Origin of the sequence: Neochlamydia sp. AcF95, assembly GCF_018342455.1 — a bacterium.
Taxonomy (GTDB): Bacteria; Chlamydiota; Chlamydiia; order Chlamydiales; family Parachlamydiaceae; genus Neochlamydia.
In genome coordinates, this window is record NZ_JAEMUC010000026.1 from 1 (window position 1) to 57671 (window position 57671).

39 protein-coding genes and 3 pseudogenes are annotated in these 57671 nt (G+C 38.1%); 18 read left to right on the forward strand and 24 right to left on the reverse strand.

Translation table 11 applies throughout. From position 1 onward, the window contains the following. Positions 1-452: 452 nt before the first annotated feature. Positions 453-1286: a D-Ala-D-Ala carboxypeptidase family metallohydrolase gene (locus NEOC95_RS02040; protein WP_166157057.1), complete on the reverse strand. Its 834-nt coding sequence runs from the start codon at positions 1284-1286 to the stop codon at positions 453-455. A 35-nt stretch (positions 1287-1321) separates the two neighbouring features. Here NEOC95_RS02040 and NEOC95_RS02045 point away from each other — a divergent pair, with 35 nt between their 5' ends. The 3 genes from NEOC95_RS02045 (at position 1322) to NEOC95_RS02055 (ending at position 5127) form a co-directional block, all read left to right on the forward strand. Beyond that, positions 1322-2005, forward strand: coding sequence for an HAD family hydrolase (locus NEOC95_RS02045; protein WP_166157060.1), 684 nt, complete (start codon positions 1322-1324; stop codon positions 2003-2005). A 743-nt stretch (positions 2006-2748) separates the two neighbouring features. Continuing rightward, entirely contained in the window at positions 2749-4908 is a 2160-nt protein-coding gene (locus tag NEOC95_RS02050) for a hypothetical protein (RefSeq protein ID WP_213151187.1), read from the forward strand. Positions 4909-4920: 12 nt separating this feature from the next. Further along, the gene (locus NEOC95_RS02055; protein WP_166157066.1) at positions 4921-5127 is read left to right on the forward strand and encodes a hypothetical protein; all 207 of its coding nucleotides are present in this window, start codon (positions 4921-4923) and stop codon (positions 5125-5127) included. A gap of 5 nt (positions 5128-5132) precedes the next feature. Here NEOC95_RS02055 and NEOC95_RS02060 read toward each other — a convergent pair whose 3' ends face one another. The 3 genes and pseudogenes from NEOC95_RS02060 to NEOC95_RS09765 form a co-directional block, all read right to left on the reverse strand. Then, positions 5133-5402, reverse strand: a complete 270-nt coding sequence (locus tag NEOC95_RS02060) for a hypothetical protein (RefSeq protein WP_166157069.1) — start codon at positions 5400-5402, stop codon at positions 5133-5135. Between the two features lie 403 nt (positions 5403-5805). Beyond that, positions 5806-5997, reverse strand: coding sequence for a transposase (locus NEOC95_RS09760; RefSeq protein WP_166157072.1), 192 nt, complete (start codon positions 5995-5997; stop codon positions 5806-5808). Positions 5998-6013: 16 nt separating this feature from the next. Beyond that, positions 6014-6151: pseudogene (locus NEOC95_RS09765) on the reverse strand (transposase); the annotation flags it as partial. 489 nt (positions 6152-6640) lie between these two features. Between NEOC95_RS09765 and NEOC95_RS02075 the strand changes: the two are divergent. Beyond that, positions 6641-8014, forward strand: a complete 1374-nt coding sequence (locus NEOC95_RS02075; protein WP_213151189.1) for a leucine-rich repeat domain-containing protein — start codon at positions 6641-6643, stop codon at positions 8012-8014. A 359-nt stretch (positions 8015-8373) separates the two neighbouring features. On the opposite strand, the pseudogene NEOC95_RS02080 reads toward NEOC95_RS02075, so the two are convergent. After that, a pseudogene (locus NEOC95_RS02080) lies at positions 8374-9081 on the reverse strand (DUF1670 domain-containing protein). Between the two features lie 321 nt (positions 9082-9402). Then, positions 9403-13131, reverse strand: coding sequence for a leucine-rich repeat domain-containing protein (locus NEOC95_RS02090; RefSeq protein WP_213151192.1), 3729 nt, complete (start codon positions 13129-13131; stop codon positions 9403-9405). 194 nt (positions 13132-13325) lie between these two features. Between NEOC95_RS02090 and NEOC95_RS09770 the strand changes: the two are divergent. Then, positions 13326-13592 (forward strand): annotated as a pseudogene (locus NEOC95_RS09770) (transposase); the annotation flags it as partial. Between the two features lie 45 nt (positions 13593-13637). Here the strand turns inward: NEOC95_RS09770 and truA are convergent. From truA to NEOC95_RS02110, 4 genes are all read right to left on the reverse strand, one after another. Next, positions 13638-14387, reverse strand: coding sequence for a tRNA pseudouridine(38-40) synthase TruA (gene truA, locus NEOC95_RS02095; RefSeq protein WP_166157084.1), 750 nt, complete (start codon positions 14385-14387; stop codon positions 13638-13640). A gap of 3 nt (positions 14388-14390) precedes the next feature. Beyond that, positions 14391-15074 carry a 2-C-methyl-D-erythritol 4-phosphate cytidylyltransferase gene (ispD, locus tag NEOC95_RS02100; RefSeq protein ID WP_213151194.1) on the reverse strand — a complete coding sequence of 228 codons (684 nt, stop codon included), beginning with the start codon at positions 15072-15074 and terminating at the stop codon, positions 14391-14393. Positions 15075-15078: 4 nt separating this feature from the next. After that, the gene (lpxG, locus tag NEOC95_RS02105; protein ID WP_213151196.1) at positions 15079-16059 is read right to left on the reverse strand and encodes a UDP-2,3-diacylglucosamine diphosphatase LpxG; all 981 of its coding nucleotides are present in this window, start codon (positions 16057-16059) and stop codon (positions 15079-15081) included. Positions 16060-16160: 101 nt separating this feature from the next. Further along, entirely contained in the window at positions 16161-16436 is a 276-nt protein-coding gene (locus tag NEOC95_RS02110; RefSeq protein ID WP_166157093.1) for an SWIB/MDM2 domain-containing protein, read from the reverse strand. Positions 16437-16670: 234 nt separating this feature from the next. On the opposite strand from NEOC95_RS02110, the gene NEOC95_RS02115 reads away from it, so the two are divergent. After that, the gene (locus NEOC95_RS02115) at positions 16671-18881 is read left to right on the forward strand and encodes a UTP--glucose-1-phosphate uridylyltransferase (protein ID WP_166157096.1); all 2211 of its coding nucleotides are present in this window, start codon (positions 16671-16673) and stop codon (positions 18879-18881) included. Between the two features lie 30 nt (positions 18882-18911). On the opposite strand, the gene NEOC95_RS02120 is transcribed toward NEOC95_RS02115, so the two are convergent. Both NEOC95_RS02120 and NEOC95_RS02125 read right to left on the reverse strand, forming a co-directional pair. Further along, positions 18912-19298 carry a hypothetical protein gene (locus NEOC95_RS02120; protein WP_166157099.1) on the reverse strand — a complete coding sequence of 129 codons (387 nt, stop codon included), beginning with the start codon at positions 19296-19298 and terminating at the stop codon, positions 18912-18914. 370 nt (positions 19299-19668) lie between these two features. Beyond that, positions 19669-20976 carry a DUF2851 family protein gene (locus NEOC95_RS02125; protein ID WP_213151198.1) on the reverse strand — a complete coding sequence of 436 codons (1308 nt, stop codon included), beginning with the start codon at positions 20974-20976 and terminating at the stop codon, positions 19669-19671. Positions 20977-21436: 460 nt separating this feature from the next. On the opposite strand from NEOC95_RS02125, the gene prfB reads away from it, so the two are divergent. From prfB to proS, 6 genes are all read left to right on the forward strand, one after another. Next, positions 21437-22532, forward strand: a protein-coding gene (prfB, locus tag NEOC95_RS02130) for a peptide chain release factor 2 (protein WP_207391847.1) whose coding sequence is annotated in 2 segments (ribosomal slippage) — positions 21437-21505 and positions 21507-22532 — 1095 coding nt in all. Because the reading frame shifts where the segments join, the coding sequence is not laid out codon by codon here. Continuing rightward, a complete protein-coding gene (locus NEOC95_RS02135) occupies positions 22529-23041 on the forward strand; it encodes a GNAT family N-acetyltransferase (protein WP_166158226.1) in 513 nt (170 codons plus the stop codon). The genes prfB and NEOC95_RS02135 overlap by 4 nt, the downstream gene beginning before the upstream one ends. A 44-nt stretch (positions 23042-23085) precedes the next feature. Next, positions 23086-23763, forward strand: a complete 678-nt coding sequence (locus tag NEOC95_RS02140) for a hypothetical protein (RefSeq protein WP_166158223.1) — start codon at positions 23086-23088, stop codon at positions 23761-23763. Between the two features lie 45 nt (positions 23764-23808). Continuing rightward, positions 23809-24534, forward strand: coding sequence for a YebC/PmpR family DNA-binding transcriptional regulator (locus NEOC95_RS02145; protein WP_166158220.1), 726 nt, complete (start codon positions 23809-23811; stop codon positions 24532-24534). Between the two features lie 723 nt (positions 24535-25257). Beyond that, entirely contained in the window at positions 25258-26265 is a 1008-nt protein-coding gene (locus NEOC95_RS02150; RefSeq protein ID WP_166158217.1) for a hypothetical protein, read from the forward strand. 324 nt (positions 26266-26589) lie between these two features. Beyond that, complete coding sequence (proS, locus tag NEOC95_RS02155; RefSeq protein ID WP_213151200.1) at positions 26590-28113, forward strand: proline--tRNA ligase; 1524 nt, start codon at positions 26590-26592, stop codon at positions 28111-28113. A 214-nt stretch (positions 28114-28327) separates the two neighbouring features. Here proS and NEOC95_RS02160 read toward each other — a convergent pair whose 3' ends face one another. Continuing rightward, positions 28328-28645 carry a hypothetical protein gene (locus tag NEOC95_RS02160; RefSeq protein WP_166158211.1) on the reverse strand — a complete coding sequence of 106 codons (318 nt, stop codon included), beginning with the start codon at positions 28643-28645 and terminating at the stop codon, positions 28328-28330. Between the two features lie 98 nt (positions 28646-28743). Between NEOC95_RS02160 and NEOC95_RS02165 the strand changes: the two genes are divergently transcribed. After that, on the forward strand, positions 28744-29205 hold the full coding sequence (locus tag NEOC95_RS02165) for a hypothetical protein (protein ID WP_213151202.1): 462 nt from the start codon (positions 28744-28746) through the stop codon (positions 29203-29205). Here NEOC95_RS02165 and NEOC95_RS02170 read toward each other — a convergent pair. Beyond that, positions 29179-30102, reverse strand: coding sequence for a TerC family protein (locus tag NEOC95_RS02170; RefSeq protein ID WP_213151204.1), 924 nt, complete (start codon positions 30100-30102; stop codon positions 29179-29181). The two genes, NEOC95_RS02165 and NEOC95_RS02170, sit on opposite strands and share 27 nt — an antisense overlap. 463 nt (positions 30103-30565) lie before the next feature. Between NEOC95_RS02170 and smc the strand changes: the two genes are divergently transcribed. Next, complete coding sequence (gene smc, locus NEOC95_RS02175; protein ID WP_213151206.1) at positions 30566-34117, forward strand: chromosome segregation protein SMC; 3552 nt, start codon at positions 30566-30568, stop codon at positions 34115-34117. A 595-nt stretch (positions 34118-34712) separates the two neighbouring features. On the opposite strand, the gene NEOC95_RS02180 is transcribed toward smc, so the two are convergent. The 4 genes from NEOC95_RS02180 to NEOC95_RS02195 form a co-directional block, all read right to left on the reverse strand. After that, the gene (locus NEOC95_RS02180) at positions 34713-35486 is read right to left on the reverse strand and encodes a DUF4116 domain-containing protein (RefSeq protein WP_166158199.1); all 774 of its coding nucleotides are present in this window, start codon (positions 35484-35486) and stop codon (positions 34713-34715) included. A gap of 165 nt (positions 35487-35651) precedes the next feature. Then, positions 35652-36155, reverse strand: coding sequence for a transposase (locus NEOC95_RS02185; RefSeq protein WP_213151208.1), 504 nt, complete (start codon positions 36153-36155; stop codon positions 35652-35654). A 429-nt stretch (positions 36156-36584) separates the two neighbouring features. After that, positions 36585-39266, reverse strand: a complete 2682-nt coding sequence (mgtA, locus tag NEOC95_RS02190; protein WP_213151210.1) for a magnesium-translocating P-type ATPase — start codon at positions 39264-39266, stop codon at positions 36585-36587. A 240-nt stretch (positions 39267-39506) separates the two neighbouring features. After that, positions 39507-42086, reverse strand: coding sequence for a hypothetical protein (locus NEOC95_RS02195; RefSeq protein ID WP_213151212.1), 2580 nt, complete (start codon positions 42084-42086; stop codon positions 39507-39509). Between the two features lie 1301 nt (positions 42087-43387). On the opposite strand from NEOC95_RS02195, the gene NEOC95_RS02200 reads away from it, so the two are divergent. After that, the gene (locus tag NEOC95_RS02200; RefSeq protein WP_213151214.1) at positions 43388-46153 is read left to right on the forward strand and encodes a hsp70 family protein; all 2766 of its coding nucleotides are present in this window, start codon (positions 43388-43390) and stop codon (positions 46151-46153) included. Positions 46154-46294: 141 nt separating this feature from the next. Here the strand turns inward: NEOC95_RS02200 and NEOC95_RS02205 are convergent, their stop codons facing one another. Then, positions 46295-48154 carry a SulP family inorganic anion transporter gene (locus NEOC95_RS02205; RefSeq protein WP_213151215.1) on the reverse strand — a complete coding sequence of 620 codons (1860 nt, stop codon included), beginning with the start codon at positions 48152-48154 and terminating at the stop codon, positions 46295-46297. 80 nt (positions 48155-48234) lie between these two features. On the opposite strand from NEOC95_RS02205, the gene der reads away from it, so the two are divergent. After that, positions 48235-49698 (forward strand): ribosome biogenesis GTPase Der, encoded by a 1464-nt coding sequence (der, locus tag NEOC95_RS02210; protein WP_242678244.1) that lies wholly within the window; start codon positions 48235-48237, stop codon positions 49696-49698. Between the two features lie 232 nt (positions 49699-49930). After that, complete coding sequence (locus tag NEOC95_RS02215; protein WP_213151217.1) at positions 49931-50770, forward strand: 50S ribosomal protein L11 methyltransferase; 840 nt, start codon at positions 49931-49933, stop codon at positions 50768-50770. A gap of 657 nt (positions 50771-51427) precedes the next feature. Here the strand turns inward: NEOC95_RS02215 and NEOC95_RS02220 are convergent. The 4 genes from NEOC95_RS02220 to NEOC95_RS02235 form a co-directional block, all read right to left on the reverse strand. Then, entirely contained in the window at positions 51428-51715 is a 288-nt protein-coding gene (locus NEOC95_RS02220; RefSeq protein WP_249270138.1) for an FmdB family zinc ribbon protein, read from the reverse strand. 41 nt (positions 51716-51756) lie between these two features. Continuing rightward, positions 51757-53448, reverse strand: a complete 1692-nt coding sequence (groL, locus tag NEOC95_RS02225) for a chaperonin GroEL (protein WP_166158171.1) — start codon at positions 53446-53448, stop codon at positions 51757-51759. A gap of 36 nt (positions 53449-53484) precedes the next feature. Further along, a complete protein-coding gene (locus NEOC95_RS02230; protein WP_166158169.1) occupies positions 53485-53778 on the reverse strand; it encodes a co-chaperone GroES in 294 nt (97 codons plus the stop codon). A gap of 112 nt (positions 53779-53890) precedes the next feature. Further along, positions 53891-55144 carry an exo-beta-N-acetylmuramidase NamZ family protein gene (locus NEOC95_RS02235; RefSeq protein ID WP_213151219.1) on the reverse strand — a complete coding sequence of 418 codons (1254 nt, stop codon included), beginning with the start codon at positions 55142-55144 and terminating at the stop codon, positions 53891-53893. 618 nt (positions 55145-55762) lie between these two features. Between NEOC95_RS02235 and NEOC95_RS02240 the strand changes: the two genes are divergently transcribed. Then, complete coding sequence (locus tag NEOC95_RS02240; RefSeq protein ID WP_213151229.1) at positions 55763-57199, forward strand: F-box protein; 1437 nt, start codon at positions 55763-55765, stop codon at positions 57197-57199. Here NEOC95_RS02240 and NEOC95_RS02245 read toward each other — a convergent pair. Next, on the reverse strand, positions 57196-57372 hold the full coding sequence (locus NEOC95_RS02245; RefSeq protein ID WP_213151231.1) for a hypothetical protein: 177 nt from the start codon (positions 57370-57372) through the stop codon (positions 57196-57198). The genes NEOC95_RS02240 and NEOC95_RS02245 overlap by 4 nt on opposite strands. Positions 57373-57671: the final 299 nt, after the last annotated feature.

Consider the following 57671-nt stretch of genomic DNA (forward strand, 5'->3'; position numbering starts at 1 on the left):
TGTTGGTTATCTAGCTTGATTGGTTTCATAGTCAACTTTGCAAGAAATTAAGAGCTTTATAATGATTTAGGCGTAAACAAAGCATAGCGATTTGGGAGAAAAAACGCTCTCAAAATATGCTTAAGCATGAAATATCCTTTAAATCATGTCAAACTAAATAGATGCAGCCCTTGCCATGGATGAAAGAGGAAAAGAACTATGCTTCTACGTTTTTTGAGCAACCCTTTATACAATCGTAGGCTTTATAGATGCATCTTTTTAAATAGAGAAGTAACTTCCAAAGCATTGGATAGGCAGGCTTCATAAGCCCGCCACTTTTTATCCTTTGGCTTTCTTCTCATTTTTTTTTTTAATCTTTTTAACCCTTTTCCCCTAATCACTTGCAGTTTCGCCATGGATGTATTCTATTTCTCTCTGTAAAACTGGGATAAAAAATTTTAATATGCTTTACTTTATTGACGTAGGAAATTTCGATGAGCTTTTTCCCACGAGTAAAATACTTTTGTTTGGCTCTCTACATCGTAACGTACTTGGATGCTAATATAAGGGTAAGGATGGCGATTATCAAAGTTACGCCCCTCCTTTTTTTTGAAAAGCTTTACAAACACTTCTTTATTCATCCAGGGCAATGTAGAGACATTAGTATCTTGCTTTTCATAACGGCTAAACTCTTGAAAATCTTTTAGCCCTTTATATTTAGGTGTTTCTAAATAATAGCCGTGAATAAGCTTAATAATTTCTTCCGGTTTGTTTTCCCATCCTTGGATATAAAAAGAGACCTCTGCGCCGATCATATGCTTAGATGATTGGTTTTCTATAGAATCATCTACATAGATATTATGCTGAGGGCAGCGATGCCCTGAGGTAATCACAATTTTTCTACCCGATTTATGCTGAAGGTAATTAAGTAAATTAATTAGAATGGGGTAGACAAATTCTTTATCGTGATGTAAAGGCAAACTATGGCGTTCTGCTCCTCCACAGTCAAAAAAACGTAAGGTCTCTTGCTTGCGATGAACGACATGCGGAGGGTTTAGGCTACTGCCTTTACAACGAAAATACTCTTTAGTGATAGAATCAAAAGAATGATTTTCCCAGGAATATAGAATGGGAGCTGATTGAGTAGCGGGCTCTGGTTTAAAAAGATATTCGTTGTGGCGGCGATAGATATATTCTCCTATAGCATTTTGCAGCCGTGCACGTTCACTTTCTGCTTCCTCAGAAAAAAAACAGCTGCTAAGAAGAAAGGCCAGAAGGAAAGTTGAAATAATAGAAAAGTAGCGCATATGAATAAATTAACTAAAATTGGAATCATTAGCTTATGCAATGGATAGATGATTATCAACTCTTTCTTTTTGATTTCGATGGTTTATTAGTTAATACCGAAGAAATTCATTTCAGAGCTTATCAGTACATGTGTAAGAAATATGGATTTAATCTTGATTGGAGCTTTACACGCTATTGCCAGGCGGCTCATTATCATGCTGAGGGATTAAAAGAGGAAATTTATCGTGAGCTGCCTGCCCTCTATGAAGTAGAACCTAACTGGGATGTTCTGTATGCTTGTAAAAAGGAAAAAGTCATCAAACTTTTACGTCATAACATCCAGCTTATGCCGGGAGTGCAGGAACTTCTAGAGGCCTTAGATAAGGCTAATATCAAACGTTGCGTGGTGACTCATTCTCCTCAGGAGCTTGTAGATACTGTTCGTTGTCAGCTTCCTATTCTCAATACCATCCCCTATTGGTTTACCCGCGAACTTTACACTCATCCTAAACCTCATCCAGAAAGCTACCTTACTGCCATCAAACAACTTGCCGATCCCCAAGATAATATTATTGGTTTTGAAGATACCCCAAGGGGTATTAAGGCTCTTTTGCAAACCTCTGCGCAGCCGGTGCTCGTTTCAAAAGCTGCTTATGATAACCTCCCTTCAAATGTGATTCGTGTTGTCGACTTTAATGTCTTAAATAATTCGCAAAAGCTAGAAAGTCTAAGGCTCTAGCCTAATACTTTTGCATGCTCGCATTTTTTACTGATATTCACCTTTTCTCTTAAAAATATTTAATAAATTCTTTGCTTCTATCGAACGGCTAGGTAGTAACCATTTTCTTTTGAGTAAAAATATTAGCCTTTCCCAATTAATCCTTCTAAGGCCCATCCATCCATTCTTTTAATGCCTCTAGCAAGGTATCTAAAGGCTCATCTTCTTGCCATTTACCTAACCATCGATAAAGCCGCAAAGCTTGATCTTCAATTCAGTCCTCTAGGAGAATTCCAGCAAGGTGACCCTATAATCAAAATTCAAAATAAGCTGTTATAGGTTTTTTCCCAGGTAATATGAGGCTTTCCCTTTAAATTTCTTGAGGAATTTTATGGTACAAGTGGTGGCAAGATTCTCCCTTGAATATCTATAAATCCTTCAAAGCTTCCTCGCCTATAACTTCTCCTCCTTAAAAAAATATATCTCCCTCATTTAAATTTTCAATAATTAACTAAATTTTATTATCTATTATTTATATTAATGTTTATTTTTTAATGTTTTTTTATTATATTTAGTTTTTTTATTAAATTATTTTTTAAATTTAAATTGTTGATAAATAACAAGCTATATTTTGTTTTATAAATTTTATTTTTGTTTAAAACTATTGTTTTTGATTATATTATTTTAATTTTATATAATTAAAATATAGTTAAAGTAGAAAATCATTTGTTAATGATCGTTAATTTAAAAGAAAGGAGTATGTAATGTCACCTTTAAAAAAAACATTATCTGGTGGCGTGGGACAGCATAATGCTCTGTTCCATACTTGTAAGGCTATAACTAAAAGTACTTCAGAAGTTCATCGCATCATGTTGCGCACAACTATTCTTCATTCTAGGTCTTACTCTATCCATCGTCTCTCCCTCCCCATAGCTACTCGTCGCCCTATCATTCAAGAGAGGGGTAAGGAGAGACTTAGTAGCGATTCTAAGGTGCAATGGGCTGCTCATTTTCATCAGCTTACAAAAAGCTCCCGCCAACCGACGCAGAGTGTAAAAGAGAGGTTACCTGTTGTCATTGCCATAAAAAAAGCTTTAAAAGTTCATGGGGCTTGTATTGTACAGGGTGCGCCCGGAACCGGTAAATCTGAGCAAATTCGCTTAGCGGTTAAAGACCCTACAACCTTTGATCTAAAAAAGGGATTTCTTACCTCTTATTTCGAATTGCACAAAAGCACTGACCAAGAGCAAGAACATCTATGGTGCGAGGGTTATTATAAGCTAAAAGGCCATGAATTAAAATGGTTGCAGGATAATTATGAAAGTATCAAAAAAGGCCTATTAGAATCTTCCTCTGATACTATTCTTTTAGATGAGTTTGACCTCGTTAACACTGCTTCCTTAGAAGGAGAGGCCTTAGAAATAGCCGAGCTAATAGCAAATTTAGCACAAGAATTACGGAAGGAAGGAAAAAAAGTGGTTTTAGTCTTGCACGAGCAAGGAATAAATTCTCCCTCTTTTCTTGAAAGCCTTAATGAACAAGGCATAATTAAGGGTTCAGGTGCCATTGTTCAGACAGATTTTATACCTGAAGAAGATCAAAAAGCTATTTTAGAGCTAATGAAGCTTTCAACAGAAGAAAAATTAAAGGCTTTAAGATATGTACAAGGGACGCCAGGAGCTTATGTTAAATTTTTACAAAGGTTAGAACAAGGCAAGCCAGTAGAACAGAAGTATAAAGATTTTCTCATAGAGGCTCACTCAAGTATAATAAATAATTTAGCGGTCCTTGAGAAAATTTATCCCGAAATTTACACAACATTGCTAGCTATTTCCTCATCTTCTCTTCAGCAAAGGATCCGAGAATTAAATGAAATACCTGCTGATAAAAAACAAGAGCTATTGAAAACTAGAATGGTAGGAAATGCAGATGGTAAGCTGGTCTTACCCTCTCTAGTCTGCGATGTGCTACAAGATCAAGTCATCAGAAAGGATATGCAGATCCTTCAGTTTAATAGGAAGACCTTAAAACTTTTAGAAGAAGAACAGCTAACTGATAAGGTGGCTCAAAACTTGCGTATGGCGGCCCATCATGCGGATAAATATGCAGGAAGTCACTCTTTACTTTCATTGGAAGGCGTACACGGGGTGATCCCTGATAAAGCTTCACTGATAAGGGAAGCTTGGAGGGTCCAAAAAGAAATAATTGCCCGTAAGATAAATCTGGAAAAAGACTATCAGACTGAAAGAAGTTCTTCTGCCCATCTTTCCTGGATAAATGATGCTTCTACTATTGCAGAATTGCACGATAGTGCTTTAGAAGTGAAAAGCGAGTTTTTAGAAATGGTAGCAGCTACTTGCCAGGAAAGTGGCGTTCACTCTTTTCATGGAGATGCAAACCAATTTCTTATTAAAACCCAGGTAAGTATGACTAGGAAAGCTAGCATATGGGCAGGTAATGGGGCAGATATTTCAGGAGCGTTAAAGAAGTTGAATGACACCATACGTACTACCTTTATTGCCAGCAACATGGATGAAATGCGTCAAGCTATTCATATATTTGCCGAAGAATCTCGAAAAAGAGGATATGAAATAGTCTTTTCTAATAAGTTTAAAGAAGATTATTCCAGTGGCTATGTGGGTATTCATGCAAAGGTTTACTTAAGAACACCGCTGACTGAAAAAAGAATCATGGGAGAGGTTCAGTTCCATTTTCATCAAGTTCATGATGGCACAAATGAATCCATTAAAGAAATGTCCCATCATTTCTTAGATCAGGTCATGCGTAAGTTAGAAGACAATACTTCCCGTGAGAAAATTTTAGAAAGTACTGGCTTATCTAATCCAAGGAGCGTAATTAAATTGTGTGAGCAGGTACAATTAAATTTATTTGGAGCAGGCATAGATCAAATAAAAATAGGATAAAGGAGATTAGCTATGGATTGGCGTTATTATGTTACCCCGGCATTTATTGCACGTACTATCGATGGAACAGTAGAAATTCGTCGACTTGATACGGACCAATGGGAAGACAAGTCATTCAATCAAGATATTTTCCATCTAATTGAACAAGATGGCTATAGTGTTTCAGAGACAGAAGCACTAACTGTCCATGAAAAATATAAGACTCTTCTCAATCATTAAGAAACCTACTTCTTTTTTAAGAGATTAAGAAAGAGATGCGAAGGGATGGTGGTGGGTTGAGAATAAATTGTCAAGCTACGACAAGCTAAGACAGGAGGTGTAGGGGAAATACTGAAAGAATCTTCTTGAATAGAACGAATTAAATGGCTGTTAGTAACGGGAATCCATCCGTCGGGAGTTTGCTCCTCGTAACCTCCTTGCGGGTGGGATCGAAAAAGCCTTCCTGTAGGGTGTCGGTAAAGAGGCATGGCGGTAGAAGTAGAATAAATAGTCATATATCTTTCTTTTGTAAGATTTAGCTTAATTTAACTTCGTTGCTCTGCCATTCTTTAGTTAAGCTAAAGAACAGCAAAGAGGCTAAGTTAATAGGTTAATAAAAATTTAAAACATTTGCAGCATGTGGAAAAAGCTAGTTGACCTTCTATAAATCTTAAAAGTAAAAGCTACTTTATGTCAAATTTTACGAGTAGTAGCTCAGCCAGCAACTTAAAATTTACCGAGATAAATAGCTTGATAAACGCGCATTATCAGATAAGAAAACACTCTACGACAGCTTCAAATTATACCTAGACTATAAGCTAACTTTTCTCCCTGCAAGTCAATTGAATGCAGGGCTTGTAGGGCTCGTAAGCATAGGTCACTATTCCGCTGATTAGATTGATAAAAAAATTCCAAGGGCTAAGATGTCGATGATGTTCGATTTGACAAGAGTTTTTTCAATTTATTGCTAATGCTTTCAAATGCTCCCCGCTTTCTTAATAAAATCTTATCTACCACTGACATTAGCTTGCTTTTCATATTCTTTCTAAGCCTAGTAATAATTTCTAAGCCCTTGTTGTAAAGCTTGATAAACAATAGGGGAAGATGCATTCCTTGTCGGCAAACATTATGCCAAAAATGTTTTTAGCCAAATCGAGACAGGGATCTCCACATCTCCTGGTGTTAACATATAAGCAAGAATTTCTCCTTTATTATTAATAATTAAATGTAGTTTGAACCTATAAAAGCACCCTGTAGAGGTTTTCCTCTTTTTGCTATCTTTTTAAAAACTTGGCCGGGATTGGATGCGACAAGTATGGCATACTGTCAATAGAGTAGAAGTGATAAATGACAAGAATTTTCTCTCTTTTTCGGCAGATTGCTACGATGGAAGAACAACCTTTTTTGACAGGAAGAAGCTAGGCGTATTGCATTCCATCATGCGGTAGAAGAATTAACACATTGCGCCAAAAAGAGCCGTTTTTCTCAAATAAGGCAAAGAATCAATCTCATTCTTTTAGCCAAACCAGAATTGCCGCATCACTTAATCGCCAAAACCTGCGGCTGCTTCTAAATGCTTGGAAGGTCTCCCCCTTTCCTTGAATTTATCTGAAAAAAAAGCGTCGGTAGATCATCTGCGAATTGTTTTTCCTTGATAAGGATACGAATTGGTTTGACTTGCCTTTTTAATTTTTTTATATTGTCTTTAAAAAAATAAAAGTACTGAAAGGTCGTCACTACCCAAGGAAATAAAATGCATCCTATCTCTTCGGCCTCTATTGAAAGCTTGCCCAATGAATTGTTGCTCCCTATCCTAGAGGCTTGCGCAGTTCCTTCCTTATTTAGCGTCTGTAAAAGATGGCATCATCTGCTGGCTTCTGAAGTCATGCCTTCCCTTTATAAAAAAATAGCCCAGCTTCATTTCCCCAGGGAAAATGCCACTACCCAGCGAACTCTTATGTTAACTAAAGTTTATCAACTCAATCCTGCACTTACCTCTACTGAAAAAGTTTATCAAGTTTTTAAACAAGTTCTTACCTTAGCTAAATCTATTTCTTCCTTAGAATTTAAAGAGAAGACAGAAGAAAAAAGAGGCTTAACGCTGGCTAATTACGCTTCTTATCTCTTAAATATTAATCGCCTTTTTCTTTGGAAAAAACTTCCTGGTGGGGAAGCATCCTTGAGCCGAGAAGAAATTAAGCACTTGTCTCTAGTAGAATTTAAATGGAAAACAGAAGAAAAAAGAGGCTTAACGCTGGCTAATTACGCTTCTTATCTCTTAAATATTAATCACCTTTTTCTTTGGAAAAAACTTCCTGGTGGGGAAGCATCCTTGAGCCGAGAAGAAATTAAGCACTTGTCTCTAGTAGAATTTAAATGGAAAACAGAAGAAAAAAGAGGCTTAACGCTGGCTAATTACGCTTCTTATCTCTTAAATATTAATCACCTTTTACTTTGGAAAAAACTTCCTGGTGGGGAAGAATACTTGAGCCGAGAAGAAATTAAGCACTTGCCTCTAGAGAAAAAAGGAGAGCTTCTTAGCAATTGGATTGAAGAAAATTGTAAAAACATCACGATTTTAGATTTATCTAAAGCAGGCTTAACTTATTTACCCCCAGAAATATGCCAGTTATCTAAGCTGCAAACCCTTGACTTAAACCAAAACCAGCTCACCAGCTTGCCTATTGAAATCTGGCAGCTGTCTCAGCTGCAATGGCTTATTTTAAATCAAAACCAGCTCACCAGCCTTCCTGTAGAAATAGGTCAATTGTCTAAGCTACAATGGCTTGAATTAGATCAAAACCAGCTCACCGTTCTGCCTGCAGAAATCGGGCAGCTATCCCAGCTGCAAAGGCTTGAATTAAATCAAAACCAGCTCACCGCTCTACCTACAGAAATCGGGCAGCTGTCTCAGCTGCGAGTGCTTTACTTAAATCAAAACCAGCTCACCAGCCTTCCTGCAGAAATCGGACGATTGTCTCGGCTGCAAGTGCTTAACTTAAATCAAAACCAGCTCACCGCTCGGCCTACAGAAATCGGGCAACTGTCTCAGCTGAAAAGGCTTGAATTAGCAGAAAATCCTCTGAAAGATATCGCCGAAAAAATAAGACAGCGTTTTCAATTGTAGAATAACAAGTACTTTTTAATTTGGGGTGAGCTAAAATGAAATAAAAACTTTTAGCCATCTTACTTTAAATAAGTCATCCGCTTTCCTTCCCGCAACTAAGTAATCTTAAAGTAACCTACACATTTATAATGACAAGAAGTTTCTCTCTTTTTCTGCAGATTGCTATGCTGTGAGAGCAACCTTTCTTGACAAGAAGAAGCTAGGCGTATTGTATTCCATCATTCGGTAGAAAAATTAAAACATTGCGCCAAAAAGAGCTGTTTTTCTCAAATAAGGCAAAGAATCAATCTCTTTCTTTTAGCCAAACCAAAATAAGGACACTTGTCATTAACTGGCATTTAACCTAATCTTTTTTCTGATTAATATTTTTTATCAACACCTTCATTTATTGTTATCTGGGTTCTTATTTCAATTCCGATTTCACTTTTCAATAATGCGGCTATAACATAATTTTTCTCCTTATATTGTTCAATAATCTTTTCATATTCATTGACTAAGCGCGATGTCCTACCCACCGAAATAGCTGCTTCTTCTGTAGACATACCTTTTTGTTTGCATAGCAATATTTGCTTGAAATTGGATATATACCTTTGTATCGCTGGTAAAGAGTGTTTTGTTTCTCTACTCACTTGCTGAGCAGTTTTTTGCTCGATAAAGAGCTTTTCAATAACCATTGTTTTGTGAGTTAAAGTAGGGCCTATATCATGGATAGACCCTCTTCTTGGAAGAACCTCACGGTTTTCTAATTCCCACTCCTTAATATATTTGCCTACACTTTGTGGCGATATCTTTAACAAAATAGCTAATTCCGCATGGGTTAAGCAACCTTCTTGATCAAAAGCTTGCTTCCACATCCGCGCCGCAGCTTCTTTTTTTATAACCCTTAATTTTTTCCCCTTGGCTCTTTCCATAGCATCTTACGAGATTACCAAATCTAAAATTACCGTTGTTAAACGCGTGTCTTGAATAGATTTTCCATAGGATGAAAATTCGTTGCGATGAACTGCCGGCCATGTAACTTGTCCCGGCTGCATATGAGAGGTCTGCGAATAAAATTGACGCACCATATTCGCTGACCTAATCGAAAATAGTTAAAGATTGGCTCACAAAAAACAAGGAGCATATTCGCTTGTATTATTTGCAAAGTTATTGCCTAGAACTGAACTCCGATGAATTTTTAAATCGAGATGCAAAATTCCACATTGAGAAACAATGCTTTCATACTAAAGCACAGATGGTAAAACTGCTAAATAGCCACCTTAAAATGGGGCAAAAATAGCCTTATGTCATCCAGAACTTTGTCAAGGGCTGCCATCCTAGATATGTTGCTTGAAAAAGTGTAAACTATTAGTGCTCCCCTTAATAATTATACCTCTCACTCTATCAACTTAAATCTTCCTATCAAGTTTTTGAAAGTCTCTTAGCGATACAAAGAAGTCATTTTCTTCATGATATCCGGGATTACCATAAATTTCAACCCTCGTAAGCTTAGAAAGTTGAGGAAGAGAAGTTAGCTTATTATTGCTTAGGTAAAGCTCTTGCAGCTGAGAAAGCTGCCCTATCTTAGCAGGAATAACGGTTAGCTGATTATTACTTAAGTTAAGCGCTATTAGCTGAGAAAGCTGCCATAACTCTGCAGGAATGGTCGCTATTTGGTTTTCTTCTAATCCAAGTAATTCCAGCTGAGAAAGCTGCCCAATGGCTGCAGGAAGACTGGTGAGCTGGTTGTTGCCTAAGCCAAGTGTGCGCAGCAGAGAAAGCTGCCCAACTTCTGCGGGCAGGCTGGTGAGCTGGTTGTTGCTTAGGTAAAGCGCTTGCAGCTGAGAAAGCTGCCCAACTTCTGCGGGCAGGCTGGTGAGCTGGTTGTTGCTTAGGTAAAGCGCTTGCAGCTGAGAAAGCTGCCCAACTTCTGCGGGCAGGCTGGTGAGCTGGTTGTTGCTTAGGTAAAGCGCTTGCAGCTGAGAAAGCTGCCCTATCTCTGCAGAGATAGCGGCTAGCTGGTTATTGTCTAAGTCAAGCGTACGCAGCTGAGAAAGCTGCCATAACTCTGCAGGAATGGTCGCTATTTGGTTTTCTTCTAATCCAAGTAATTCCAGCTGAGAAAGCTGTCCAATGGCTTTAGGAAGACTAGTAAGCCGGTTGTTTTGTAGGTGAAGCTCTTGCAGCAGAGAAAGCTGCCCAAGGGCTGCAGGAAGAGATGTTAGCTGGTTGCTGCTTAGCCAAATCTTCTTCAGCTGAGAAAGCTGCCATAACTCTTTAGGAATGGTCGCTATTTGGTTTTCTTCTAATCCAAGTAATTCCAGCTGAGAAAGCTGTCCAATGGCTGCAGGAAGATTGGTCAGCTGGTTGTTTTGTAGGTAAAGCTCTTGCAGCAGAGAAAGCTGCCCAATCTGAGCAGGAAGAGCTGTTAGCTGGTTGCTGCTTAGCCAAAGCTTCTTCAGCTGAGAAAGCTGAGCGATAGCTGCGGGAAACGCGGTTAGCTGGTTGTTGTGTAGGTAAAGCTCTCGTAGCTGAGAAAGCTGCCTGATGGTTGTAGGAATAATGGTTAAATAGTTGTCGTTTAAGCCAAGCGTGCGCAGCTGAGAAAGCTGCCCCATGGCTGGAGGAATAACGGCTAGCTGGTTGCTACTTAGGTAAAGCTCTTGTAGCTGAGAAAGCTGCGCTATCTCTGCAGGAAGGAAGATAAGCTGGTTGCTGTTTAAATGGAGAGCTCGCAGCTGAGAAAGCTGCCCTACCTCAACAGGAAGAGCGGTTAGCTGGTTGTGCTCCAAGTTAAGCGCTTGCAGCTGAGAAAGTTGCGCTATCTCTACTGGAAGAGTGGTTAGCTGGTTGTGCTCCAAGTTAAGCACATCCAGCTGAGCTAACTGGCCTATCTCGGCAGGAAGGAAGATAAGCTGGTTGCTGTTTATATTAAGGTATCGCAGCTGAGAAAGCTGCCCTATATCTGCAGGAAGAGTGGTTAGCTGGTTGTTCTCCAAGTTAAGCACTTGCAGCTGAGAAAGGGGCCACAGCTCGGCAGGCAGTCTGGTAAGCTGGTTGTTTTGTAGGTAAAGCTTTTGTAGCTGAGAAAGCTGTCCAATGGCTGCAGGAAGGCTGGTGAGCTGGTTGTTGTTTAAGTCAAGAATGCGCAGCCGAGAAAGCTGCCATAGCTCGGCAGGCAAAATTGTTAGCTGGTTGTTGCCTAGGCCAAGCGTGTGCAGCTGAGAAAGCTGTCCGATGGCGGCAGGGACAGCGGTTAGCTGGTTGTTTTGTAGGTAAAGCTCTTGCAGCTGAGAAAGCTGCCCAATTGCTGCGGGAAGAGCTGCTAGCTGGTTGTTGTTTAAGTTAAGAATGTGCAGCCGAGAAAGCTGCCATAACTCGGCAGGCAAAATTGTTAGCCGGTTGTTGCCTAAGCCAAGCGTGTGCAGCTTAGCAAGCAGTCCAATGGCTGCAGGAAGACTGGTGAGCTGGTTGTTGCCTAAGCAAAGCGTGTGCAGCTGAGAAAGCTGTCCAATGGCTGCAGGGACAACGGTTAGCTGGTTTTGGCTCAAATCAAGCCCTTCTAGATTAGTAAGTTGCCCTATATCTTCAGGAAGCGCAGTTAGCTGGTTGCCGCTTAAGTAAAGACTTTGCAGTTGAGAAAGTTGTCCGATGCCTGCAGGAATAGCGGTTAGCTGGTTGCGCTCCAAGTTAAGCACTTGCAGCTGAGAAAGCTGCCACAGCTCAGCAGGCAGAATTGTTAGCTGGTTGCCGCTTAGCTCAAGCTTTTGCAGCCTAGTAAGCTGCATAATTTCTGGTGGTAAAGAGGTCAAGCCTAACTTATCTAAGTTCAGAGAGGTAATATCTTTACCGTACTCTTTTATCCACTGCGTTAGCACCTCTCCTTTTTTCTTTAAAGGTAAACCTTTAATGTGTGGTTGGTTTAAAAACCCTGCTCCCCCTGGTAGCTTCTGCCAGATTAAGAGACGGTCAATATTCAGCAGATAGGAGGAATAATTAGAAAGGGTAAAAGCCTTGCTTTCCGTAGCATTTCCTTCAAATTCTATAGGAGAAAGAGAAGCGGCTAAGGTAAAAAGCTTTTGAAAGATGTGGGATACTTTTTCTTCGATAGGAAGATTAGGTTTAATTTCATAAATCTCATCTAAAATGCCAGCTTGTGCTATAAAATTCCTGTTCCCTTCAGGAAAATGAATCTGAACAATTGCATTGTAAAGCAATTTCATGGAAAAAGGTGTGATAGATGAAGTAGAAGGAGGTTGAATCTCTTTAGTTGCACTAAACAAAGAAGTGTTAGTAGTAGCAAGTTGAGAAGTAGGGTTAAACAAAGAAGGGGTAGAAATAGAAGTTTGAGAAGCCACTGTGGGAAGGGGAGAAGAGGGCACTTGATAGATTTGGCGCAATTTTTCGACAGCAAATTGCCTAATCTTTTTATTCTCTCCTAATAATTTTTCCGTCCATTTATAGCCTAGCTTATCTTTCTGGGTCAGTTCTTCACTGTCCTGGCCCATCAACTCTTCCAATTGATTCTCTAGCATTTTCTTTAAGGTTGAATGCTCTTGAATGGAAGGTTCTTCTAAAAGATTGAATAAGAGCTCAGTATAGCGTTCTTTATAAGAGTCTGAAGAAGGAAGGCTTTTTTCTTTACCTTTTTCTTCATTATCAAAACAAACAGGGAGCGGCTGTGAGGATGAAGAAGCTTCGGAAGAGCGTTTAAGGCAAAATTCAAGATAGGCTTGGGCTTTTTCATAGGCAGGAGTTAATTGCAAAGCTTGCAGTAAAGCTTCTATAGCAGTGGCATGCTCTCCTTTTTCAGCAAGTTCTTTACCACGTAAGAAATGTCCTACAGCTTCTTCGCTAGGTTCATGCTTAATTTCTTCTAAGGGATGAGATTCAGCCGTTTCAGCTAGGTGCCTCACCGTATAGTTGGGTGCATGTCTTTCAATAAGCCTTCTATCTAGGGGACAAAGTTTATTACGTGCTAAGCATTGGATCACGGTATCTTCGTTAAAGGTATGGCCACAAGGAAACAAAGTAACAGCGCGAGTCATCAGCTCTCCTGAGACCACATCTTCTATATTCTCTGACACTGTAGTGCGGAAAGTTATCTGGGTGGTAGAAGTAGGATTTGACGGCACCATATAAGCTCCTTAAGTTTTTGTGGTAAGAAATTACCATACCTTTTTGCCAAAAACTTACTCTTTTTCCTCTTTATTAAGCAATTTTTATTTTGAAAGTTAAAAAAGAGAAAGACTCGCCTGTATTGCATGAGTCGATATCTTTTCCATTAGCCTGATGGGAAAGTGGGTTGGCAATAAAGATTAGCTTTCATCCTAAGTTGGGACAAAAGCTCATCGATCATGGTTTAGAGCTATTAACAAGCATACGATCAAATCTGAAATAGAAGTTGATGTCCTTTCAGGACAAAATCCTGCTAATAAAAAGATTTATAATCGAAATTGTAAACGATCAATTAAAAGGCATCCACCTTTCTAGCATAAAAGGTATAAGAAGTGGAGGAAACTCTCTAGCCAATATGCTGGCAGGAATAGCAGCCTATAGCCATCAATCAAAAAAGCCTTCTTTGAGGTTTGATGTTTAAGAAACAGGCTTCTTGATTGCTGCCTGAATAACTCAAAATTGAAATTCAATAGATAACCTTCATAAGAAATAGAGCGTGAGGGGGAGCGGATTTACCAGCACAGCGGCGGTCTTTAGAAGCAAAAATCTCAGGGATAGAGGAGATTGAACGTTTATTACAAGCAATTTCTAGAAGAGTACCGGTAATATTGCGCACCATTTTATAAAGGAAGCCTTCGGCTTCAAATTCTAAGCACAAACCTTCTTCGGTAGGCACAACATCAAGCCTTTGGAGAGTTCTTATGGGGTCATGGGCCGCAACTCCTGAATGGGCTTCATTGGCAAAAGCAGTAAAATCATGAGTGCCTATAAAAAGTTGAGCTGCTTCTTTTAAAGAATCGCTATCTATTTTCTCGCTCACATGAAGGGAATACAAGCGATTGAAAGGATTTAAAGTAGGCTTAAGATGAAGATAATAATGGTAAATTTTTCCTTTTGCACTATAGCGGGCATGAAAATTAAGAGGAACTTTTTCGATGCTAGGGATACGAATATCTCTAGGCAATATACCATTTAGGGAATGCAAGAAACGTCTAGGATCAATTGGAAGGGAAGTTTTAAAGTTAGCAACTTGTCCTAAAGCATGGACTCCAGCGTCTGTTCTTCCCGACCCTATTAAGGAGGTAGGATGTCTTAGCACTATCTTAAGGGTTTCCTCAATCTTTTGCTGAATAGCTATACCATTAGGTTGAATCTGCCAACCACTGTACTGAGTGCCATCATAGGCAATAATCATTTTATAATTATATTCTTCCATGGTCTAGATAGGCTCATTGAGCAGATGTTTAGCTAGAATAAGATCTTCGGGGGTGGTAATCTTAAGATTTGTATAGCATCCCTCCACTAATTTGACAGGGTATCCAAGATGCTCGACTAAAGAGACATCGTCAGTGACCTCTAAATGATGTGTAAGGGCGTGGGCAAAGCCTTGTTCTAAAATATCTTTGCGAACAACTTGAGGAGTCTGAACTTCCCAATATCTGGAGCGATCAGGTGTTTGCTTAACAATATGATTTCCGTCGTGCTCTTTAATTGTAAATTTAATAGGCATGCCAGCTGCAGCGGCTCCGTGCTGGAAGGCTGCTTTTAAGACACGTTGCACTAGGGGAGGGGTAATAATAGGGCGAGCAGAGTCATGAATGCAGACAAAGCCTGCTTGCGAAGTAAGAGCCTTTAAGCCATTGAAAACAGAGTCTTGCCGATGCTTACCAGGGCAGGCAAACTTTAAGGGTATTGAAAGCTCGGGGTAAGAAAAAAACTTTTGATAGGCAAGCTCACAAACTACTACCATTTCTATCACTTCGGGTAAGGTTTTAAAAACATCCAAACTATAAGTAGCGATGATCTTATTATGGAGAGTAAGAAATTGTTTAGGAGTAGCATTTTGCATGCGCAAACCTTGGCCCCCGCATAAAAGAATAACGCTTACTTTTTGAGAAGTCATGATTTTAAGCCTCTAAGGTCAGCAGAAGGAGTTCAGGCATAGAAAACCATCGAAAGGGCATGACGCTACCTATGCCCCGGTTGACGTAAATCCATTTATCTTGCATGTATATTAAGCCTTTTTTTAAGTAAGGATTTTCCATCAAAGTAAATTTTTTCCATAGCCAGGGAAGATTAACTTGGCCTCCATGGGTATGTCCACATAGGATAACATCCCAAGAAAAATTTAGCAAATGAGGTACAATGTCCGGATTATGAGCAATGACAAGTCCAGGGAAACGGGGGTCAACAGTTTGAAAAGCTAATGCAGGGGCATGCCGACCTGTGGAATACTCTTCTAAACCCACTATATTAATAAAAGTATCCTTTATGGGAACCAAGAGAGATTCGTTTTTTAGTAAGCGAAAATGAGTTTTCCCTAAAGTTTTTTCCAACTCCGCATGAGGTCTTACTGCCCTAGCACGATCAGTTGCTCTTCTTGACAAAATTTTAGTGGTCCATAAACGTTTCAAAACTTTATCTATAGACCCGGTAGAAGCGGGGAGAACATCATATTCTCCTTGTTCATTTACAGAGACAAAAGCATTATAATCGTGATTGCCTAAAACGGCAAAACATCCGTAAGGTGCTTTTAACGAGGTAAAAAATTGTTCAAGTCTCACCAAATCGCGAGAAAGAGAAAAACAAAGAAAATCTCCTGTAAATACAATGATATCAGGTTGGAAGCTTTCAATTTTTCTTTTAATTTTTTCTAGAAATCTTTGGGAAACTTGAGGATGAAGATGTAAATCTGAAAATTGGGCTATCTTCAATCCTTGGAGATTTTTAGGTAAATAGGAAATTTTAAACCTTTTAAAGGTCCTGCTTACCAATTTATTTTCAATAAAACGCGGCCAGATGCCTATAATCGACAGGCAGCACCAAAGGTCCCAAAAAAAATTAGGTAAATTAATAATAAATTTGTTGAATCTATGACTTTTTTTCATGGAGCTGTTAGAATTTTAAGGGAGATCTTTACAAATGAAAAGGAAAAAATGCTAACCATTAATTTATAAGGCATTAAAGATTAGCATTTTTATAGAAGAGTTTAAGAATTAGCTGCTTCTGGCTCTTTAATATGCTTGGAAAGCTTGCTTGTCATTTTAAACATATCAATACTCTGACTTCCAAGAACCTTAGCTAATTTAGCATCGGGATTGATGTTTCTTTTATTTTGAGCGTCTTGAAGGTTATGTTTTTTAATATATTCCCACACTTTTTTTGTGATCTCCGTACGCGGCATAGAGCCTTGTCCGACGATTTCTGCCAATTCAGGGCTCACCTGTACGGGTTTCATAAAGGCCGAATTTTTTTTTGTCATCATTTACTCCTTATGCGTTGTTAAAGGATATTGCTTTTTTCCAAATAACTGTTAAATCAAGTTAGCTAGATTGTCTCGATAACATTCCTAGCTAGGGGATTCTTTGTAGCGCTGTTTTCATTTATAAGTCAAAAGAAATCATAAGAAAAAAGCATTAAGATCGATTATTGGATTAGGGATAAAATCAAATTCTTTGCTATAAATGCTTCCATCTTAACCAAGTAAAAGAAAAATATCATGTCGACATCTACTTCTGCTATACATTCTATCAAACATAGCCTTAAAAGGTTAAAATCTCTTACGGCTCAATTGAAAAACGCTAAGAAGATTGACGAGCGGCTTGATATATTGAATCGAAATCCCGAAGTACAAGCTTTTCTACAGCAAAACTCCTACTTAAAAGATTTTCTTTTTTGCTGTAATGCTCAAGCACAAGTCATTATTAAGTCTTTATTAGCTTTAGGCCAAGGTTCTATAATTTTTCAAGGGATGCATCAACATTCGAATCCTCACCTAGCTCTTAATCAATTAATTGAAAGCTTAGCACCCGCTGAAGACTTTTATGCGATGATAGGTGGCTTGGTTGGCTATCATTGCGTTATGTTACAACTTATTGAAGAAAAAGAATTAGGGAAGGAGGAAGATAACTTTTTATCACCCTTAGAACGTTATAGTAAGCCGCCAGGCTATGATATATCCCGTGAAACCCCTTTCGTAAGGAAAGCAATCCGAGAAGCTGTGGAAAAGATGCCTTTGATGGCAGAAATATATCCAGTAGGGGGAGCGGGAGATCGCTTACAATTGCAGGATGAAAAAACCGGTGAAGATTTGCCTTCAGCAGAATTGCTTTTTGAGGGAAGAACGTTATTAGAAGGATTAATTCGCGATTTGCAAGCGCGCGAATATTTGTATTATAAATTAACCGGAAAATATTTAATCGTTCCTGTGGCTATGATGACTTCTGATGAGAAAAATAATCATAGGCATATTCTCGATATTTGTAAGCGGTCGAGTTGGTTTGGGCGGCCGCAAGATACGTTCGACTTCTTTAAGCAGCCTTTAGTGCCTGTCCTGACTAAGCAAGGAGAGTGGGCAGTGGCAGAATCCATGCGAGTTATCTTTAAGCCCGGCGGGCATGGAGTTATTTGGAAACTGGCCGTAGAAGCAGGTGTGATCGATCGTTTGTTAAAGAAAGGTTACACTAAAGCCTTGGTGCGGCAGATCAATAACCCTGCCGCTTCGACTGATTATGGGCTGCTTGCTTTTAGTGGGTGTGGAATTCTAAATAACCAAAGTTTAGGATTTGCCTCTTGTCCTCGTCTGTTAAATACAGCCGAAGGTATGAATGTGTTGATAGAGAAAAAGAGCAATCAAGGATATGAGTATTGCATTTCTAATATTGAATATCCAGATTTTGTAAAAAGAAATATTCCAGAAATAGCTGAACAGCAAGGAGGCTTTTACTCTGCACTTCCTGCAAATACTAATATATTATTTATTGATTTAATGGCGATTAAAAATTTAGTGAATAGCTACCCAATTCCTGGCATGTTAATTAACATGAAGCATAAGGTCGCTTGCCTTTCTTTAGAAGGAAGAAGGCAACAGGTGGATGCAGGGCGGCTAGAATCGCTTATGCAGAATATTGCTGATGTAATAACTACTCATTTTCCTCAAAGGCAAGAGCATTTGGAAGCTAAAGACCTTGGCACATTTGTTACCTATAACCAGAGAAGGAAAACAATTTCAGTGACAAAAAAAGCATTTGCAGAAGGGCAATCTTTTTTGGAAACTCCCGAGGGTTGCTACTGGGATCAACTAAAAAACCATTATGAATTGTTTACTCATCATTGCAAAATGCAGCTTCCTGAAGTGCCTCATGAGGATCAATACATTCAAGAGGGGCCGGCTTGTATCACTTCCTTTCATCCAGCTTTAGGTCCTCTATATTCGGTAATTGCGCAGAAAATTCAGGGAGGAAGTTTAAGTTTAAATTCCGAGATGGTTTTAGAAATTTCTGAACTTATTCTGCAAAAAGTGAATATAAAAGGCAGCCTATTGATTTATGCAGAAAATGTAGTAGGCCATAAAAATGCTCAAGGGATCATTACGTATAGTGAAAAGGTAGGACGTTGTGTGCTGAAGAATGTATGTGTGGTTAATCGAGGGATTAATAAAAAGCTTTCTTCTTCTTATTGGAAAAAGCAAATGGTTAGAGATGAATCTTTAAAGATTACCTTGAAAGGATGTTCAGAATTTATTGCTGAAAATGTTACTTTAGAAGGCAATCTAGAGATTGAGGTTGCTGATGGAGAGCGTGTAATTGCTCAGAATAGGGAAGGAGAACTAGCGTTTATTAGAGAGCAAATAAGGGTTCCTCGTCCTCTATTTACCTATTTCTTTGATAAAGAAGATAGAATTATTTTAGAAAAACACTTAGACACATGAATGCGTCTAAGTGTTAAACATGCACCTTGACTAGAAGGTATGACGAGAAAAGGTAACAGGATTGCGGCCAAAAGCAAACATCACTGCACCTGCAACAAATAATAACGCACCTGCTGCTACTGTGGCAACAGCACGAGCAACTTGCTGCTTTTTAGATTTAAGAGTCAAGCTTGCTCCTAATCCAGAGAGGCCAGCTGTTCCTAGGATAGCTCCAATACCGTAACCAGAACGAAGATAAGCAGGAAAATTTTTAAAAAAATCAACAGTTGCAAACCATATCCTGGCTACAAGTGTTTTAATTGCCCTAGCGCCATGGTTAAATTGACGCCCTAACCATGTTACGCCTGACTTTACAGTATCTCCTAGTGATCTTACACTTAAAGAAGCGGTGCTTTGTACATTAGTAGTTTCGACCATAAAAATCCTCCAGGATTTCTTTTGAATGTTAATAAAAAATATTTCAAACCAACCGAGCTTGCATTTTTTCAGAAAGAAAATATCCTTACTATACGATTTGCCTCATTTTCTTGCAACAAAGAGGCAAGCTAACAAAAGATAGAAAATTTTTAATTTCTTTGCTTTCGATCCAGTTTGAGCTTGTCAAAAGTTCTTTAACTTTATAAGTATCGCATTTTATCATTCTCTATATTAAAAGGAAATTTATTTTAATCAGACTTTATTATATTGCTTAAAGATGGTGTTGTAGTAATATTTTAATTCGTCCCTTTAAATTTATTTTACAAAATTATCTAGGAATAATGGGGTTAAAAGAACGAGCGAGAAAGATTTACGCGCCCTTATCTTTCATAGGGTTAAGAAAAGAATAAAAGTTATGAAGAGCTTTAATTTCAGATAGGTTATTTTTTTGAATTATTTCGTTAGATAATAAGGGTAAGACAGTATTAAGAATCACGCTATCTTTCCACCTTTTTCTTAATAAAGGTAGCGGTAAGGCTTGCTTTTGACTCTCAAAAGTATAATGATGCCTCCAATATTCGTCCGAGTAAGAGGGCAATCGATCTTTAATCCTATTGAGTAAAAGATCCCAATCTTTTTTTAAATAGGCTTCAGGCCAGCCTTGGTGCCAGCATGCATATATTTCGGTAAACAAGTAGGGCATTAAAGGATCTTGAATTAATTTGACTAGATAAGCTATCCGCCTGATGGGATGATTCCAAGGTTTTATTTGGCAGAGTAAAAGACGAATCGAGTGAGGGATAAGGGGGGAAAATTGCGCATAAAGCTGGAGAAGCTCTCGATAAAAGAGAGAATCTTTCCATTTTAACTTATATTTCTCAGCAAAAAACCCGCTCATTCCTAAAGCTATACTTAGAAGCTCATTCTCAGTTTTATCCTTGTATTTTAAAAGTCTTACAAATAATTCAAAGAAAGCTTCCGCATTTTGTTTTTCTCCTAAGGCCATGGCAATCCCTGTGGGTAGAAGAAGGCGGGCATCTTCCATATGTCCTTTAAGATATTGAGCTTTTTGGGCAAGCCTCCAACTTACAGATGAGGGCAAAAGATTAAATATTTTTTCCTCTGCAAAAGAGCTAGAAGGCGAAAAGCAAGAGGGATTATTTCCCAAAAATTTTCTATGAGGGTATTGTTCAATATCGATAAGTTGAAGGATTCTGGTTTGCGAAATTGTCAGATAAGGAGCTAGGTAGGTTTGATAAACCTTCTCTCCTTTTGCATTCTTTATTTGTGGAGGCACAGCAGAAAGGGAAGGCCATAAACAGACATGCAAAATAACATCTTTGTAACGCTTATCCGAAGCATGTCGTAGGCTTGCCCAAGACTCCTCCTCTAAGTGAATCTTAATGTCCCCTTTTAGCTCCTGATCGCCAATTTTAAGATGAGCTTTTAGGAAAACAGGGCCTGCTTCATTGTTCCATATCCCTGGGGAAATGACTGTAATGGGTAGCTGATCGCTGGTTTTTAAGTTTTTAAAGTACTTTTGCTCCCACCACATGGCATGGAGATGATTTTCAGTCCAATAAAGATAAGGATACTTGGTTTCAGCAACATTATAGCTGTTTATAGCTAGTAAGTTGGAATACCAATCATTTTCTTCTTCGTAAAGGAAAACATGCATGACTGCTACTCACCTTTCAATATCTATTGATTTAAAATATTGCTTTTTTTTCTACAAGGAAAAAAGCTTATAAAGAGCTTAAGATATAACATTATTTAAATGAAAGGAGAGGTTATTCTTTGAATTTTTTTAATAATTAAAGCAAAAATAAATTTTCTCGATAGAGAAGGATCAGCCACTATCCACTCATAGACGATAAAGTTAAATTTTCTCTTAATGTTTTAAGGGGTGAATTAAAAAAATTAATAACATATAGACAGGGTGGTAAGCCTTTTTCTTTTATTTAATTTTTTCTGCCTTATCTATTATCTTAAGAAGTTGAAATAGATTAAGCTAAATCAAACGAAAAATGAGTTAGGAAGAGCGTAGGTATCCTATTAAAAAGCAATTATATCTATTTTGACTTTTTATGGCTCTATGCGATATATTATTTGACAGCTCTTAACTTATAAGGAAACCTATGAATTCTGAAACTCAGCAACGTTTAAAAACTATTGAAGATAAACTTTTGCATATGTTGAGGTATCTTTGACTTAGCTTCCAAAGAAGCACGCATTAAAGAATTGGAAGCTTTTATGGAAAAGCCCTCTTTTTGGGAGAGTCATGATAAAGCTCAACTAGTAATCGAGGAAGCAAACACTTTAAAGGCTTGGATTGTTCCTTATCAAAATTGCAAGCGGCTTTTCTGCGATCTAAAAGAACTTTTGCCAGAAGCTTATGCAAGTGGTGAGGAAGAATTAGTTAATGAATTAGTCAAAGAACTGGATGGAGTAGAGAAAAAATTAAATGATTTAGAAATTCGCAAAATGCTTGCGGGTGAGCTAGATAATAAAAATTGTTACTTAAGTATTAACTCGGGGGCAGGAGGAACAGAAGCTTGTGATTGGGCTTTAATGTTATCCCGCATGTATCAACGTTGGGCAGTTAAACGTGGATGGAAAGTAGAGCTAATTGATAAGGTAGAAGGCGATGTGGCTGGTATAAAAAGCATTACCTTTAAATTTGATGGAGAATTTGCTTATGGGTATGCTAAAGCTGAGAAGGGTGTCCATCGTTTAGTGCGTATCTCTCCTTTTGACGCAAATGCCAAAAGGCATACAAGTTTTGCTTCCGTAGACGTAACCCCAGAAATTACTGATGATATTGTGATCGATATTAAGCCAGAGGAGATCCGAGTGGATACTTATCGTGCCTCTGGAGCTGGCGGACAACATGTTAACAAAACAGATTCAGCTGTACGAATGACACATTTACCGACCGGGATTGTGGTCTCTAGCCAAACTCAACGAAGTCAAGTGCAAAACAGAGAATCCTGTTACAAGATGCTGCGCTCAAAATTATACGAGAAAGAAGTAACAGAAAGAGAGAACGCCCTCAAAGCACTTTCAGGCGAAAAAAAAGAAATTGCTTGGGGTAGTCAAATCCGTAATTATGTTTTCCAACCCTATACTTTAGTTAAAGATACTCGAACTAAACATGAATCAGGGGATATCCAAGCGGTGATGAATGGTGAACTTGATGATTTTGTAAATGCTTATTTGAAGGAGTTGGAATGACAGAGAAAAAAAACTCTCCAGAAGGAGTAGAGTTGCGGTATTCAGATTTAAGTGATGGAAAGTATTTGAAGCAATGGCTTTTAGATCCCAGCGTGGCCCGTTGGTTTCCTATGTTTGATGAAGTTGAAATAGATGATGCAGTGGCACGGTGGATAGGGTTTAGCCGGTATAAATGCAGCTTAACAGCTACCAAAGAGGGCGTGCCTTGTGGAATTACCACCTTATATTTACAGCCCTATCGAAAGCTTGCTCATCAGTGTGAATTTGGCATTATTGTGGCACCTGAAATGCGAGGACAGGGGGTAGGAACTTTGCTAATCAGTAATCTTAGCCATATGGCTAAAGAAACCTTTAAGATTGAAGTATTACATCTCCAAGTCTATGCAGAAAATCCTGCCATTCATCTTTATACTCGGATGGGTTTTCGCGAATTTGGAAGGCAAACTCATTGGATTAAAGAAAAAGACGGCTTCTATGTCGGACGAGTTTTCATGGAACGTTTTTTATAAGGGTTCAAGAACACTTACCTTTTATTAAAAAAAATTATTATGTTATGACACTAGCTATTTTTCAACAAGAAGTCGAAAATTTATCAGGTATTAAATTAAAGCTGAAAATTAATGACAACCGTTCCACTATGTTAAGTGTACGCTGGGAATCTGATTGCACGAGAGTTTCTTTACATCGCATGTTTTTAGAAGCTCCTCAAGAGGTTATGAAATCTTTGGCTTGTTATATTCGCCAAGAGCATAGGATGATTTCTCCTGAGATCAAAATCTTTATGGAAAATAACCTTAAAAAGCTTGATTATTCGCATACCTTAGATAGATCCAAACTTTCCTGCCAAGGAAAGGTTTATAATCTCCAACATCTTTACGATGAACTTAATGATCAATATTTTGAGGGGAAAGTAAGATTATTTATTACCTGGTTTGGTAAACATACTCAACTTAATAAAAGGTGCGTGACTTTTGGCCTTTATCATCATCCTCTTAAGCTAATAAAAATCAATCGGTTGTTGGATAATACGAATATTCCGAAGTATGTAATTAGCTACATTATTTTTCACGAAATTTTGCATCACATTTGTCCTTCCTACATGGATGAAAAAGGTCTACACCGCATTCATAGCAAAGAATTCAAAGCAAAAGAAGAAAGTTACGAGCATTTTGGCATAGCCCACCAATGGATTAAAAAACAACGTATGCATCTTTTTGCGCATCTTGACTAAGATTGCAGATTTAGAAAAAGCTCTATAAATTAAAGGAATTCTATCATGGCTGGCCATAGTAAATGGGCAAATATTAAACATAGAAAAGGAAAAGCAGACGCTAAAAAAGGCAAAATATTTTCTCGTATTGCTAAAGAGATTATTAGTGCTGTAAAGGTGGGAGGAGGCCCGGAGGCAAAAAGCAATCCTCGCTTAAGGTTAGCTTTAGAAAAAGCACGCGCGGCAAATGTTCCTAATGAAATTGTAGAACGGAATATTAAAAAAGCTTCTAATGCCGATCAAGCAGATTATACAGAGATGATGTATGAACTGTATGGCCATGGAGGAGTAGGAATTATTGTTGAAGTGATGACTGATAATAAAAATCGTGTAGCCTCTGAAATGCGCATTGCTACTAATAAAAGAGGGGGAACGATCGCTACGCCTGGTGCCGTATCTTTCAATTTTGATCGCAAAGGCATTCTTCAGATTAGTAAAGGGCAGGCCTCAGAAGAAGAGCTGTTTTTAAAAGCCACAGAAGCAGGAGCAGAAGATTTTGATAGGGAAGATGAAATGTATCTCATCACCACCGATCCTACTGCCTTATATAGTGTTAAAGAAGCTTTAAATCAAGCGAATATTGCATGCGAGGAAGTTAGCTTAGAAATGATCCCTAAGTCTTTCATAGAATGTAATGAAGAGTGTGCCAAAGCTAACTTGGCATTAATAGAATGGTTAGAAGCGCTTGATGACGTAGATGCTGTTTATCACAACATGAACTTCTCAGAATAATTAATGTATAGAAAGAATTTCCAGCTTAACTTTTTTATCTTTCCCCGCAAAACTTAAAAAGTCTTAAAGCTTTTTTTCTTTGTTTCGATCTTAAAAATTGCCTCGCATGTGGAGGAGTTTATGAAAGCCCTAAATTCCCCTCATCCCCCCAATTTTTTCTTAAGCTTAGTCCACCACAGTAGATAAATTTTATTTTTCTATTTAAGGCGATTTTCAAGAAATGCTTAAGCTTTTGGATGTTTTTTTTCTCTAACACTTAAACTTCTTTAGCTAGATTCAAACGCAAAGGCAGAGTGCTTGGCATCGATTATTAATTTTCTTAATAATACGCTTTTGAGCTACTCCTTATGTACTCCTATACTTCATAAAATCCCTTTCGTTAAGCAGAGAGACATCTTTTAGAGGGGTGGGTATGTAGACTAAGTTTTTTAAAAGCGTATAACAGGTCCATAAAGGCTAAACAGTAAATTTGAAAGCGGGCCTCTTTAGCTCTTTTCTTTTATTTCACCCTATTTAATCTAGCTTTTAAGAGAACTGTTTATAAATCTTTAAATAAAACTTTCTGAGAATATTTAATAGTTTGTTAACCGCTAGCCATTTAGCCTATCTATTTAGTAAATACCAAAGAATTAATCATTAAAGCGTAATTTGCTTTTTGCTTGTGTAAAATATATTTTTGAATATATAGATGAATTTATTGGGCTTGTAATATAGGAGGCATCTATGACGAGTGTATTAAACTCTAAAATAGTAAATATGTTAGAAAACCCGCGGTTTGCAGAAAACCAAAAAGGCAATTTAAATGGGCGCAAAATGCTCCCTTTGCCTTACTATCTACTTAAGAGTGGAGCTGTTATCGGGGGAGTGGCTACAGTAGCTTGTGGCGTAGCTGCCATTGGTTTTTCAACCTTGCCTATGCTGGTAGCTGCATTGGCTTGTGGATTAGTATGTTTGAGCAGCGCGGTAGGCTCTTTTTATATTGAGCGTCTTAGCCACCCTAACAACTCTCATTCTCTTAATTCTCAGCTTCCGGAAAGGATTCATAACCCTAATAAAATTGATGAATACCTTAAAAATGCTAATGAAAATCTTCTTAAGGCGGAGAGCAGTGTAGAAAAGCATACGAGTGAAATAAATGTTCTACATGCGCAACTGCGGCTAAAAGAAGCAGAAATAGAAGATAGAAACAAAATGATTAAGAGTTATCTAAAGATTTTAGAAGAGGGCCGAAAAAATGTTGAAAAAGATTTACAAACTATTGTTCTCTTTTTAAAAGATAGAGGTGAAAATGAGGCGCAAGTACAACAAGTGCTTTCTCTCCTTAACCATATGCGTTCTCTCGCTAGGCGGCAAGAAAAAGAAGAGGAATCCGCAGATTGTGATCGCCTCTTAAAAGACTATCTTAATTTGAATGAGCGCTTGCTCTCTACTCTATCTATTCTTCCTCACTGTTTTGATAAGTATAGAGTCCAGATGAAAACGGAAAGCAATTTAGAAGGTGGGTCTGTTAAAGGCGTAATTAATGTAAAGGATAGCCGAGAACTAGAGATTCAAAATTTGAAAAGCGAGGTTAAAAGGCTGAAAGAAGAGCTAGAAAAACAGTACGCCCATTACCAACTTATTGATCAGATAATCGATCAGAAACAAGAGTTGGAAAAGACCAACCTATCTAAAAGCCAGGAATCGTCAAATCTGTCGCGCAGTTTTATAGTCGTCGAGCCTCATTTGTAGATCATCGAGTGGCCATGAAATTCAGAAGAGTTTTGGAGAATAATGCCAAAGCTCTTTTAATTTTTGCTCTCTAAAATTTAAAAAATCTAGTAAGGTTTATCTCTTACCTTCTATAGAAGGCTGGGAAATGCAATGCTTGAAACAGAGAGGTCTACCTGGCTAAACCTAGGTTTGTCTGATTGAGTAGAGGAAAGGTTATTAGGAGACTTCTAGCAGTGTGGAGGCTAAGTAAATTCCATTCTTTATGCTAAGTAGACTTTTCCTTGTAGGATAACATAAAACCGGCTAGATTAATTGCTTTCATTAATAAAATGGAAGTATCAAATGTCTCAAGCTAAAGTCCAAAGCGCTATTACTCCTACGCGCGAACAAGATTATGCCGAATGGTTTCAGCAGGTAGTTAAAGCAGCTGATATGGCCGAGAACTCTCCTGTCAGGGGGTGCATGGTGATCAAGCCTTGGGGCTATGCAATTTGGGAGAATATCCAACGCCAACTTGACGAACGCATTAAAAAAAGCGGGCATGAAAATGCTTATTTTCCTCTCTTTATCCCCTTAAGCTATTTGGAAAAAGAAGCTGAGCATGTAGAAGGATTTGCTAAAGAATGTGCCGTTATTACCCATCATCGTTTAGAAGAAAAAAATGGCCGTTTAGTTCCTACGGGAGAATTAGAAGAACCGCTTATTGTTCGTCCTACTTCCGAGACAATTATCGGAGAGTCTTTTTCACGTTGGGTAGAATCTTATAGGGATCTACCTTTGCTAATTAACCAATGGGCGAACGTGGTACGTTGGGAAATGCGCCCTCGCATATTTTTGCGCACTACCGAATTTTTATGGCAAGAAGGACATACTGTACATTCTACTGCCCAAGAGGCCTTAGATGAAACCCTGCGAATGCTAGAAATGTATAGAGAATTTGTAGAAGATGTTCTAGCTCTTCCGGTTATCATAGGGGAAAAATCTCCCGGTGAGCGGTTTCCTGGAGCGGTAAGCACCTACACGCTTGAAATGATGATGCAGGATCGTAAAGCATTACAAGGGGGAACTTCGCATTATTTAGGACAAAATTTTGCTAAAGCTTCTAATATACGCTTTAGCAACAAAGCAGGGCAGGTAGAGTATGGGTTTACAACTTCATGGGGAATTACTACTCGTCTGATTGGTGGTATGATTATGTGCCATGGCGATGATGATGGCTTAAGAATGCCTCCGCGGGTAGCAGCAAAGCAAATTGTAATCATTCCGGTCGTCCCGAAGCCCGAGATGGAAGATGAAGTTTGGGCCTATGCGGAAAAGATCGCGCACAGCTTGCAAGAAGTTCAATATGCGGGCAGACCTCTCAGCGTGTGGATTGATAAACGCGACAAACGGGGCGGAGAAAAAAGTTGGGAGTGGATTAAAAAAGGAGTGCCTTTGCGCATTGAGGTAGGACCACGCGATATAGAAAAACAATCGGCAATTGTTTATAGAAGAGATAAACCTCATAAAGAAAAACTTTCCATGCAAATAGATCAGATTCCTACTGAAAGTTTAAGGTTATTAGACGAGATTCAATCGACCCTTTATCAGCAAGCTAAAGAATTCCGAGATGGAAATATTCGCCGCGATATCCATACTTTTCAGGAGATGAAAAGCTTTTTTACTCCCTCCAACATGGATAAACCCGAAATTCATGGTGGATTTGTTCTTGCCAAATGGTGTGGAGAAGAGGGAACAGAAAAAATGCTTGATGAATTGAAAGTTTCTATCCGCTGCCTGCCCATGCATCAAAGCGGGACGCAAGGTAAATGCATTTTGACGGGTAAACCTGCTACCTTAGATGCTATATTTGCCAAATCTTATTAATCCTAGCTTTATTACCTAGGATTCTAAGGTTTAATTTCTTACTTTTAAAGTTTTTCTTAAAGGGCTTTAAGCTATTAAATTTTTTATAAAAAGAAATTTACCGAATGTAATAAAAGCTTCTATAGCCCTTTGAGTAGGCTGAAAAATGGGGAGATGGGGGGAATAGAAGGAGTCCTAAAGCTTTTAACTTACAGCAATAGAAAATGAGAGCTTGCTATCGGACATATAGCCAATGGCGAGCTACATTTAAAGAGGAAAAGATTTGCTTAGATTGTAGCGGATTGCGGATATTGTTAAGCTCTGTTTCTAATTTGTCGTCCATCTGTTTTTTTTGTTGTTGAAGCTCCTGCCAATTGCTATCCGTGAAATTTTCTTTTTGAGAAATAAAGGTGGTCAATTGCTCTGGAGAAATTTCTAGTTCTTCTAAAAAGGCATGCGTATCTTCATCTAGCTTTTCTAAACGAATAGCCAGCTCTCGCATTTTCCTTTCATTTATATTTAGTTTTTCTTCTAAAATGTCGGGAGAAAACATAAATAACCTCTTTAAATGAGCGATAACTAACAGCCTATCATCAAATTAAATAAAATTCAATTATTAATTAGTATTTACTGCTTTTTTAAGGATGGACCATGCTAAATCTAATTTACTTTTTTCCTGTTGGTGGAGCTGTAATAGGGATAGTGAGCGTGCTTATGACTTGCTTTTTGCTAAGAAGAAGGCTAAAGAGGAGCCAGCATGACTGGGTTACTCAATTAGATAAAACTTTCAATCAAATGGATTTATTGCCTAATGCGCAGGAGCTTTTGGAAGACAATTTACAGGAGATTATAGAAGATTTAAAAAATCAGATTCCTATGGGTGCTATGCTTTTTACTAAGGCAGTATCAGGAAAAATTCAAGCTTTAGTCAAAGAGAATATTTTAAAAAGAATGCCTGCTTTAAAAGAAAAAGCCTTAGTATGCCTGTCTTCTAAAATAAAAGTGGAAAAATTGCTTTTACCTTTAATCCGCTCAGAGCTTTATACTCTATTATTTTATGGAGCGCTAATGGGATTTTTAGTAGGGCTACTCACCCTTATGTTGATTTTTTAAAAAAGACAATCCAATAGAAGCACTAAGAATAATGAAAATTACACTTAAGGTCACCCCAATAGGAAAATGTAAAAAACCTGAAAGCAGCATTTTTAATCCAATAAATATCAAAATAATAGCTAAGCCATAATGAAGATAATGAAAAAGGCGTAGCATGTTGGCTAGCGCAAAATAAAGGGAGCGCAGTCCTAAAACAGCAAAAATGTTAGAAGAGTAAATAATCATTGCATCCTGAGTAATACCCATAATGGCCGGGATGGAATCTATAGCGAAGACAACATCCGTTGTCTCGATAGCTAAAAGTACAAGAAAAAGAGGGGTAGCGAAAAGTTTTTTTTCTTTTCTTACAAAGAAATTATCGCCTTCATAGCCTTCTGTCAAAGGAAAATAGCGCTTAAAAATTTTAATAATTAGATTGTTTTCAGGAGAGTTGCCAGCAGTAGAAGTTTTCCCTAGCTTAACACCTGTAAAAATAAGGAATGCGCCAAATAAATAGATTACCCATGAAAAAGTCTGGATTAGAGCTATCCCGCAAAGGATAAAGAAGGCCCTCATAACGATAGCTCCCCAAATGCCCCATAAAAGAGCTTTATGAGTGTAGCGCTCGGGAACTTTAAAGTAAGAAAAGATGATAAGAAAAACAAATAGATTGTCTATACTCAAAGAATATTCAATAAGATAGCCTGTTAAAAAGCTTAAGGCATCTTCAAGCCCTCTTGTCCAGTAGATCCCTAAATTGAATGCTAAGGCAAGGCCAATCCAAAAACTTGTAGCGACGAGGGCTGTCTTTATGGAGGGTGTTTTTTCTTTAGCGTGAAAGAATTTAAAATCCAGCCAAATAAATATTATAATGGCAAGATTGAAAAGAAGCCAAAAACTGATCGTGTTTTCAAACATAGCGTTTATACTCTGAGCTTTCATAATCATCTATATTCTCGAATGAGCGGAACTTTTACTCAACCGACTCTCATTTTCCTGCGCTGTTATTTTTTCCCAGTTATTTGATTTTTAGCTTTAAGAATAAAAACAGCGGAAATTTGCTTTATCTTTTGATTTTTTAAGAAAATTTAGCTTTAGCAGAAAACCCCATCTTTTTTCAAGCTATCCCAAGAATTTTCTTTTTAAACTCTTTTAAAGAAGAAATAAAGTTTTTTATGCTCTTTGCTTGTTTTTTTATAGAGACCCTCTTCTGTTCGATAGAGCTTAACCCATTTTCTCTAGGAGAAAGCTTTCCTTTATTCTATTTAAAAGAACAAACCGCTTTCTAAGATAGCTTGCTGCTAGGCCTATTCTATATTGAAACAGAATCTCTCATTCTATATCCTAGAAGGCAATTATTAGTTAAAGTAAAGGTTGGAGTATGCAATTAAAAAAGATAAAACTTTTCGGATTTAAGTCATTTGCAGAAAGCACTACTCTTGAATTTAACGAAGGGATTACAGCTATTGTAGGCCCCAATGGTTGTGGAAAATCTAACATTGCCGACGCTTTTCGATGGGTATTGGGTGAGCAATCTGCTAAGTCGATGCGTGGCCATAAGATGAATGATGTTATTTTTGCTGGTACCTCTACACGTAAAGCTCTTAATTTTGCCGAAGTGGCTATAGTATTGGATAACACTGATAAAACTTTACCCATTGAATATACCGAAGTAGCTGTTATGCGACGCCTTCATCGCAGCGGGGAATCTGAGTACTTTATCAATGGCCATCAAGTACGCCTTAAAGACATACATAGTCTTTTGCTTGATTCAGGTATGGGTAAAGATGCTTATTCTATCTTTGAGCAAGGGAAAATTGATCAGGTTATTAACTATACTCCTTTAGAAAGGCGCTACATTTTTGAAGAAGCTTCAGGAATTCTTCGTTTTTTGCAACGTAAACGCGAAGCTTTGCGCAAGTTAGAGCAATCAGATCAGAACCTGATGCGAGTTAAGGATATTCATTTAGAAGTTGAAAAGCAAATCATTGTTTTAGAGCAGCAAGCTGAAAAAGCGCGCCTTTTTAAAGAGCATAAGCAACAATTAGAAATCTTGGAAAAAGGCATTTTTGTTATTAAATATGAAAACTTACAACATAGATGCCAAGAGATATTTAAAAAAGAAGAAAAGCAGAGGTTATTGCATGCAGAAATGCTAATGACGATAGAAGAGATGAAAAAAGAATTACAAGCAGCCAAAGCTATTCAAGAAGAGAGCGAATTGGATCTACGTAAGCAGCAAGAAAAGCTTTATCAAACTCAGAGTGAAAAAGAGATCAAGAGACGTGAAAAGCTTTCCTATCAAGAGCGTTTAAAAGAAACGGTTACAAAAGAGAAGCGCTGGCAGCACGAACTGGAAAATATGTTAGAAAAACGGCAGATGCGGCTAGCTGAAAAAGTTAACATACAGAAGCAGCAGCAAGAGAGGGAAGAGTGCTTGCAACAGATGTTAACAGCTTCGCAAGAGCAACGCGATAAAGTTAAAAGTATGGAAAACGAGTTATCTGCCGTGCGCGAGCAATATCAGCAGGCTCAGCATAAGCTGATAAAATTTGTACAAGCCGAAAGTGAGATAGAAAGTAATCTTAAGCAAAACAATGTACGATTAGAGAATCATCAAGAACGCCGAGAATATTTACTAAACCGTCAAGAACGCTTAAACGAGTTAATTAAAGAGTTGCAATTTCAAGTTATCGAGAAGAAGAAAATTGTGGAAGAAGTGGTTGAAATTGTAGATAGCCAAAGAGAAATTTTGAATGAGCAAGAGCAGCAGATCCAGTTATTGAGCTCTGAAATCAATGGCCTCCAATCTAATTACATAAACTTTCAAAGTGAGCTAGCTGAAGATAAAGCACGCCAGAATGTTCTTTTAAGATTGCGCGAGGATAAAGAAGGCTTTACGGCTAGCAGTAAACGCCTTTTGCAAGAATCATCCAATGTTAAAAGCCCTTTATACAATAAGATTTATGGCTTATATGAATATCTAACTCCCCAAGAGGGAGCTGAAAAGGCTTTAGCCCAGATCATGAAGCCTTATGCGCAGACTTTAGTGGTCCATACACCTCAGCATCTTAAAGAGGTAATGGAATATGCAGCCGCAAATAAGCTAAAAGACTTTTCTTTAATCTGCCTTGATCGCCTGACCGCATCGCCCCTCGAGCTATCCCCTCCCTCTTCTAAAGCTAAAGAGTTAGCCCATCTTGTTGCGTCTCCGGTAGGCTTAAAGCAACTTTTGAAGGACTGTTTTATAGTTGAAACATTCGAGCAGGCTGAAGAGCTTTCTGAAAATTTCCCTGGAGCTAGCATTTGGATAATAGACGGTTCTTATATCGATAGGCATCGTGTCTTTTTCTCGCTTTCTCAAGGGGAAAATAATGTTTTTCTACGTGAAGCTGAACTTAAAGTTTTACATAAAAGCGTAGAGGAAAAAGAGCTGCAAATAGATGATCTTCAGGCGAGATTGAAAAAATTAAAAGAAAGGCAAACCCAACTTCAATTAGAAAGAAATGAGCTGGATAAAGGTATTCGCCGAGAGGAAATGAAGCTGGTAGAAGTAAACTTTGCTTTACAACGAACGCAAGCAGATCTAGAAAAAGCGTTAAATGAAGTTAAGCAGCTTGAAGCTGAAAATAAAGCTCTTGAGCTAGTTAGCGAGCAAATCTTAAGCCTTCTTAGCGAACTTCAGTTAAAATATCATGATGCCAAAGCAATCTTAGAAATTGAGCAAAAATTAGCGACCTCCCTTCAGGATGAAGTGGAGAAAAGATTACATCTTCTAAAAAGCGCCCGTCATGAGATGCAAGAAAAAGAAGCTATTCTCCAGGAGATAGCCGAAGAAAATCGCAAGCTTGTACATGCCTTAAATGTATTAGAGGTCAAGGATGTGGAGAGTCAGCAACATGAAGAGCATTTGTTAGAAGAGATTGAAAATGGACAGCAAGTAAAAATTCAGCTCAAGCAAAGTGTACAAGAATTTGATTCCATGTTAGAGAAAACGGAAGGAAATTTGAAAGAATTGGTAAACTTGCTTGCAGAAAAAGAGCAAATAGCTGCAGAAAAAAAATTAACTCTTGCTGGAATGGATGAGCAATTATCTCGGCATTACCATGAGCTAAAACAGCTAGAAAATGAGCTCCATCAAACGGCCATCCAGTTAGCTCATATAGAATCTTCCCGCCAATCACTAGAGAATGAGCTGCAGCAGCGTTATCAAATAACCATTCATGAAGTTAAAGCTTTAAATCTTCCTTTAGAAAAAAGTATGGAGCAAGGAGAGAAGAAAATTCGTGCTTTACGCCAAACGATTGAGTCTGCAGGTGATATCAACATGACATCTATTCATGAATTTGATCAACATAAAGCTCGTTATGAATTTTTGAATCAACAGATTGATGATTTGAACGGATCTAAACAAGAGCTTATACAAATCATTGCTCACTTGGAAGGAGAAAGTAGAAAGATTTTTAAGGAAACTTTTGAGTTGATTTGCCATAACTTTAAGAAAAACTTTAAAATTTTATTTAATGGAGGGGAAGCTGATCTTCAATTTACAGAAACAGAAGATATTCTCGAAGCGGGTATAGAAATTATTGCGCAGCCCCCCGGTAAGCAGATGCGTTCGATTAACTTGTTGTCTGGAGGTGAGAAATGCCTAACAGCCCTAGCTTTATTATTTGCTATCTTTGAAGTTAAGCCTGCGCCTTTTTGCATTTTAGATGAAATTGATGCTCCCTTAGATGATACAAATGTGGAAAGATTTGTCAATGTAGTAAAACATTTCTTAGAAAAATGCCAATTTATCATCATTACCCATAATAAAATTACAATGTCGATTGCCGATGTGCTCTTTGGTGTCTCGATGCAAGAACGCGGAATATCTAAACTTCTCTCCCTCGAATTTTCCAACCACTCTGTCTCTGCCTCAACTTTATAGAAAAGATGGTGAGAAAAAGAATAATAATTCAAATTTCTTAAAAGAGAGAGGTTTTTTAAATAAAAATGTTAATTTTATTAAAAAATTTAATAAAAGAAAATTTGTTTTTCTCTTTTTATAATAATACGCTTTTGAACTACTCCTTATCTATCCCCCTACTATATAAAATCCCTTTCGCTAAGCAGAAAGACATCTCGCGGATGGTTGAATATGTAGATTAAGTTTTTTAAAGCGTATAAGTATTTATCCCTTTAGTAATTCCCTTGGCTTGTCTCAAGCGAACAAAAAGCTTACACGAAGCTATCTCTTAGTAAGAAAGAAAAAATTCCCCTCTAGTTGCTCTTAAGTAGATATCTATAAATAGTAAGCGGTCACGGGATATAAAAGGGAGAGGCAAAATCTTTTTATTTTATAAAGGCTTTGTATGCTAATAGCCAATAAACTTTTAGCTTAGGGATGTCTTTGCTTTCGATCTGGTTCAAATGGCTAAACTCCCGGCATTGTTTACAATAAATTTTTTCCTCTCCTGGTTATTAAAGAGGATTTTTTAGGAAGAGATTTCGCACTTAAGCGATGACTTTAGCTTTTTGTAAGTTTATTCGCTTGTAGCTAGGGCAATAATTATTGGATCATTTTGAAGCTCTTGGCTAGCATACTGAACGGCTGAAGCATCTTGTTGAACAGCGGTAAGTACCACCTCTCTATCGTTTTGAAGTTCTTGGCTAGCATACTTAAGCGCCAGACCATTTTGCTGTACAGCGGTAAGCACCACCTCTCTATCGTTTTGAAGTTCTTGGCTAGCATACTTAAATGCCAGCCCATTTTGTTGTACAGCGGCAAGAACAAGTTCTTTATTATTGCAAAGCTTGGGGGCAGCATACTTAAGGATCAAACCATCTTTCCGAACCTTTGCATAAAACACTCGATAATATACTTCCTCAAACATGTTGTTAGAGTTCATCGGTGCCTCGTTAGTATACTCAAGATCCGAACCGTTTTGCTCCTCAGTGGTAGGATCTATTTTTATATCGTTATCAAGCGGTAGATTGGCAGGGGCAGATGTGCCATCATCATGCTTGATTGGTTCTATCCCAGCGTTTTTATTGTAATTTTTTCTATGAGCAAAATCATAAATCCCAACTATTATATTTCCTAATACAGGGAGCAACAAGATTATACAGCGACTAAAGCTTTTTAGGCTAAGATGGCTATAGTAAGAGCTTTTAGGCATACTCTCTTTTTGCTTGATAGGTAAAATAACAGCTTTTTGAAAGATATAGACTAAATTAGTTACAGTGCTAACAAAAGGCAAGTAGTCGCTCTTATTAACGATGAATCGGCAGGTATTAGATAAAAAATTTGTTCGCATGGTAATCCTTTATTTATCAAATCTTATAAATTACAATTTAAAAATAATCCTATTTAAAATCAATAAAGTAGTTTAAGATATAAGCAGTTTAACTTACATGAAAATTATATAAAATTGTTTTTCTGAGCCTATCCCGATAATCGACCTATCCAGAACATTATAGGACTAAAATTTAACAATCCTTTCCAAGATTTTTCTAAACTTCCGTTGTTGCCAAGATATTGCTCTTTCAACTTGCCATCTCCATTTCTTAAGCTGGCAGACAACTACCTCAGCTTTCTTGATAGCCCCCATTCTGCGCCTAGGTATAAATGGGTATATCTTTCTTATTAGCAACTTATCTCTAAGTTCCTCAGAGTCGTAGCCTTTATCAGCTTTTAAAATAGGTATGATTGGATGGAATTCATAGAGTCTTTGCAGCTTACCTTGATGCGGATCAATCAGCTTTTCCACCTGTTTCCTTTCATCTCCTTTAGCACTGGTTACTTCAATGCTTAATGGACTGCCATTGCCGTCTACCAGAAGATGGGTAGTCATGCCTTTACCCTTGTAACCATAGCCTATTAGCTCATCGCCTCCCTTTCTCCCTAAAAAAAAACCATCAATGGCTAGTTTTTCCCAATTAATCATTCCCGTCACATCTGCGCATTCCTTTAAGGCCGATAGCAAGCTATCTAAAGTTCCATCTTCTTGCCATTTACCTAGTCACCGATGAGTAGCAGATCTTGATCCCCAATTCGGTCTTTTAGGAAGATCATACCAACGCGAACCGGTAATCAAAATTCAAAATAAACTATTACAAATCTTTCTCCAGGGAGTATGCGGCTTTCCCCTTAAATTTTTTGGAGGATTCGGCGGCAAAAGCGATTGTAAGATTTTCTATTGAGTATCTGTAAGTCCTTCAAATCTTCCTGGCATACGTCTTCTCCTTTCTAAAAAAGAAAAGCTTGCATCATAAATTTATATTTTTCAATATTATCGGGATAGTTTCAGAGACTTAAATTTTTCAAATCTCATCAATAAATAAACGCTATTGTCTTAAAGCGTGATTAGCAAACTATTAAGCTAACAGCTTTCCCCTGGCAAACTAGAAAGTCTTTATAGCCAACGTCCAAACTTTTTTATAAACCAAACTTTTACTAGCTGGGTTAAAAGGCAATATCCTAATAAAATGATTAATAGCCAAGGAAAATAGCTCCAGGGCAAAGGTGCCAACCCAATATTTGCTCCAATAAATGAATAAGGAAGGTAAATTCCTATAGCTATAATTACCCCTGTTGTTAATGCAAGCGGCCATGCGGCAATACTCTGAATAAAAGGAATCTTAGGAGTTCGAATCATGTGCACGATTAATGTCTGGGAAAGTAATCCTTCTATAAACCAGCCCGTTTGGAATATAGATTGTTTCTCAGGCGCATTGGCAGCAAAAATGAACCACATAACGGCAAAAGTTATATAGTCAAAAATTGAGCTTATAGGCCCTACCATCATCATGAATTTAGCTATACCTCTAGTTTCCCAACGTTGAGGATGGGCTAGAAACTCTTGATCCACATGGTCCCACGGTATGGTTGCTTGTGAAATCTCATACAGAAGATTTTGAATTAGTAATTGAATAGGTAACATGGGTAGGAAAGGAAATAAAGCACTAGCTCCTAGAATGCTAAATACATTTCCAAAATTTGCGCTTAGAGCCATTTTTAGGTATTTGAGAATATTACCGAAAGTCTTACGTCCTTCAACCACCCCAGCGTTTAAAAAAAGTAAACTTTTTTCTAGCATGATGATATCAGCTGATTCTTTAGCAATATCGACAGCTGTATCAACAGAAATCCCTACATCAGCTTCACAAAGGGCAGGAGCATCATTAATTCCATCTCCTAAATATCCTACTGTATGGCCATTAGATTTTAATGAGGTAATTACTCTAGATTTTTGAAGAGGCGTTAATTTAGTAAAGATCGTGGTGTGGTCCACTACATTTGAAAGTTCTTTATCGCTCATTTTTTCAAGTTCATGGCCGGTAAGAGCATTTTCAACTTTAAGATTAACCCATTGACAAATTCGATGGGTGACCCACTCATTATCTCCAGTTAAAATTTTAACCTGAACATTTTGGCGACGTAATTGAGTGATGGCTTCTGCCGCTGTGGATTTAGGAGGATCAAGAAAAGTTAATAAGCCGAGGAGCACCATCTCCTTTTCATCCTTTTCCGTATATTCCTTGCTTTCGGTACACTCTACACATTTGTAAGCCACAGCTAAAATACGCATACCCTCTTGATAAAGTTCCTTCGCTAAGCTATTTATTTTATCTTTGAGAGAAAGAGACAAAGAAAGAGTAGAGCCTCTTATTTTGACCCCTCTACATAGGCTTAAGATTTCTTCAAAAGCTCCTTTGCAGATTAAAAGATGTTTCTGGGCATTATTCTCCAGGATAACAGACATTCTTTTACGCACGAAATCAAAAGGAATTTCATCTATTTTTCTATAAATGTTTTGTATATCTAAAGTTTTTTCTATTTCACTATGTTCTAAAATAGCTTTGTCCAGAAGATTCTTTAGGCCGGTTTGATAAAAACTGTTTAAATAACCAAAGAGCAACACTTCTTGATTATCATTTCCCTCGATATCTAAATGCCTTTCTAGAATGACTTTATCTTGAGTAAGTGTGCCAGTTTTATCTGTACAAAGGATATTCATAGCTCCAAAATTTTGGATGGCATTTAACTGCTTGACGATTACCTGCTGATGAGACATGCTTACAGCGCCTTTAGCAAGATTAACAGTGACAATCATAGGAAGCATTTCAGGTGTTAGACCTACGGCTACTGATAACGCAAAAAGTAAGGACTCCAGCCAATCTCCTTTAATAAATCCATTCAACAAAAAAACTATGGGGACTGCTATGCACATTAGCTGGATGAGCAGCCAACTGACCTTACTAATTTCTCTATCAAAAGCGGTTAGGGGACGATAGTGGGTGATGCTTTTTGCCATTCCACCAAGATAGGTATGATCTCCCGTTGTTAGGACAACTGCTAGGGCAGTTCCATTGAAAACATGAGTGCCCATGAAGCAAACATGGGGCATTTCCCATAAATTTACTGGATTCCTAGCAGGATGAGAAATAGCTTCTTTTTCGGCGGGTAAAGATTCTCCTGATAGAGCTGATTGACTCACATATAATTCTTTGGCAGAGAGTAACCTCACATCTGCGGGTACCATATCTCCCGCTGATAGATGGATAATATCTCCGGGTACTAAAAGCTTAATATCTATCTCTTGCTGTTGCGGTTCATCATTAGAGCCTTGGCGCCGCAGCACTGTCGCTTGGGTACTTACCATGGCCTTAAGCCTCTCTGCTGTCTTTTTCGATTGCCACTCTTGGAAAAATCTTATCATCACGCTGATAGCTACCATCACAGAAATAATAATGGCGGCGTCTATATTATTTAAAAATAAAGAAATACCTGCCAGCAATACTAACAAAGCGATAAAAGGATTAATAAAATTTTTTAGCAGTAAAAAGTAGCTATTAGCTTGCTTATCGCCTTTAATTTCATTTAGGCCATATTTCTCAAGCCTAGCTTCCGCGTCAGGTGTGGTTAATCCCTTAAGAGTTGTATTTAATTTTAGCAAGGCTTCTGTAGAAGATATGTTTAAAAAGGGGGTTAAAAGAGAAAAAGTTTGCCTACTCTCTTCAGGGAGGATAGGGGAACGTAAAAAGAATTTGGAAGCTAGAGGAAAAGAAACTTTACTGCTAAAAAATTTTCTCATCTAGGGCCCCTATTATTAAAGAAAGCTGAAGTTTTTAAGTAAAATAGAGGAACTTGCAGGTACTTAAGCGGGCCAGACTGCTTATCTAAAAAATTCAAAAAGCGTGTCTAATTTTTAGTTAAACTCTCTTGCTAGCCTTATTGCAAAAAATGTTTTTTAATCTTAGGAAACAATATTAAGACTTAGAAACCATCTTCCATTCTAACCATTGGTAGCTTATTAGGTAAACTTTAAGCCTTTTTAGCTTCTAGGTGAATGGCGGCGAATAAGAGCTAGGATAACTTCGGTTTTAGGTTCAATTTCTTTTAAATTTATTTGAGCAATTTTTTGAGGAGTTAAAGAGAAAGCTGATCGCATATCCAATAGATCTCTTTTTAAACAGTCTATAATTTGTGCTGGCATAAAGAACTCTAAAGTTTTTATAGGCCTAGATGTGTAATCGGCCCCTAAAATTCCTTTTAACATCTCTGGAGTTATGCTCTCTTTTTTAAAATCAATCGCTTGGATTTGCTCACGGCTAAGATAATTAAGTAAGGAAAGTGGGATAATCGGCAATAAATATAAAAGGCTACTTTTCGCAAGGTTTTGCAGACTCTTATCTTTTACAATAAGGGTATGCATAAAAACATTGATAGCAGCCTTACTAGCAGGAGAAAGCGTAAGAAGCTCAATCTTGGTGAAATCTATCTGCTTAATTTTTTCTGCAGAAAGTAGACGTGCAGCTTTAGGGCTGAGCAAATCTCTTCGTAGGCAGTCGATGATTTGCTGGGGTTCAAAAAACTCTAGGGTGTTTTTTCTTTTATTTGGTAGAAGTTCTCCTAAGATTCCATCCACCATAGCTTGTGTGATGTTTTTTTCTTTAAAATCAATCCGCTGGACCTGTTGCTGAGTCAAATAATTAAGATAAATGGGGTTTAAAAAAGGCAATAAGTATAAAAAGCTGGATTCTTGGAGGCTTTTTAAACTAGAGTCTTGCCTAGTGAGACTACCTACAATTGTATTAAGGCATTCAAAAATAAGGGGATCCTGCTTAGGTTGATATAAATCCAATTGCGTAAAATCTAAGAGTTCTACTTGCTTTCCTAAGATAGAGCTTAAAGCTGCAGAATTGAATAGATTTCTTTGTAAACAGTTGATAATTTGCTGAGTTGTAAAAAAATGAAGGTGGCTTGGTAAATTTATTTGCTGCCATCCCTTCCATCCTATTATCCCGCTGACCATCTCCTGTGTAATTTTCTCATTTTTAAAGTCTATCGCTTGAATTTGCTCGGGTGTTAAATAATAAAGATAAACAGGGTTGAGGAAAGGCAATAAGTATAAAAGGCTAGCCTGCTGAAGGCTTTGTAAGTTCTTATCTTTCTTGATAATTGTATCGATGATCGTATTGAGGATCATTTGATTATGCTCTTGCTCATCGAGATTCACTTGCGTAAAGTCTATATTTCTCACTTGCGCAGAAGAGATTAGCCTACTAATTTTTCCATCAAATAAGCCCTTATTTAAGCCAACCAATATAGCGTTAGCAGATAAAGTTTTAATTCTTCTTTCATTTTTGTAAATAAGTCTAAACTGCTTAGCACTTAAAAGATCGATATGAAGGCCTAACTTTTGCTCTTCAGTTAAGCATTCAATTAAATTGCTTGATAAATGCTTTACCAAAAGCTCAAGAGAACTTATATTTACTTGGCGTAAATCTCTCAAAGTCAATTTTTTTAAAGTCTCAACGGAATTAATAGCTAGGCCAAGCTTTTGCTTTTTTAACATCGTGGCTTGCTGACCTAAAAACTTTGCCTGCCTGGTAGATAATTTGTTGATAGCGTCCATACTCATGCTAGACACTTCTTCTTCATCTAGCAGAAAAATTTTAAGAGCTGACTCCTCCCATGCAGCTTCGAGGTCTTTAATTTTCAGCTCCTTGAGCAAAGGATTTTTTGCTAATCGTTGAAAACGAGGTAGCAACTGAAAAGATTGATTAAGCTGATTAAACCTATCCTCAATACGCTTCTGAAAACTAAGCAAGCTCTCTTTTTGTAAGCCTGTAATTTGTCGCCTTTCATGTTCTTCTCTTTCGAGCCATGTATGCAACGGTTGCTTCATGACACTCTTTATCCGATTATGATAGTGATCATGCCTTTCTGTAAAAAGATTACCTGGCTGATTTAGCTGTGCCTCTTTTGGCTCTAAGGTAAGAATAGAGGGGATCACTTTTGTATTTAAGCTTTCAATTTCCTCAGCAGAAGGAAAAAAGAGTTGAAAAAGTAGAGATTGGCTTTGAGGTAAAAGAGCAGACTTAGGTGTTGAGGTACTTCTCTTAAGTAGAGTTTGTGGAGTAGATAGAGAGGGAAGCTTTTCCTTTTCTAAAGAGTAAGAGGTTTGAGAAGAAAAAGGGAGAAAAGGATTTATCTCCTCTTTTTTAGCTGAAGAAAGCTTTTGCCTAGGTAGAGTCTGGGAAGAAAATTTGTTACTGCCTATATTTTTGGTTTTCTCATCGGTTGAATTTAACCTGGTCAAAACTTTAATCTGCTTAGTTTCGATGCCGCTTATACATTCGTTCCAAAGCGTTCTTATACTTTTTGATATCAAGGCTAATCCGCCAGAAAAAATGGTAGCAGCCAAGGCTATTAAGCCCTTTTTTACTCGCCAAGCATAACTAGAATGGTAAATATTTTCAGTGTAGATGGTGTAAGATCTGCCCGCTGAATCTTTTCTTACAATGGACGGTGAGCCTTGATCCTTTAAGTCGAGTGTCACACCATCTAAATCCTCCATTTTCTCAGATTTTCTAGAGGGGGATGTTTTAAAAGCATTGGCAGGTGTCATAGTTTTTCTCACTAATTAAAGAAAATTGACTTTATTATATAAAGATAGGGCTTAAATAACCAGATAAAATGCAAACCATACCAACAAATTATTATAATTAAGGCCTTTTTAAGGGAAAGCCTTTAGTTAGTAGCTTAAATTAGGAGTCTATTTATTCCCTCTTCTAAAAGCTTATCACTCAACTTGTATACTTTCCTACTTGTAAATGGCTTAAAATTGGCCCTTTTCCTGCTCTATAGAAATAAGCGAAAATTATATGAAAAACAATGTAGGCGTGTTAAATAAACCGACTTTTATCCATTAAGAGGTATTTTTGCGGGCAAGTTAGAGGAAATAACTGCAATGGAATTCTTAATTTTTTTCTTGCATAAATTGCCATTCTGCTTTTTACCATGTCCTGAAAGGCGGGTCAATGGAATGAATCGTTATATGTTTTCTTTGGTATTTCTCTTACTAAAATAGCTTGTCTAACTATCTTCGTACTAAAAAAGTTCCAAGTTAGAGAAAATTCTCAATTACAATTTGCAAATGTACTAAAGAAAATGTAAAATTTCTTAAGAAATATAGGATGCTATAAGCTTGGTGAGCCTTGCAGTGGGGAGCTGGCTTGGGCTAAAGCAGGATATAAAGTAGCTCGGATATTATTGGACGGGCAAACAATTCGAGTGAAGCTCCTTTTAAATTAAACAGCTAAAAGTTTTGAAGAGCGATTAAACCCATTCAATAATCGGGATGGGTAAAGATTATAAGCTACTTTTTCTTTAGTTTGGGCATTATAAGGTCTCCTTAAACATACTCTGATCTACCTAGTTAGCGATTAAAGAATTAATAGATCATACTAAATAAAGAAGCTGCCTGACTATTATTTGGCATAATGTTTTTTAAATTAAGTCTAAATTCTGTTGCTATCTAAAATGGCTCTTCACTAGAAAGTAATCAGGTGGTTTTAATAAAATCTATAGATTTTATTAAAACTTCTGTTCCTTGCCTTACATGCTAGTTTCACATAGATGAAGGCTATTTGCAAGGATTTATTAATAATCGTTAGGTTATAAGAGATGCCCTTACGCTTTATAGCTCTCTATCGCTATTAATTCAGGCAAACAGGAACATTATATTTAAAAGGCTAATAAAAGGTTGTAAGCCATTTTTAATTAAAACTTAAGAGATAGCTAGGAGTCTATACATATGCCATAGCTAAGTTGCTAATGCCAGGGGTGGCGGCAATTGAGGCTTCACTTAATCTGTCTTTTTTTTAAGGTGTTTTTGAAAGCTTTAGCTCTAAACGGGAGAAATAAGAGATGAGATATATTATTGGAATTGATCTAGGAACGACAAATAGTTGCATTTCGTATGTGGATACTCAACATCCCAAAGCTTCCATTCAATCTTTTGCGGTACCTCAGCTTCTAGGGCCCAGTCATATAGGACTACGCCATACCTTGCCCTCTTTTGTATATTTTTCAGCTCCCCTGGAGTGGCAAGGAGCAGCTTTAGATTTGCCTTGGAAAAAAAATAACGATACATTTGTAGGCTCTTTTGCCCATTCACACGGAGCTAGGGTCCCTACGCGGCTTGTTCAGTCAGCTAAAAGCTGGCTAAGCTATTCAGCTACTAATAGAAATGATAAAACCCTTCCCCCTGAAGCTAGTGAAGCGGATCGAAAAATCAGCCCTTTGGAGGCCACAGCGCATTATCTGAACCATATTCGTTACGCTTGGAACTACCTTATAGCTAAATCAAATCCTGAGGCAGAGTTTGAACAACAAGAGATTGTTCTGACAGTTCCAGCTTCTTTTGATGAAGTGGCAAGGCGTTTAACTGTTGAGGCTGCTAAGATGGCAGGATTTATTCATTTAACCTTACTTGAAGAACCCCAAGCAGCTTTTTATAGTTGGATCTCTTTACATGAAAATCAATGGCAGCAACAGATGCGGGCAGGACAAACTATTCTTGTTTGTGATGTAGGGGGCGGCACGACGGATTTTAGTTTAATAGAAGTGCAGCAAGGAAAAAGCGAGCTAACTTTAAACCGTAGAGCTGTAGGCGATCACCTGTTATTAGGGGGTGATAATATGGATATTGCTCTTGCTCACTATCTTGAAGAAAGGTTATCTCATGAGTATGGAAAAAGAGATTTTCAGCTTGTTCAATGGCTGCAGTTGAAACATCAAGCTCGGGCTGCTAAGGAAGCTTTGCTAGAAAATGCGGCATCTGCTACCGACCATTTTACAGTCTTGTTACAAGGCTCAGGTTCTGCAGTAGTTAAAGGAAGCTTATCTATCCAGGTTAAATGCCAAGAAGTGGCCCATTTATTGTTGAATGGGTTTTTTGCACAATATTCTTTTGAAGAAGCTCTTCAATTACGCAGATCTACAGGATTTCGGATGGTAGGCCTTCCCTACGAAGAAGAGCCTTCTATCACCAAACATTTAGCTACGTTCTTAAAGCGCTCGCAGGTTCAAAAAGCTCCTGACTACATTCTTTTTAATGGGGGCTCTATGAAGCCTACTATTTTTCAGCAAGCTCTTATACACTCGTTGGAAAGATGGTACTCGGGTTCACAGACAAAAATCTTGGAAAGTGTAGGCCTTGACATAGCTGTAGCCCGAGGAGCCGCTTACTATGGAAAAGTACGTCGAGGCTATGGAGTAAGAATAGCTAGTGGAATACCCAAAACCTACTATCTAGGAATTGATGTTAAAAAATTCGAGGGTACAGTTTCAAACCAAGCTTTGACCCTTTTGCCGCGAGGCGCTGAAGAAGGGGCCAGTTATCAATGTGAACATACCTTTTCCTTGCGGCCCAATGTACCCGTCTCGTTTAGCTTATATACTTCTCAAGTTCGTTTAGATGACCAAAAAGGAGATATAATAGAGATCGATAACCAAGAACTGCAGGCCATGCCTGCCATTCATACCATCTTGCGTTTAGGAAAAAAGCAGCTTTCTGAAAGTATCCTAGATAATGTACCTGTAAAGCTTCATATAAAGCTGACAGCTATCGGAATATTAGAATTATGGTTGCAATCGCTAACAACCGGGCATTGCTGGCCTTTAGAATTTCAAGTACGGCAGGCATCAGGTCAAGAAAATAATGTTTCCTCTTTAGAGTCGCAACGCCAGGATGAAAGTTTTGATTCCTCCTATTTAAAGTCATCGCAGGAGTATCTTCGCGAAATATTTACAAGCTCAGGTAAAGCAGAAAAAATGATGGAAAAAATGGAGAATTATTTAGGTAGACCACGCCTAGACTGGCCTTTGAGCCTGTTGAGAGGATTGTTTGATACCTTGTTAAGCTTAGCAGATCAACGTAAAACTTCTGCGGATCTCGAACCGCGCTGGTGGAATATGATAGGTTTTTTTCTGCGGCCTGGCTTTGGCTATCCTTTGGATGATTTTCGCATCAAAGAATTATGGAAAATTATTTTAGGAGATTTTAAGTTAGCCAAGTCTTTTGAATGCTTCATTCAGCAGTGGATCTGTTATCGCCGCATAGCGGGGGGCTTAAATAGAGGACAGCAAATTCAGCTAGCTAATGATATTTTAGCCACCCTATTACTTAATAAGGCTTCTAAAATTATTCTTAAAAGTAAAAATGATATCTATTCTTATTCAGAAAAAATAAGAACTTTAGCTTCATTTGAATGGCTTGATCTGGCCTTAAAAAGAAAAATAGGAGTAGCTATTCTCACCCGCATTTGCGCTGGCGAAGCAGTGGCTGCAGATTATTGGGCTTTGGGCCGTATTGGAGCCCGTCATTTAATCTATGGATCTCTAGCTTATGTAGTCTCCAGCGAGGAGTGCTCTAAATGGATTGAGTCCTTACTTAAGCTTTCTCCTCACGATCAATTAGCTCATCTTCTAGGTCAATTAGCTAGGAAAACGGCTCATCGCGAAGTAGATCTTTCGCAAGCTACTCTAGATAATATTTTGAATGCTTTTTCTCTTCTTCCTCAGCATGAGCATTTGCAGAGAATGTTGACCCAACCTGCTACTTTAACCCTACAAGAGCAAGAGCAGGTTTTTGGTGAGAAATTACCTGCCGGCTTAATTTTAGAAAGGTGAAAATAGATATAAAATATATTATAAAGAGAAAAGCTGTGCGAGTATAAAGCTTAGAGAAGCTAAATATTTATATTGTGATGGTGAGGCAAATTTTTAAAAAAGCGTGGGCGGGTGAGTAAGTGATAAATAGATTGTTTTAGATTAGGGGGCAGTCGGTAAGCTTGTAAAAAGCGTTTCTACTTCTGGAGAAGTTGATGAATAGCTGACAAGTTCATGGGCGCGTGATAAAGCCTTTAACATATGATGCTGAGGCTGCCGTTCATCAAAGACAAAAAGGTTTTCCTTACCTAGCGATTCAATAATCCCTGAGGCACAAAATACATCCCATAAAGGAGGCGTAATTCCACAAGTGATTAAGTGGCGCTCTGAATTTTTAAGATAATTATTCAACTGTTGCAAGGCAAGGCAGGAGGTGGCATCAATATCGCGCGCATTTTTTAGTTGTAAAATGATAACTTTAGTTTTGTTATCATCTTCTGTAATGGACTTCAATGTGGATTGAAACAAATCGGCTGCCCCAAAGAAAAGCTCTCCTTCTACTTTGATGAAACGTATGTTTTTTTCTTTATGAGCACGAGATCTATCGAGGTTAATAAGCTCACCTGCCTGGTCAAAATCATATTCGATTAGTTGTGGAATAGCGGCTTTTTTTAGATATAATGTAATCGAAATGATGATACCAATGTAGAAGGCAACATCTAGACTAAAGAATAGGCATGACAAGATGGTAGCCCACAAAACTAAGGCATCCGAATTAGTCGCTTTCATGCATACAAGGAATTGTTTAGGATTTACAAGATTGGCAGCGGTGATTAATAAAATGGCAGCAAAAGTTGTTAAAGGAATCTTCGTGATGAAAAAGACAAAAGCTCCTAGCAATAAGGCAACAATTAATGAGTTCATAATACTAGCGAAGCGTGTTTTGGCTCCCAAGGTAGCATTAAGGTTACTGCGTGAAGCACTGCCTGAGATAGGCATGGCTCCAATAAAAGAGGCTAGTAGGTTACCCATCCCCATTCCAAAAATCTCTTGATTGATTGAGAAGGCGTGGCCTGTCCCTGCAGCGATTGATTTGGCAGCCGAAGTAGTTTCCATGATACTTAAGAGCGCAATAGCAAAAGAGACAGGCAGCAATTCATTCATAATCCCGGTATTAAAAAAGAATAGCTTAACATGAGGAATAGCGTTTTTTAATTCCCCCGTGTCTTCTACTAAAAGAATTTTATGCACAGATTGCTGGGCATCAAAGGCAAAGAAATGATCAATAAAATTGCCTATAGCAGGAATCTGTAGGAGATAAACGCTTACAGCAGCAAAGATCAAAGAGAGAAAAGCTGCAGGAATACGCTGATTGGTACGTCTTAAAAAAATAAGCAAGGTTAAGCTTGCCATTCCTATCAAAGTCGTAGGAATATGGATGCTACGCCATTGAGCTAAAAGATAGGCCCCTCGTTCATACAGTGAATGGACGCCGGGCATGAAGCTGAGGCCTAGCAGAACGTAAGATTGAGTAATTACCATTGCAAGGGCAGTGCCGACAATATATCCTATAATAACCGTATAGCTGACAAATTGGGTAAGCCTTCCTAATTTACATCCTGCTGCTACGATCTGTAGAAAACCGGTTAAAAAAGTTAACTGAGTTAAGATTTGCAGAGCAATAATGTCGCGGTCTACCCCCACCACTTCACGATAATGATGATAAAGAACTTCTGCTGTACCTGCTTGTACCAAAATAGCGATGGCGTTACTAGGGCCTACGACAAGTTGAGGTGAAGATCCTAATAGGCTCGCTAAGATAGAGGAATAGATGGCTGCAAAAAGGCCACTCGATAAAGGCAGGCCGGCAAGAAGAGCTGCTGCCATCGCTTGAGGCAAAGTAATCAAGGCCACGGTTAGAGCAGCGATTGCATCACTGCGGAAAGTGTTCCAAGAATAAGCTGAAATTTCCCTCTTTAAAAGAGAAAAGGAGATGTCATCTGAAAGGTAATTGGCGCCCATAAAAAGAAATTCGTTTTTACATAACCATACTAAATTAAATTTATAGAAAAGTCTATTTATTTTTAACGTTTAAAAATGTTATGATTTGCCAACTAAACATTAAAATCGATAAAGTTATGACCCATTTACCTAAACTAGCTATTGTAGGACGACCTAACGTAGGAAAATCCGCTCTTTTTAATCGTATCTGTAAAAAGAAGATCGCCATTGTTGATGAAGCTGAAGGAATTACACGCGATCGTTTGTATAGTAAAGCTGAATTTTTTGGTAGAGCTTTTGAAGTGATCGATACTGGCGGGATGGATTACCATTCGCAAGCAGATTTTAATGAGCATATTTTACGCCAAGCGGAAGTAGCAATTGAAGAAGCCGACACAATTGTAATGGTAGTAGACGCTCATTTGGGAATTACTAAGCTAGATAAAGAAATCTCGAAAATTTTACTAAAAACTAAAAAGCCTGTTTGCTTGGCTGTCAATAAGATTGATAATGGAGCCCAAGAATATCTGTTGCATGAATTTCACTCTCTAGGAATTAAGAAGATGATTTCAGTCTCTGCTGCGCAAGGCTGGCACATGGCTGAGCTTTTAGAGGAAGCTTTTGAAGACCTAGAGCAAAGCGACTTGCAAGCAGAAGAGGATTTGGCTACCAAAGTAGCCATTGTTGGGCGTCCCAATGTAGGGAAATCCTCACTTATTAATTTTTTATTAGATGAAGAGCGGTGCATTGTGAGTCCCATTCCAGGTACGACTAGGGATAGTGTAGATGTCTCTGTAACGCACCAAGAAGATCATTTTCGCCTAATTGATACAGCCGGTATACGACGCAAGCATGCTGAACATGAAGTGGTAGACAAATTTGCAGCTATTCGTACGGAAAGGGCGATTGAACGTGCAGATATTTGTGTGTTGATGTTAGATGCTCAACAGGGCATGACCGTTCAGGATAAGAAGATTGCTAATAAAATTGAAGAAAGTGGTAAAGGATGCATTCTGGTATTTAATAAATGGGATCTGGTCAAAGGGTTTCGTATGGAGCATTGTTTAAAAGATATTAATGAGGAGGTCTCTTTTCTACGCCATTGTCCTAAGATCTTTATGTCGGCTACCACCGGCAGGAATGTTGAAAAGCTCTTTGAAGAAATCAAAAGCGTGCAAGAGCATTCTTTAAAACGTATTCCCACGCATCAGCTTAATAAATTTATTGAAAGCGCGCTACAGAAGAATCATCCTCCCATGATCGGCGGTAAACGCTTAAGGATTTACTACATGGCGCAAGTTGATGTACAGCCCCCCAAGTTCATCCTCTTTGTTAATTATCCTGACCTGATGAGTGAAAGTTATAAGAAATATCTCTATAATCAGTTCCGTGAAACTTATGGATTTTTAGGAGTTCCTTTAGAACTCTATGTAAAAGGAAAGAAAAAAACTACTTTCTCTGAACGAAAGGCCAAAAGTCAGCTTCAGTCTCCTGCAAAGCTTCAAGAAGATGATGAAATCGTACAGGCTTATGAAGATTTTGAAGAAGAAGAAAACGCCTTATAAGTTCTCTGGTATCCAATAATTTTAAAATGGAAAGCTTCTTTTAGTCCTTTACCCTTTATTTATAGCTGATGGCTTCTATAATCATTTGTAATCAAGCTCGAAAATTTTATGAAGAGGCATATTTGCTTAACCACTCTTTGTTAGTTGTGATTACCTCTAGATTAAAAAGAGGAGAGGGGAGATAAATGCTTTCTGAAGAAAAACTAAGCAAACAGACTTTCCTGGTTAGCTAATGAATGAGATAAAGCCTTTTTCCTGTTTTGCTTTACATGTTAAAAATGAAACCTCTTTAGATGAAGCATGGGAATCGCTGCAAGAGGCAGGCTTAACCCCTCTTTATATGGAAGAAGATTTTAAAGCTTTTCCTCGCATTTATATTTTGGCTGAGAATGAGTCGACCGTTAAGTCTTTACTGAACCTTTTCCCTTTCATTCAATTTGCTGAGCCTAGTGAGCTAGGAGAAATTGATTGGCAATCACAATGGGAAGCTCATGGCCTTAATTTTTATGATGGCTGCGTGCATATTGATTTACCGCATGCTTGCTCTTCTTACGGAAAGCAGCTTAAACTTAGGCCAGGAGCTGGCTTTGGGGACCTTTCTCATCCTACTACCCGATTAATAGTGGATATGTTAAATGATAATGTAGGGGGGAAAGAGGTCGTAGATATCGGCTGCGGCAGTGGAGTCTTAGCTTTATGTTCAGTCGCTTTAGGAGCAAAACATGTGTATGCTCTGGACATTGATCCTGAAGCTTTAAAACATTGCCAAGAGAATGCTCTGCTAAATAAGATGCAGGATAAGGTAACCATTAGCCTCCCTCAAGATTTTATACTCTCTTCTCTCTCTGCACCGCCTGTAATTTTAATGAACATGATTATGACTGAGCAGCAGAATGCTTGGGAGGCATTGAAATGTCTTCATGGTCGCCATGATATTTGCCTAGTATCAGGTATCTTAGCTGAGCAAAAGCAGGATTACATCCATTTAGCCCAAGCTTGGGGGTGGAAAGTGCTTAAAGAGCAAGAGCAGCAAGGCTGGGTAAGTCTACAGCTTGAAATCCGTCAGCCTTAAATTTTATCTTATGAGTATTCAGCTTTACTTCCTCTAAAGCATTCTCTAAAAAGCTCTTATTTAAATCTTGCGGCTCAATTGGCTGTCATGTTCCTACAGGAAGGAGAGGTAAGGGGAGATTAAATTAAAGCTTTTAACAGATAAAATTGTCTTATTTCTTTTGAGAGGAAATAGATCTGTTTGGGCTGCAATTGCAGCTTGTAGAGCCGAAAGAGCTTTTTCTGACGGTAGATAGGTCAAGCCAATTCTTGCTAATTTTATTTTTGTCGTTTTTTTGCCTTAACTCTTAATTCCTCCCCTAAAAATTTCACCTTTTTGCTAATAGCCAATGCTTAATTTCTTCTTGGCTCAACTATTGCTTCCCATTCTGCAGACGGCGCTCTATGAAGAGGTGATTGATATTTAAGAAATAGGGAGTAAAGGGGGAGGATCAAAAGGGTTCTTTTGTTTTACCATTCAAATTTTTAAAAGAGTATATACTATAGAAGCCCAAAATTTGGGGCTAAAGTTTTTTGTAGGTTTTCCTCGCATTCTCTAACAATTTGAGATTAAGAAAAAAATCATCAGGTTACACAAAAAAGGCTGGTAATTCTCTCAAAAAATGCGAAGAGCTTTCAGCAGAGGCTATAAGAGGCTTTTAAGAGAATAAGCTCTTTTTTATTCGCATTTATTCTTGCCGCAGGCACAGCTATCAGGGCTAGAAGCTTTTTCTTCGCCAGAAGAGGCGCCTTTTCCGTAATCGTTAATGTAAAATCCCTTTCCTTTGAATGCTAATCCAATCCCTCCTCCTGGGCCTCTTTGCAAGGTAGGCTTTCCACAAGATAGGCATATTTTCAAAGGTTCTTCGCTAATCTTTTGAAAGGCTTCATGATTAGCATTACAACTTGTACAATGATAGGCATATGTAGGCATAACTACTCCAAAAAATAATCCGGAAGCCATCATTGCTGGCTTCCGGTTAGGTTAAGACTTTCTAGCTGGTATTTTTACATCATGTCCATGCCGCCCATACCACCCATACCGCCCATGCCACCCATACCCATACCACCCATGCCACCCATATCGCCCATACCGGGGGCGCCGGCCATAGCAGATTTAGGTTTTGGTTTATCGGTAATCATTGCAGCGGTAGTTAAAAGAAGAGAGGCTATCGAAGAGGCGTTAATTAAAGCCGTTTTAGTTACACGTACAGGATCGATTACGCCTGCTTTAATCAAATCTGTAAACTCATCGGTTAAGCCGTTATATCCTAAGGCTCCCTTAAATTCATAGACTTTTTCGGCAATTAAATTCCCTTGCTTGCCGCAATTATTGGCAATAGCCGTAGCTGGTGCATAAGCAGCTTGAAGGACTAAATTTACTCCGATTGCTTCATCGCTAGATAATTTGAGTGATTCTAAGCTCTTGATAGCACGTAAAAGAGCCACTCCTCCCCCTGGAACAATTCCTTCTGCTACTGCTGCGCGCGTTGCATGAAGGGCATCTTCCACTCGAGCTTTTTTCTCTTTAAGTTCTGTTTCGGTAGCTGCTCCTACATTGATGACAGCCACTCCGCCTACTAATTTTGCTAAGCGCTCTTCAAGTTTTTCTTTATCGTAAGTTGAGACAGCTGGATGATTGATCTGAGCTTTAATTTGATTTTCTCTTTCTTTAATCTTTTTCAGCTCACCGGCTCCATCAATAATTACTGTTTCTTCTTTAGAAACTTTGATTGTCTTAGCGTGTCCTAAAACTTCGCTATCTACTTGATCAATGCGGAGGCCTGTTTCTTCGGAAACTAACGTTGCACCAGTAAGAATAGCCATATCTTCAAGCATAGCCTTACGACGATCTCCAAATCCTGGGGCTTTAACGGCGCAAATGGGAAGACCGGCTTTAAGTTTATTGACAACTAAAGTGGCTAAAGCTTCTCCATCTACATCATCAGCGATAATAAGAAGAGGCCTTGTTCCTTGCTCCATCACTTTTTCTAGAAAAGGCACCACATCTTTAACTGTAGATAATTTTTTATCGGTGATTAAGATAGCGGCGTTGGATAATTCTACCGTCATGTTTTCTGGGTTAGAAACAAAATAAGGAGACAAATAGCCCTTATCAAATTGCATGCCTTCGACCACATCCAATGTGGTTTCAATACCTTTGGCTTCGGCTACTGAAATAATGCCATCTTTGCCAACTTTTTCCATTGCTTCGGCAATAATGGCACCTATACTACTATCATTATTAGCAGAAATAGTAGCAATTTGCTTGACTTCTTCGGGAGTATTAATAGGGCAAGCTAACTGATCTAAAGCTTGGCAAGTTACATTCACTGCTTGATCCATGCCACGCTTGATCATCATGGGGTTGGCACCAGCAGTCACATTTTTAACACCCGCACTAAAAAGAGCTTCAGCAAGCACAATGGCTGTAGTCGTTCCATCGCCAGCTATATCGGAAGTTTTAGAGGCCACTTCTTTAACAAGTTGTGCGCCCATATTCTCAAATTTGTCTTTCAAAGTAATTTCTTTAGCAACGGTTACTCCGTCTTTGGTAGATAGTGGAGAACCAAAGCCTTTGTTGATCACCACATTGCGTCCTTTGGGACCCAGGGTTACTTTGACTGCTTTAGCTAAAGTCCGCACACCTTTAAGGATGGACTTTAGAGCTTCTTCGTTAAATTGCAATAGTTTTGGCATAAGTAGAGCTCCTTAAAGTTTGAATGGGAATCACAGTTAAGCAAGAATACCAAGTATATCATCTTCAGACATGATTAGAAGCTCATCTTCTTCATCACTACTTTTGATTTCAGTCCCCGCATATGAACTGAATAAAATGCGATCACCCACTTGTACATTAAGGGGCTCTCTTTGTCCTTCATCGTTTAATTTACCAGGACCGGCAGCTACAATCACTCCTTCTTTTGGTTTTTCTTGTGCTGAGTCTGGCAGTAGGATACCACCTTTGGTAGGCTGAGGTTTAGAACGTTTAATTAAAACGCGATTACCAAGAGGTTTTATTTTTGTCATAGCACAATGCTCCTATTTAGAAAAATTGTTTAGGGAGATACGGATTCTAGGTTTTAGTGTAATTTTTGTCAATAGAAGGATAATCGTTTTTAGCAGTTTGTCTATGAGAGTGCTAATCTTCTGCGTAGGAAGAAATTAAATATTTTTTTCTTTGATGAGCAAATTTTTCTCTTTCTTTTTCGTGAAGGCTACGCAGCTTCCAGACAATATTTTTTTCTTCTTTTATAATCTGATAGACTTTGTCTGTCCCATTAACTTTACAAAACATTGCCTTGCGATCTTGTGAATTAGCTAAAGCTTCTTTAAATTCTTTGGGATAAAGGCTTTTTAAGATTCCAATGAGCAAATATTGAGTACTTACGGGCTTATATGTTAAATGATTAGTAATAATGATGATGACACCTTTGCAATCTTCGTTGGCAAACCTTCCATAGAAAGGGCGATAGTAAAAAGGCTCAAAGTAAACACCTGGAAATTTTTGGCTATTGAGGTGATGGGCAAAGATCTTAGCATCAATCCAGGGAGCCCCCAGGACTTTAAAAGGAAGGGTATAACCTATGCCCGTATTTACCATTTGCAATTCTCCTAAGATGCCAGTCACAGGATAGTAATAAGCTGTAGTGGCCTCAGGGATATAAGGACTAGTAGGAATCCACGGAAGGCCTGTGTCTTGAAAAGTCATATTCCTGTGCCATCCTCGCATGGGAATAACTTCAAGCTGGCAACCTACCTTGCCTTGATCATTAAAATAGCGCGCCAGTTCACCGACTGTCATTCCATGGCAATAAGGAACATTAATGTATCCTACTATCGAGCGCCACTTCTCTTCTAGCAAAGGGCCATCAATCACCTTACCATTAATAGGATTAGGGCGATCAAGAACAATGACAGGAATCTGACGTTTTGCTGCCTCCTCCATTACGTAAAATAGGGTGGTGATATAAGTATAAGAGCGTGACCCGATATCCTGAATATCGTAAAGAAGCAGATCTAGCTGGGCGAGCATTTTATCTGTTGGGCGACGCGTGGCGCCGTGCAGGCTAAAAATAGGAATACCAGCAGAGTCTTTTTCATCTTTTATAAATTCGGAGGCATGCGCAGAACCTGTGATCCCATGCTCGGGAGCAAAAAGAGCAGCAAGAGTAAAATCGTATTGCTTAGCATGAGATTTGAGTAAAGAAGCAGTGGATTTCATTTGGCTGTTGACAGCAGTATGGTTAGTAATTAACCCAATTCTTTTGTTTTTAAGTAGGTGAACGTAATCTTTTGTAAATAAAAGATCTGCGCCAACCTGAACTTGCGGAGCTGCTTGTAAATAATTAACTAAAAAATTAACGAGGATAATCAAGGAAAGAAAATAGCGCATATTTAAGCAAGGATATCTAAGGGTTTAAAAAAAGCAAGTGAAATAGAATATACAAAGTAAGCAATAAAAATCCTAAAAGTTTCTTTTTTACCTTTTCCAATGAAGGATGCATGAATGAAGGATGCATGCAGGAGTATTAGCTAAAATTCAGGGGTTCAAAAGCAGAACTTAATCGGGAGCGATAGATAAGGGAATAAGAAAATCATCTTCATCTCGCTGTTGCTTTTTTTAAGGTCATCTTTAAACTTATTCTTTTTTCAAATACCCGGATGCTTAATCGTCTATTCGTGCTTAAGAATCAGCTTATTCTGCTGCTAATAAGCCTAAAGATTCCTTCACAATTAGTTAAATAATCTGAAATTTATCCCTATCATCTTTTTTTAGTACCGCCATGTTGGCCGGGAACGCAAAATTTTCTTAGCCAATTAAAGATCCTAATAACTTTATGCTTTTAACGTAACAAGGTAATAAGATTGATGACTTTTTAATGATTGTGTATATAGATCATTATTGTTTGATGCAAATATCTCTTCCATAGTATGCTTGTTATTAAATAATCATTTAATAATCTCTCTGTTTGATTTTTTAACCTTAATTTCAATGAAAAAGGAAAAAGCGATGGGAGTAAATTTCAATCCTAGCTTTAGTCACCTACCTAATGAGCTACAAGCAGCTATCTTTAGTTGGTTGCCAGAAAAAGATTTAGGCATGGCCGCATTAGTCAGTAAGCCCTGGAAACAATTAGCAGAAGACTCTTTTTTATGGAAAAAGCTATTTTGCCGCCGCTGGAGCAACCTTACCCAAATTAAAACTTCACGCTTCGGCTGGAAAAAGATTTATAAGAAAAAGTATGTTCCTGGAAAGCTGCGCTCCTCTTTTTCTCCTGAACATTTTCATCATCAGATGCATAAGCTTCCTTTGGCTGGCTCCCCAGAGATTTTAGAATTAAAGGTCAAGAAAGACCTAGCCTTTTTGAAAATGACAGCGGGGACAGCCCAGCTCTATAAACTGAACAGAAAGACAGGTAGGCTGATTTTTGATAATTTAAAGGATAAGCATGCCCATTTAATCCATTGGAAAGGCAACCATCTTCACTTGCTTACTACCGATGGCTATCTTTACCGTTGGAAAGACAATGAGCCTAGAGCTAAGCAAGCCCTATGTTTTCTAGGAGCATTTGAACAAGCCTATTTTGAGCAAAACTTTCTTCTCCTTATTCTGCCTGAACGCAAAAAGATTAAGGTAATTAATATAGCCACTGCAGAGGGGCATGAGATAAAAACATCTTTTGCCTATCCTATTCTTTGCATGGACTGCCGTGATAATCAAGCCTTGATTCATTGTATAGATGGTTCACTTTACCTTCTTAAAGATTTAGGAGGATACTTTACCTCCTTACCTTCTGATCAGCTTATTCGTTTAGAGGGTAAGATCATCGAATTACCCCTTAAAGAGCTATGCCAGTTTGATGATTCTCAAGTGATGATGTTATGGAATAATGGCTCTAAAAAAGAATATCGCGTGTGGAATGCAGAAAATGGAACCAAAATATATGAAGGAGAGCTTGAGCCTTTACCTTCGGATAAGTACCTCAAGAAAAGCCAAGTTAAGCTTACGGTTTGCGACTATAATCAAAGCCAATTAGTGGTCGGGCTTAGCGATGGAACAATAGCCTGTTATGAGTCTGCTAATGGAAAATTCATAAGAGAGAAATTGATGACTTTTCGTGCTATTAGATTTCTTCAGGTGGGCAAGGAATACTGTATTACGGCGGCTAATCCAGACTTCTTTTTTGAAATGCACCCACTTTCTTTTACTGATCTAGATAGGAAACGCCTCTATGCTAAGCGGCCAGGAAAAGCTGAAGAAGTAATTGCCAAATTGAGAAGCTTTTATTCTAACAAACGAAGCGTAGCCAGTTGTGATACCGATGGCTGGCTAGAGCAATGGAAGTTTAATGGGATCATTGGTCCAAAAAAGGGAAGTATTTCTCAAGATAAGGATAAGAATGAAAGGCCGTTTGCTTGTGGCCTTCCATCCTTTCTCTTAAGCTAAGAGGAGGGACTGTGAGGCCTAAGGGGTTTAATTAAAAATATTTGTAAGTCCTGAAGATTTGACTCTTCTTCGGAAGTATTTCCTATCTCCTCAGTTAGCTGCTGGTTGGCTTTAAATTGTAATTCAACATATGTTTGGTATCTTAGTAATGCTTGTTTAAGTTCATTTATCATTACCGGGGTATCTACTTGGTTACTGTCCAGAAAATTATGTAATTCTTCAAATGTATTTACTATGAAATGTTTCTTGAATAGCTGTTTGTTGTTCCCTCCTTAAATTTTTAAGCTTTTCCTCATATCCTCGAATGGCCGCTGGCACTTCCTTTTTTGCTGTCTTATATGAGATGCTAGCTTTTTCAGCAAGGAAAGGATAAGGAGCAAGAGATTAATAATAAATAGAAAGAAAAAGAGGCAATTATCCATATAATTGAGGCAAAAGAATTACTTGTAACTTTTAAAGAATATAGTTGCCC

What these genes read in the sequence shown, in the direction of transcription:
- NEOC95_RS02040 (WP_166157057.1), bottom strand. Translation starts at nt 1,286, where the DNA reads ATGCGCTACTTTTCTATTATTTCAACTTTCCTTCTGGCCTTTCTTCTT.
- NEOC95_RS02045 (WP_166157060.1), top strand. Translation starts at nt 1,322, where the DNA reads ATGCAATGGATAGATGATTATCAACTCTTTCTTTTTGATTTCGATGGT.
- NEOC95_RS02050 (WP_213151187.1), top strand. Translation starts at nt 2,749, where the DNA reads ATGTCACCTTTAAAAAAAACATTATCTGGTGGCGTGGGACAGCATAAT.
- NEOC95_RS02055 (WP_166157066.1), top strand. Translation starts at nt 4,921, where the DNA reads ATGGATTGGCGTTATTATGTTACCCCGGCATTTATTGCACGTACTATC.
- NEOC95_RS02060 (WP_166157069.1), bottom strand. Translation starts at nt 5,402, where the DNA reads ATGACTATTTATTCTACTTCTACCGCCATGCCTCTTTACCGACACCCT.
- NEOC95_RS09760 (WP_166157072.1), bottom strand. Translation starts at nt 5,997, where the DNA reads ATGCATCTTCCCCTATTGTTTATCAAGCTTTACAACAAGGGCTTAGAA.
- NEOC95_RS02075 (WP_213151189.1), top strand. Translation starts at nt 6,641, where the DNA reads ATGCATCCTATCTCTTCGGCCTCTATTGAAAGCTTGCCCAATGAATTG.
- NEOC95_RS02090 (WP_213151192.1), bottom strand. Translation starts at nt 13,131, where the DNA reads ATGGTGCCGTCAAATCCTACTTCTACCACCCAGATAACTTTCCGCACT.
- truA (WP_166157084.1), bottom strand. Translation starts at nt 14,387, where the DNA reads ATGGAAGAATATAATTATAAAATGATTATTGCCTATGATGGCACTCAG.
- ispD (WP_213151194.1), bottom strand. Translation starts at nt 15,074, where the DNA reads ATGACTTCTCAAAAAGTAAGCGTTATTCTTTTATGCGGGGGCCAAGGT.
- lpxG (WP_213151196.1), bottom strand. Translation starts at nt 16,059, where the DNA reads ATGAAAAAAAGTCATAGATTCAACAAATTTATTATTAATTTACCTAAT.
- NEOC95_RS02110 (WP_166157093.1), bottom strand. Translation starts at nt 16,436, where the DNA reads ATGATGACAAAAAAAAATTCGGCCTTTATGAAACCCGTACAGGTGAGC.
- NEOC95_RS02115 (WP_166157096.1), top strand. Translation starts at nt 16,671, where the DNA reads ATGTCGACATCTACTTCTGCTATACATTCTATCAAACATAGCCTTAAA.
- NEOC95_RS02120 (WP_166157099.1), bottom strand. Translation starts at nt 19,298, where the DNA reads ATGGTCGAAACTACTAATGTACAAAGCACCGCTTCTTTAAGTGTAAGA.
- NEOC95_RS02125 (WP_213151198.1), bottom strand. Translation starts at nt 20,976, where the DNA reads ATGCATGTTTTCCTTTACGAAGAAGAAAATGATTGGTATTCCAACTTA.
- NEOC95_RS02135 (WP_166158226.1), top strand. Translation starts at nt 22,529, where the DNA reads ATGACAGAGAAAAAAAACTCTCCAGAAGGAGTAGAGTTGCGGTATTCA.
- NEOC95_RS02140 (WP_166158223.1), top strand. Translation starts at nt 23,086, where the DNA reads ATGACACTAGCTATTTTTCAACAAGAAGTCGAAAATTTATCAGGTATT.
- NEOC95_RS02145 (WP_166158220.1), top strand. Translation starts at nt 23,809, where the DNA reads ATGGCTGGCCATAGTAAATGGGCAAATATTAAACATAGAAAAGGAAAA.
- NEOC95_RS02150 (WP_166158217.1), top strand. Translation starts at nt 25,258, where the DNA reads ATGACGAGTGTATTAAACTCTAAAATAGTAAATATGTTAGAAAACCCG.
- proS (WP_213151200.1), top strand. Translation starts at nt 26,590, where the DNA reads ATGTCTCAAGCTAAAGTCCAAAGCGCTATTACTCCTACGCGCGAACAA.
- NEOC95_RS02160 (WP_166158211.1), bottom strand. Translation starts at nt 28,645, where the DNA reads ATGTTTTCTCCCGACATTTTAGAAGAAAAACTAAATATAAATGAAAGG.
- NEOC95_RS02165 (WP_213151202.1), top strand. Translation starts at nt 28,744, where the DNA reads ATGCTAAATCTAATTTACTTTTTTCCTGTTGGTGGAGCTGTAATAGGG.
- NEOC95_RS02170 (WP_213151204.1), bottom strand. Translation starts at nt 30,102, where the DNA reads ATGTTTGAAAACACGATCAGTTTTTGGCTTCTTTTCAATCTTGCCATT.
- smc (WP_213151206.1), top strand. Translation starts at nt 30,566, where the DNA reads ATGCAATTAAAAAAGATAAAACTTTTCGGATTTAAGTCATTTGCAGAA.
- NEOC95_RS02180 (WP_166158199.1), bottom strand. Translation starts at nt 35,486, where the DNA reads ATGCGAACAAATTTTTTATCTAATACCTGCCGATTCATCGTTAATAAG.
- mgtA (WP_213151210.1), bottom strand. Translation starts at nt 39,266, where the DNA reads ATGAGAAAATTTTTTAGCAGTAAAGTTTCTTTTCCTCTAGCTTCCAAA.
- NEOC95_RS02195 (WP_213151212.1), bottom strand. Translation starts at nt 42,086, where the DNA reads ATGACACCTGCCAATGCTTTTAAAACATCCCCCTCTAGAAAATCTGAG.
- NEOC95_RS02200 (WP_213151214.1), top strand. Translation starts at nt 43,388, where the DNA reads ATGAGATATATTATTGGAATTGATCTAGGAACGACAAATAGTTGCATT.
- NEOC95_RS02205 (WP_213151215.1), bottom strand. Translation starts at nt 48,154, where the DNA reads ATGGGCGCCAATTACCTTTCAGATGACATCTCCTTTTCTCTTTTAAAG.
- der (WP_242678244.1), top strand. Translation starts at nt 48,235, where the DNA reads ATGATTTGCCAACTAAACATTAAAATCGATAAAGTTATGACCCATTTA.
- NEOC95_RS02215 (WP_213151217.1), top strand. Translation starts at nt 49,931, where the DNA reads ATGAATGAGATAAAGCCTTTTTCCTGTTTTGCTTTACATGTTAAAAAT.
- NEOC95_RS02220 (WP_249270138.1), bottom strand. Translation starts at nt 51,715, where the DNA reads ATGATGGCTTCCGGATTATTTTTTGGAGTAGTTATGCCTACATATGCC.
- groL (WP_166158171.1), bottom strand. Translation starts at nt 53,448, where the DNA reads ATGCCAAAACTATTGCAATTTAACGAAGAAGCTCTAAAGTCCATCCTT.
- NEOC95_RS02230 (WP_166158169.1), bottom strand. Translation starts at nt 53,778, where the DNA reads ATGACAAAAATAAAACCTCTTGGTAATCGCGTTTTAATTAAACGTTCT.
- NEOC95_RS02235 (WP_213151219.1), bottom strand. Translation starts at nt 55,144, where the DNA reads ATGCGCTATTTTCTTTCCTTGATTATCCTCGTTAATTTTTTAGTTAAT.
- NEOC95_RS02240 (WP_213151229.1), top strand. Translation starts at nt 55,763, where the DNA reads ATGGGAGTAAATTTCAATCCTAGCTTTAGTCACCTACCTAATGAGCTA.
- NEOC95_RS02245 (WP_213151231.1), bottom strand. Translation starts at nt 57,372, where the DNA reads ATGATAAATGAACTTAAACAAGCATTACTAAGATACCAAACATATGTT.